Origin of the sequence: Curtobacterium sp. MCBD17_013 (assembly GCF_003234565.1) — a bacterium.
Classification (GTDB): domain Bacteria; phylum Actinomycetota; class Actinomycetes; order Actinomycetales; family Microbacteriaceae; genus Curtobacterium.
Map to the genome: position 1 here is coordinate 57,672 of NZ_QKTU01000001.1, position 57,192 is coordinate 114,863.

53 protein-coding genes (1 of these 53 cut by a window edge) are annotated in these 57,192 nt (G+C 71.4%); 31 read left to right on the forward strand and 22 right to left on the reverse strand.

Annotation, left to right across the window (positions count from 1 at the left end; genetic code table 11):
- The 3 genes from DEI81_RS00210 to DEI81_RS00220 all read left to right on the forward strand — a co-directional run.
- Window positions 1-207, forward strand: partial view of a hypothetical protein gene (locus DEI81_RS00210; RefSeq protein WP_111008509.1) — the end only. Its footprint begins 354 nt before the window's first position; only the last 207 of its 561 coding nucleotides appear in the window; the start codon falls outside the window, past its left edge; the stop codon is at window positions 205-207.
- Window positions 208-278: 71 nt separating this feature from the next.
- Window positions 279-1,142: an alpha/beta fold hydrolase gene (locus tag DEI81_RS00215; RefSeq protein ID WP_111008510.1), complete on the forward strand. Its 864-nt coding sequence runs from the start codon at window positions 279-281 to the stop codon at window positions 1,140-1,142.
- 40 nt (window positions 1,143-1,182) lie between these two features.
- A complete protein-coding gene (locus DEI81_RS00220; protein ID WP_258368378.1) occupies window positions 1,183-2,367 on the forward strand; it encodes a dipeptidase in 1,185 nt (394 codons plus the stop codon).
- 190 nt (window positions 2,368-2,557) lie between these two features.
- Here DEI81_RS00220 and DEI81_RS00225 read toward each other — a convergent pair whose 3' ends face one another.
- Both DEI81_RS00225 and DEI81_RS00230 read right to left on the reverse strand, forming a co-directional pair.
- A complete protein-coding gene (locus DEI81_RS00225) occupies window positions 2,558-3,490 on the reverse strand; it encodes a fibronectin type III domain-containing protein (protein WP_111008512.1) in 933 nt (310 codons plus the stop codon).
- 180 nt (window positions 3,491-3,670) lie between these two features.
- Entirely contained in the window at window positions 3,671-4,468 is a 798-nt protein-coding gene (locus DEI81_RS00230; RefSeq protein WP_111008513.1) for a DeoR/GlpR family DNA-binding transcription regulator, read from the reverse strand.
- Window positions 4,469-4,737: 269 nt separating this feature from the next.
- On the opposite strand from DEI81_RS00230, the gene DEI81_RS00235 reads away from it, so the two are divergent.
- The 6 genes from DEI81_RS00235 (at window position 4,738) to DEI81_RS00260 (ending at window position 11,247) form a co-directional block, all read left to right on the forward strand.
- Window positions 4,738-6,078 (forward strand): MFS transporter, encoded by a 1,341-nt coding sequence (locus tag DEI81_RS00235; RefSeq protein WP_111008514.1) that lies wholly within the window; start codon window positions 4,738-4,740, stop codon window positions 6,076-6,078.
- On the forward strand, window positions 6,065-6,958 hold the full coding sequence (locus DEI81_RS00240; protein WP_111008515.1) for a cyclase family protein: 894 nt from the start codon (window positions 6,065-6,067) through the stop codon (window positions 6,956-6,958). The genes DEI81_RS00235 and DEI81_RS00240 overlap by 14 nt, the downstream gene beginning before the upstream one ends.
- Window positions 6,959-7,002: 44 nt before the next feature.
- Window positions 7,003-8,055: a four-carbon acid sugar kinase family protein gene (locus DEI81_RS00245; RefSeq protein WP_111008516.1), complete on the forward strand. Its 1,053-nt coding sequence runs from the start codon at window positions 7,003-7,005 to the stop codon at window positions 8,053-8,055.
- Window positions 8,052-9,074 (forward strand): 4-hydroxythreonine-4-phosphate dehydrogenase PdxA, encoded by a 1,023-nt coding sequence (gene pdxA, locus DEI81_RS00250; protein WP_111008517.1) that lies wholly within the window; start codon window positions 8,052-8,054, stop codon window positions 9,072-9,074. The genes DEI81_RS00245 and pdxA overlap by 4 nt, the downstream gene beginning before the upstream one ends.
- Window positions 9,075-9,253: 179 nt before the next feature.
- Window positions 9,254-10,960, forward strand: coding sequence for a sodium:solute symporter family protein (locus DEI81_RS00255; RefSeq protein ID WP_220035601.1), 1,707 nt, complete (start codon window positions 9,254-9,256; stop codon window positions 10,958-10,960).
- A 20-nt stretch (window positions 10,961-10,980) separates the two neighbouring features.
- Window positions 10,981-11,247 carry a hypothetical protein gene (locus DEI81_RS00260; protein WP_111008518.1) on the forward strand — a complete coding sequence of 89 codons (267 nt, stop codon included), beginning with the start codon at window positions 10,981-10,983 and terminating at the stop codon, window positions 11,245-11,247.
- A gap of 106 nt (window positions 11,248-11,353) precedes the next feature.
- On the opposite strand, the gene DEI81_RS00265 is transcribed toward DEI81_RS00260, so the two are convergent.
- From DEI81_RS00265 to DEI81_RS00280, 4 genes are all read right to left on the reverse strand, one after another.
- Window positions 11,354-12,802: an MATE family efflux transporter gene (locus tag DEI81_RS00265; protein ID WP_111008519.1), complete on the reverse strand. Its 1,449-nt coding sequence runs from the start codon at window positions 12,800-12,802 to the stop codon at window positions 11,354-11,356.
- A 117-nt stretch (window positions 12,803-12,919) separates the two neighbouring features.
- Window positions 12,920-13,369, reverse strand: a complete 450-nt coding sequence (locus DEI81_RS00270) for a MarR family winged helix-turn-helix transcriptional regulator (protein WP_111008520.1) — start codon at window positions 13,367-13,369, stop codon at window positions 12,920-12,922.
- Window positions 13,370-13,518: 149 nt separating this feature from the next.
- Window positions 13,519-14,004, reverse strand: coding sequence for a hypothetical protein (locus DEI81_RS00275; RefSeq protein WP_111008521.1), 486 nt, complete (start codon window positions 14,002-14,004; stop codon window positions 13,519-13,521).
- An 89-nt stretch (window positions 14,005-14,093) separates the two neighbouring features.
- Window positions 14,094-14,432, reverse strand: coding sequence for a DUF3140 domain-containing protein (locus DEI81_RS00280; protein WP_111008522.1), 339 nt, complete (start codon window positions 14,430-14,432; stop codon window positions 14,094-14,096).
- Between the two features lie 213 nt (window positions 14,433-14,645).
- Here DEI81_RS00280 and DEI81_RS00285 point away from each other — a divergent pair, with 213 nt between their 5' ends.
- Together DEI81_RS00285 and DEI81_RS00290 are read left to right on the forward strand one after the other, a co-directional pair.
- On the forward strand, window positions 14,646-16,340 hold the full coding sequence (locus tag DEI81_RS00285) for a glycoside hydrolase family 13 protein (RefSeq protein ID WP_111008523.1): 1,695 nt from the start codon (window positions 14,646-14,648) through the stop codon (window positions 16,338-16,340).
- Window positions 16,341-16,418: 78 nt separating this feature from the next.
- Window positions 16,419-18,485, forward strand: coding sequence for a prolyl oligopeptidase family serine peptidase (locus tag DEI81_RS00290; RefSeq protein WP_111008524.1), 2,067 nt, complete (start codon window positions 16,419-16,421; stop codon window positions 18,483-18,485).
- Between the two features lie 79 nt (window positions 18,486-18,564).
- Here DEI81_RS00290 and DEI81_RS00295 read toward each other — a convergent pair whose 3' ends face one another.
- Window positions 18,565-18,936, reverse strand: coding sequence for a hypothetical protein (locus DEI81_RS00295; protein WP_111008525.1), 372 nt, complete (start codon window positions 18,934-18,936; stop codon window positions 18,565-18,567).
- A 120-nt stretch (window positions 18,937-19,056) separates the two neighbouring features.
- Between DEI81_RS00295 and DEI81_RS00300 the strand changes: the two genes are divergently transcribed.
- The 3 genes from DEI81_RS00300 (at window position 19,057) to DEI81_RS00310 (ending at window position 20,692) form a co-directional block, all read left to right on the forward strand.
- Window positions 19,057-19,773: a haloacid dehalogenase type II gene (locus DEI81_RS00300; RefSeq protein WP_111008526.1), complete on the forward strand. Its 717-nt coding sequence runs from the start codon at window positions 19,057-19,059 to the stop codon at window positions 19,771-19,773.
- A gap of 77 nt (window positions 19,774-19,850) precedes the next feature.
- On the forward strand, window positions 19,851-20,282 hold the full coding sequence (locus DEI81_RS00305) for a hypothetical protein (protein ID WP_111008527.1): 432 nt from the start codon (window positions 19,851-19,853) through the stop codon (window positions 20,280-20,282).
- A 50-nt stretch (window positions 20,283-20,332) separates the two neighbouring features.
- The gene (locus DEI81_RS00310) at window positions 20,333-20,692 is read left to right on the forward strand and encodes a hypothetical protein (protein WP_111008528.1); all 360 of its coding nucleotides are present in this window, start codon (window positions 20,333-20,335) and stop codon (window positions 20,690-20,692) included.
- Window positions 20,693-20,743: 51 nt separating this feature from the next.
- Here the strand turns inward: DEI81_RS00310 and DEI81_RS00315 are convergent, their stop codons facing one another.
- A complete protein-coding gene (locus DEI81_RS00315) occupies window positions 20,744-21,832 on the reverse strand; it encodes an alpha/beta fold hydrolase (protein WP_111008529.1) in 1,089 nt (362 codons plus the stop codon).
- A gap of 106 nt (window positions 21,833-21,938) precedes the next feature.
- Here DEI81_RS00315 and DEI81_RS00320 point away from each other — a divergent pair, with 106 nt between their 5' ends.
- Window positions 21,939-22,733 (forward strand): aldo/keto reductase, encoded by a 795-nt coding sequence (locus DEI81_RS00320; RefSeq protein ID WP_220035602.1) that lies wholly within the window; start codon window positions 21,939-21,941, stop codon window positions 22,731-22,733.
- A 94-nt stretch (window positions 22,734-22,827) separates the two neighbouring features.
- On the opposite strand, the gene DEI81_RS00325 is transcribed toward DEI81_RS00320, so the two are convergent.
- Entirely contained in the window at window positions 22,828-24,264 is a 1,437-nt protein-coding gene (locus DEI81_RS00325; RefSeq protein WP_111008530.1) for an MFS transporter, read from the reverse strand.
- Window positions 24,261-24,788: a MarR family winged helix-turn-helix transcriptional regulator gene (locus DEI81_RS00330; RefSeq protein ID WP_220035603.1), complete on the reverse strand. Its 528-nt coding sequence runs from the start codon at window positions 24,786-24,788 to the stop codon at window positions 24,261-24,263. The genes DEI81_RS00325 and DEI81_RS00330 overlap by 4 nt, the downstream gene beginning before the upstream one ends.
- 20 nt (window positions 24,789-24,808) lie before the next feature.
- On the opposite strand from DEI81_RS00330, the gene DEI81_RS00335 reads away from it, so the two are divergent.
- The gene (locus DEI81_RS00335; RefSeq protein WP_111008531.1) at window positions 24,809-25,369 is read left to right on the forward strand and encodes a cysteine hydrolase family protein; all 561 of its coding nucleotides are present in this window, start codon (window positions 24,809-24,811) and stop codon (window positions 25,367-25,369) included.
- Window positions 25,370-25,399: 30 nt separating this feature from the next.
- Here the strand turns inward: DEI81_RS00335 and DEI81_RS00340 are convergent, their stop codons facing one another.
- From DEI81_RS00340 to DEI81_RS00350, 3 genes are all read right to left on the reverse strand, one after another.
- Window positions 25,400-25,861 carry a GNAT family N-acetyltransferase gene (locus DEI81_RS00340; RefSeq protein ID WP_181435276.1) on the reverse strand — a complete coding sequence of 154 codons (462 nt, stop codon included), beginning with the start codon at window positions 25,859-25,861 and terminating at the stop codon, window positions 25,400-25,402.
- 205 nt (window positions 25,862-26,066) lie between these two features.
- Window positions 26,067-29,621, reverse strand: coding sequence for a DEAD/DEAH box helicase (locus DEI81_RS00345; RefSeq protein WP_181435277.1), 3,555 nt, complete (start codon window positions 29,619-29,621; stop codon window positions 26,067-26,069).
- Between the two features lie 32 nt (window positions 29,622-29,653).
- Window positions 29,654-30,268, reverse strand: coding sequence for a TetR/AcrR family transcriptional regulator (locus DEI81_RS00350; protein WP_258368382.1), 615 nt, complete (start codon window positions 30,266-30,268; stop codon window positions 29,654-29,656).
- A gap of 175 nt (window positions 30,269-30,443) precedes the next feature.
- On the opposite strand from DEI81_RS00350, the gene DEI81_RS00355 reads away from it, so the two are divergent.
- Window positions 30,444-31,469 (forward strand): aldo/keto reductase, encoded by a 1,026-nt coding sequence (locus tag DEI81_RS00355; protein ID WP_111008534.1) that lies wholly within the window; start codon window positions 30,444-30,446, stop codon window positions 31,467-31,469.
- A gap of 110 nt (window positions 31,470-31,579) precedes the next feature.
- On the opposite strand, the gene DEI81_RS00360 is transcribed toward DEI81_RS00355, so the two are convergent.
- From DEI81_RS00360 to DEI81_RS15900, 7 genes are all read right to left on the reverse strand, one after another.
- Window positions 31,580-32,482: a hypothetical protein gene (locus tag DEI81_RS00360; protein WP_111008535.1), complete on the reverse strand. Its 903-nt coding sequence runs from the start codon at window positions 32,480-32,482 to the stop codon at window positions 31,580-31,582.
- A complete protein-coding gene (locus DEI81_RS00365; RefSeq protein ID WP_111008536.1) occupies window positions 32,479-33,189 on the reverse strand; it encodes an RNA polymerase sigma factor in 711 nt (236 codons plus the stop codon). The genes DEI81_RS00360 and DEI81_RS00365 overlap by 4 nt, the downstream gene beginning before the upstream one ends.
- Window positions 33,190-33,309: 120 nt before the next feature.
- Window positions 33,310-34,752 (reverse strand): amino acid permease, encoded by a 1,443-nt coding sequence (locus DEI81_RS00370; protein WP_111008537.1) that lies wholly within the window; start codon window positions 34,750-34,752, stop codon window positions 33,310-33,312.
- Between the two features lie 137 nt (window positions 34,753-34,889).
- Window positions 34,890-35,909, reverse strand: a complete 1,020-nt coding sequence (locus DEI81_RS00375; protein WP_111008912.1) for a PHP domain-containing protein — start codon at window positions 35,907-35,909, stop codon at window positions 34,890-34,892.
- A gap of 173 nt (window positions 35,910-36,082) precedes the next feature.
- A complete protein-coding gene (locus DEI81_RS00380) occupies window positions 36,083-37,363 on the reverse strand; it encodes a D-tagatose-bisphosphate aldolase, class II, non-catalytic subunit (RefSeq protein ID WP_111008538.1) in 1,281 nt (426 codons plus the stop codon).
- Window positions 37,364-37,487: 124 nt separating this feature from the next.
- Window positions 37,488-38,786, reverse strand: a complete 1,299-nt coding sequence (locus tag DEI81_RS00385) for an alpha-glucosidase/alpha-galactosidase (RefSeq protein WP_111008539.1) — start codon at window positions 38,784-38,786, stop codon at window positions 37,488-37,490.
- Between the two features lie 97 nt (window positions 38,787-38,883).
- Entirely contained in the window at window positions 38,884-39,642 is a 759-nt protein-coding gene (locus DEI81_RS15900; RefSeq protein WP_181435278.1) for a DeoR/GlpR family DNA-binding transcription regulator, read from the reverse strand.
- A gap of 209 nt (window positions 39,643-39,851) precedes the next feature.
- Here DEI81_RS15900 and DEI81_RS00405 point away from each other — a divergent pair, with 209 nt between their 5' ends.
- The 12 genes from DEI81_RS00405 (at window position 39,852) to DEI81_RS00460 (ending at window position 53,454) form a co-directional block, all read left to right on the forward strand.
- The gene (locus tag DEI81_RS00405; RefSeq protein WP_111008542.1) at window positions 39,852-41,183 is read left to right on the forward strand and encodes an extracellular solute-binding protein; all 1,332 of its coding nucleotides are present in this window, start codon (window positions 39,852-39,854) and stop codon (window positions 41,181-41,183) included.
- Window positions 41,184-41,223: 40 nt separating this feature from the next.
- Entirely contained in the window at window positions 41,224-42,186 is a 963-nt protein-coding gene (locus DEI81_RS00410; protein ID WP_111008543.1) for a carbohydrate ABC transporter permease, read from the forward strand.
- Window positions 42,186-43,019, forward strand: a complete 834-nt coding sequence (locus DEI81_RS00415) for a carbohydrate ABC transporter permease (protein WP_111008544.1) — start codon at window positions 42,186-42,188, stop codon at window positions 43,017-43,019. Before DEI81_RS00410 ends, DEI81_RS00415 begins: the two co-directional genes overlap by 1 nt.
- Window positions 43,016-44,371, forward strand: coding sequence for a hypothetical protein (locus DEI81_RS00420; RefSeq protein WP_111008545.1), 1,356 nt, complete (start codon window positions 43,016-43,018; stop codon window positions 44,369-44,371). The genes DEI81_RS00415 and DEI81_RS00420 overlap by 4 nt, the downstream gene beginning before the upstream one ends.
- 75 nt (window positions 44,372-44,446) lie before the next feature.
- Window positions 44,447-45,610: an SIS domain-containing protein gene (locus DEI81_RS00425; protein WP_111008546.1), complete on the forward strand. Its 1,164-nt coding sequence runs from the start codon at window positions 44,447-44,449 to the stop codon at window positions 45,608-45,610.
- Between the two features lies 1 nt (window position 45,611).
- A complete protein-coding gene (locus tag DEI81_RS00430; RefSeq protein WP_111008547.1) occupies window positions 45,612-46,586 on the forward strand; it encodes an N-acetylglucosamine kinase in 975 nt (324 codons plus the stop codon).
- Window positions 46,587-46,589: 3 nt separating this feature from the next.
- Window positions 46,590-47,594, forward strand: coding sequence for an aldo/keto reductase (locus DEI81_RS00435; RefSeq protein WP_111008548.1), 1,005 nt, complete (start codon window positions 46,590-46,592; stop codon window positions 47,592-47,594).
- Window positions 47,595-47,950: 356 nt separating this feature from the next.
- Complete coding sequence (locus DEI81_RS00440) at window positions 47,951-49,288, forward strand: extracellular solute-binding protein (protein ID WP_258368383.1); 1,338 nt, start codon at window positions 47,951-47,953, stop codon at window positions 49,286-49,288.
- Between the two features lie 9 nt (window positions 49,289-49,297).
- Entirely contained in the window at window positions 49,298-50,236 is a 939-nt protein-coding gene (locus tag DEI81_RS00445) for a carbohydrate ABC transporter permease (protein WP_111008549.1), read from the forward strand.
- Window positions 50,236-51,135, forward strand: a complete 900-nt coding sequence (locus DEI81_RS00450) for a carbohydrate ABC transporter permease (RefSeq protein WP_111008550.1) — start codon at window positions 50,236-50,238, stop codon at window positions 51,133-51,135. The genes DEI81_RS00445 and DEI81_RS00450 overlap by 1 nt, the downstream gene beginning before the upstream one ends.
- 82 nt (window positions 51,136-51,217) lie before the next feature.
- Complete coding sequence (locus DEI81_RS00455; protein WP_111008914.1) at window positions 51,218-52,288, forward strand: amidohydrolase family protein; 1,071 nt, start codon at window positions 51,218-51,220, stop codon at window positions 52,286-52,288.
- The gene (locus DEI81_RS00460) at window positions 52,285-53,454 is read left to right on the forward strand and encodes an FAD-binding oxidoreductase (RefSeq protein ID WP_181435279.1); all 1,170 of its coding nucleotides are present in this window, start codon (window positions 52,285-52,287) and stop codon (window positions 53,452-53,454) included. Before DEI81_RS00455 ends, DEI81_RS00460 begins: the two co-directional genes overlap by 4 nt.
- A gap of 106 nt (window positions 53,455-53,560) precedes the next feature.
- Here DEI81_RS00460 and DEI81_RS00465 read toward each other — a convergent pair whose 3' ends face one another.
- Window positions 53,561-54,880: an alpha-glucosidase/alpha-galactosidase gene (locus DEI81_RS00465; RefSeq protein WP_111008552.1), complete on the reverse strand. Its 1,320-nt coding sequence runs from the start codon at window positions 54,878-54,880 to the stop codon at window positions 53,561-53,563.
- A 107-nt stretch (window positions 54,881-54,987) separates the two neighbouring features.
- Here DEI81_RS00465 and DEI81_RS00470 point away from each other — a divergent pair, with 107 nt between their 5' ends.
- Window positions 54,988-55,803, forward strand: coding sequence for a DeoR/GlpR family DNA-binding transcription regulator (locus tag DEI81_RS00470; protein ID WP_111008553.1), 816 nt, complete (start codon window positions 54,988-54,990; stop codon window positions 55,801-55,803).
- Window positions 55,804-55,919: 116 nt separating this feature from the next.
- Window positions 55,920-56,822: an ROK family protein gene (locus DEI81_RS00475; protein WP_181435280.1), complete on the forward strand. Its 903-nt coding sequence runs from the start codon at window positions 55,920-55,922 to the stop codon at window positions 56,820-56,822.
- A 164-nt stretch (window positions 56,823-56,986) separates the two neighbouring features.
- Here the strand turns inward: DEI81_RS00475 and DEI81_RS16105 are convergent, their stop codons facing one another.
- Complete coding sequence (locus DEI81_RS16105; protein ID WP_181435281.1) at window positions 56,987-57,133, reverse strand: hypothetical protein; 147 nt, start codon at window positions 57,131-57,133, stop codon at window positions 56,987-56,989.
- Window positions 57,134-57,192: the final 59 nt, after the last annotated feature.

Below are 57,192 nucleotides of genomic sequence, written 5' to 3' on the forward strand. Positions count from 1 at the left end.
CAGGACTTCGTCGACCTTCAAAACGCGCGACATGGCGCAGATTACGACGACTACTTCGCCGTTTCTCAAGCCGGAGCGAGGTCATACATCACCACCGCGAAGCGCGCTGTGAGGCTGGCCGAGGACTTGTTCTCGAACGACGACGCGAGTTACATGCGCTTTCTCGGCCTTGCAGTTGGAGGGGTGAAGGTCGCGAAGCGGCGCTAGCCGGAGCGGCGCCATTGCTAGAGTTCCGCCCAGACCGTCGCGTCGGCGAGGGGCTTCCCGAAAGGACCGCGATGGACCTCACGATCAACGGCGCCCGACTCAACGTCGAGGTGCTCGAGCCGACGAACGGCGACCCGGACGCACCGGTCCTCATCGCGCACCACGGCGGCGGGGGGATCGGTTCGCTCGCCGAGCCGAAGGCCACGTTCGGCCCGCTCCACGACCGCTTCCGGGTCATCGTCTTCGACTCGCGCGGGTGCGGCCGCAGCGAGGGCGTCGGCCCCTACACGCACGAGCAGTGGGCGGCAGACGTCGACGGACTGCGACAGTGGGCGGGTGTCGAGCAGATCGTCGTGGCCGGTGGTTCGTACGGCGGGTTCATCGCCCTCGAGTACGCCGTCCGCTACCCGGAGCACGTCTCGGCGATCATCCTGCGGGACACCTCCGCCGACGGCACCAACCTCGAGCTCGCGTTCGAGAACGCGCGGAACCAGGACCGCGTCGAGATCAACTGGGACCACTTCAACCGCTACTGGGGTGGCCAGACGCGCAGCGACGAGGAACTCAAGTCGCTGTGGGCGGAGCTCATCCCGCTGTACGACTACGAGTACGACGAGGAGAAGTCGACGGCGGCGGTCGAGGCCGGCATCTACCGGCACGAGGCGCACAACGCCTGCTTCGTCGACAACTTCCCGACCTACGACCTCAAGCCGGACTTGCCGGGCATCGCCGTCCCGACCCTCGTGACGGTCGGCCGCGGGGACTGGGTCACGCCGGTCAGCGCCTCCGAGACGATCGCCCGACTGATCCCCGACGCGAAGCTCGTCGTCTTCGAGAAGTCCGGCCACTCGCCCCAGGTCGAGGAGCGCGAGAAGTTCCAGCAGACGCTCCGCGACTTCCTCGCCCGCGCGGTTCCCGTCGCGGCCACCGTCTGATCCGCAGCACGAGGAAATCGGGAACGGCGGCCCGCGCATCGTGTCCGGCTACGAGTCCTACGACTACCTCGACGGTGACCTCCACCTACCGCGAGATCCGCTGACGCCGGAGTTCAACCGCGTCCCGCCGTACGACGGCGGGCACGCGCCGGCGGTCGTCGAGCGCGCCGAGCGGCTCCTGGCGGCGACCATCACGATCAGCCTGCACGACCACCCGGTCCGGTTCCCGGCCGACATGGCGAACACACCCGCCTACAACCGCACGGGCCGTCAGTTCACCGCGTTCGAGGGCCTGCGCGCGTCCGGGCTGACCGTCGTGTTCGACAACATGATGGACGGCACCGCCACCGTCACGGGCAACACGCCCTGGCAGTGGGAGGACGTCGTCACCGACCTCGGGATGCGGCAGGCGGACATCGCCCACCAGTCGGACGTCGTCGTCATCCGCACGCTCGCCGACATCCACGCCGCGCACGCGGCCGGGAGGACCGGGCTCGTCTTCGGTCTGGAGGCCGCCACCCCGATCGGGAACGACCTCGACCGCCTCGACATCCTGTACGGACTCGGGATCCGGCAGATCGGGCTCGCGTACTCCCAGTCGAACGGTCTCGGGGCCGGCCTCTCGGAGCGAACCGACTTCGGCTTGACCGACTTCGGTCGGGCCGCCGTGCGTCGGATGAACCAGCTCGGGCTCGCGATCGACGTGTCGCACTCGTCCGACCGGACCGGCATCAACGCCGCCGACGCGTCCGACGTCCCGATCTTCATCACGCACGCCGGGGCGCGGGCGCTCTGGGACATCCCGCGGCTCAAGTCGGATGACGTGCTCCGGGCCGTCGCCGCCGGCGGGGGAGTGATCGGCATGTCCGCCGCCCCGCACACGACGATCTCGCGCGACCACCCGACGCACAGCCTCCTGTCCGTCATGGACCACTTCGAGTACTGCGCCGAACTCGTCGGCATCGACCACGTGGCCTTCGGTCCCGACACGCTCTACGGCGACCACGTCGGCCTGCACACGACGTTCTCGTCCATGCTCGGGGCGGCCGCGGCCACGACGGAGGACCACCCCCGGGTCGAGTACGTCGACGGGCTCGAGAACCCGACGGAGAGCTTCCACAACATCGCGGCCTGGCTCGTCGAGCACGGGTACTCCGACGACGAGATCGGGAAGGTCCTCGGCGGGAACGTGCTCCGGGTGCTCGGGGAGGTCTGGGCGGGCTGACCGCGCAGTTCGGGTCCGCATCCGCTGCCGCGGGCTCGATGTCCTGCATGGCTGGAGCGCTGGAAGTCCACACCGGTCAACCCCATCCGTCGCCGAAGCCCGCGCTCATCGACGTCGACCACCGGTGGGACGTCGACGACCGCTGAGCCGGTCGTCGCCCCCGCCCGTCAAGCGGGACGGCCCGGGTACCTCACGGGTACAGCTTGTTCGAGTCTCCGATCTGGATCGACCCCTGCGCCGCGGGCCCCACGCCGGAACTGGTGATCGCGGACACGGACACCAGGTAGGTGAACGTGGAGTCGAGCTCGCCCGAGGTGTAGGAGCGCGCGCTCGGCGCGAGCACGACGACGGTCGGCGCGGCACCGGTGGCCAGCTGCTGCACGGTGACCTGGTACCCGAGCACCTTCTTGCCGGCCGAGACCTGCGGTGCCGCCCACGCGGCGGACACCGTGCCGACCCGCGCGTTCTCGTCGTTCCGCGTGACCACGAGGGCACGCGGCGGCGTGACCTGATCCGACCCGACGCGCACGGTGGTCGAGGCGGATCGCCCCTGGCCGAGGTCGCCCGTCACGGTGACGGTGTAGGTCCTGCCGCGGACGAGGTGGTTGAGCACGAGTGCGGTGTCGTTCGCCGAGGTCGTGCTGATGCTCTGCGGGCCGATGCCGAGTGAGTCCGTCCCGTTGCGGCTGACGACCCACGCGCCCTGGGCGCCCTCGGGCTTCGTCCAGTGGATGAGGGCACTGCCGAACGTGGCGCGGGCCGAGGCGAGGGGGAGCGGTGTCGCCGTGAGGGCGGTCGGAGCCGGGGCCTTCGCGGTGGCGGTGCGCGCGGGCGCGGCGGCGCTCGGCTTCGCCGTCGCGGCAGTACTCGACTTCGCCGCCGCGGCAGCGCTCGGGGTGGCGGACGCGGTCGCGGTCGCGGACCACGGTGCGGCGGACGGCGACGCAGACGAGGGCGTGGTCGCGGACGGTGTCCGCCCGGCGGCCGGCGCGCTGCTGCGGGCTGCGGCGGACGCCGCCGTGGTCGCGTGGTCGGATGCGGTCGCCGCGGCGGCGGGAACGGTGATGCCGACTGCGGCGATGCAGACGGCAGCGGCGATGACGGTGATGGTCGTTGTGCGCACGGGTTCGGGTCCCCTCGGGTGTCGCGCTTCGGGTGGAGCTCGATCACCGTATCCGGTTTCGGCGGGCCCCCGGAAGGGGGTGTCCGCTCTGCGTGTCGCCCCGCATGTCCGGCCGCTTGTCGGGTCCGGGCTGGCCCCCGCGTCGGGGCCGCGTTCCGACCCGCATGCACGCGCCGCGCGTCAGCCCCGCCCGCCGGCGACGAGGACGGTGACGTCGCCGCGCGCCCGGAACGGCGCCAGCTGCTCCTCGGTCGCCCCCGCGTCGGTGATCAGGGTCCACGGCTGTTCGATCGGTGCCCACGCGTCGAACGGGGCGCGACCGAGCTTCGAGCTGTCGGCGAGCACGTAGACGTGGTCGGCGTGGTCCATCATGAGTTCCTTGAGCCGGGTCTGCACCGGGCTGGCCTCGCAGATCCCGAGCCGGGCGTCGAGGCTGTCGGCGCCGAGGAACGCGCGGTCCGCCGTCAACCGGGTGAGGGCGAGCTCGGCGAGGGGTCCGACGAACCCCTGGCTGATGTTCCGGAGGTCGCCGCCGAGGCCGATGACGTGGACGTGCTCGTCGTCGGAGAGTTCGGCCAGGGTCGTCATGCCGTTGGTGATGACGGTGAGGCCGGAGCGTCCGCGCAGGCGTCGGGCGAGGCTGCCCGTCGTGGTGCCGGCGTCGAGGATGAGCGTCTCGCCCTCCTGCACGAACGTCGACGCGAGGCGGGCGATCTGTTCCTTCTGCGCGACCGCCATGGTGGTCCGCTGACCGAGCGAGGGCTCCTGGCCGGCCGCGCTCGTGGCGATGGCGCCGCCGTAGGTGCGGGCGAGTTCGCCATCCGCGGTGAGCTGTGCGAGGTCGCGGCGGATCGTCGACGGGGTGACGTCGAAGGTCTCGGCGAGCTGTTCGACGTCCACCAGTCCGGCGCGCGAGGTGAGCTGCTTGATCTGCTCGCGGCGCTGGGCGGCACCGGTCTTGCCCCTGCCTCTGGGCATCTCCGCGGCCCTCCCGTCCTCCGGTCCGCCGAGTCCGCCTCGGAGAACGGCACACGGAGCATACCGGGCGGCCGGATCCGGGCCGGCTTGGAGGCGCGGCGCGGCTCCGCCACGGCAGGTCAGGCGGTCCGTTGGTCCGTCGAGCGGCGGTCGGGCCTCCTGGAGTTGCGCTGAGCGAAACGCGCAGTACGCTTGCTTCTTGCGCACAACGCGCAATCAAGGAGCCGGCCCGGATGCCGAGCCCCCTCGCCCCCCTCGAGAGGTAGTCCATGAGCGGCACAACGAAGTCGTCGTCCAACCACGTGTTCCTCGTCTGGCTCACGGTGTTCCTCGGGTGGGCGGTGACCACCCTCGACCTGCAGATCGTCAGCTTCGTGCAGGGGCCGATGGCGAAGTCGTTGCACACGAGCACGGGCACCGTCGGCGACGCGTTCTTCCTGTACGCGGTGGGTCTGGGCCTCGGCGCCCTCGTCCTCGGGTACTTCAGCGACCGCCTGTTCGGCCGGAAGCGCGCGTTCATGTACGGCATCATCGGCACCGTCCTCATGACCGGTCTGACCGGTCTCGTGCAGGACGCGCCCCAGCTCATGGTGGTCCGCTTCCTCGCCGGCTTCTTCTCCGGCGGTGAGTGGGCGATGGGCCTCGCGATGCTGTCCGAGTTCGCGCCGGTCAAGCGGCGGTCGCTCATGCTCGCCGGCACCCAGGCCGGCGTCGGCGTGGGCTACGGCCTCGCCAACGTGTTCGCGCAGACCTTCGGCGCCCCGACGGCCGCCGGGTGGCGCGTCGCCTACCTGGCGTCCTTCGCGTTCGCGGCCATCGCGTACCTCGTGCGCCTCGGCCTGCGCGAGTCGCCGCAGTGGGCGAGGATCAAGGAGGCCCAGGAGTCCGCGCCCGGCGAGTTCAAGCAGGGCCTGCATGCGCTGTTCGCCAAGAAGCAACTCGGCTACACGCTGATCGCGCTCATCATCGCCTTCCTCATCGGTGCTCCCCAGGGCGGCTGGGACTTCAACTACCCGGCCTGGTACGCCCACGGCGGCATCACCGGACACCCGATCCCCGCGGTGTCGGGCACCACGATCACGTACGCCTACGAGATCGCCCTGGTCGTGTCCACGGTGTTCGGCGGCTGGTTCATGGACAAGGTGTCCGCCAAGTGGACGCTGCCGCTCGTCTGGATCGCGGTGCCGTTCACCCTGCTCATCTGGCTCGCGCCGTTCTCGCAGGGCGTGGTGCCCGTCTCGCTGTACCTGTTCATCGCGGGCTTCTTCCGTCAGCTCGGCTGGAGCGTCACGGCGGCGTACTTCGTCCTCCTGTTCCCGACGCGGATCCGTGGCGTCGGGATGGGACTGGCGGTCGTCGCGGAGTGGTCGCTCGGCTACGGGACCTCGGCCTTCTGGGGCACGAACCTCGTCACGAGCGGCAACTGGAACACGTTCTGGCTCCTGCAGGTGATCCTGCTCGCCCTCATCCCGATCCCGATGGTGATCGCCGGCGTCGAGACCCGCGGGCGCAAGCTCGACTTCCAGGAGGACGTGCTCGAGCCCGGAGCCACGGCGGCCGTCGCGGCGCCCGGTCTCCTCGGGAAGGGGGGACCCCGTGCGCGCGCCTGAGCCCCGCGAGATCGGCCGTGTCGGGGACATCGGTCCCGCCGACGTCCTCGACGCCCTCGGGGCCGCCGGACAGGGCCGCGTCTACGACCTCGACGCGGGCCGGTTCGTGGGCATGCCGCAGTGGGATGGACACCCGACCTTCACCCTCACCCCGTACCGCACGCCGCAGGGCATCAAGCGGGCGCAGGACATCCCCCTCTTCGGCGAGCAGCAGAACGCCGCAGGCGTGGGCATGCTGACCGAGCTCATGATCACCGGCATGCACACGGGCACGCACCTCGACGCCCTCTGCCACATCACGGACGCCGACGACACGTGGTTCGGCGGCTTCCACGCGACGGAGCACAGCAGCGACTTCGGTCCCACCCGGGCCGACGCCGCGAGCATCCCGCCGATCGTGCTGCGCGGTGTCCTGCTCGACGCCGCGGGGTACTTCGACGTCCCGCTGCTCGAACAGGGCCGCGGGCTGTCCCGGGCGGACCTCGAAGCCGTCGCCGCGGCCCAGGGGACGACGATCCCGCCGCGGTCCTGCGTGCTCGTCCGCACCGGCCTCATGTCGGTGTGGCCGGATCCCGCCCGCTACAGGGCCGCCGACGGCGCGGGCCCCGACCTCGAGGCCGCGCGCTGGCTCATCGACGACCTCGGCTGCGTCGTGCTCGGCTCGGACACCTCGACGGTCGAGCAGGTCCCGTCCGCCGACCCGCAGAACCCGCACCCCGTGCACGAGTTCGCCCTGCGGCAGCGCGGCGTCCACCTGCTCGAGAACGCGTTCCTCGAGGACCTCGCGCGTGATGGCGTGGCCGAGTTCACGCTCATCTGCCTGCCGCTCAAGATCGCGGGCGCGACCGGCTCGATGGTCCGTCCCATCGCGATCGCGTAGACGGGATCCGAGCAGTGCAGCACACAGACCGAGGAGGAGACGCGATGGAACGGTGGCTCATCCTCGCCGACGACGTCACCGGCGCGCTCGACAGCGCCGTGGGCTTCGCCGGGACCGGCCTCGTCGAGTACGGGGTGACGCTGCCGGTCCACGTCGACGTCGCATCCCTCTCGACCGGGTCCCGCGCCAAGCCGACGCACGACTGGGAGACCGACGACCGGTTCGACCGTGACGCCGTCGACCGCCTGTTCGTCAAGATCGACTCCACGCTCCGTGGCTGGCCGGGCGAGCACGTCCGCACCGCCCTCGCGTGGTGGGGCCCGTCCGCGACGGCCGTCATCTGCCCGGCTGCCCCGGCACTCGGCCGCACCGTCACCGGCGGCCGCGTGCTCGTCCACGGGACCCCCGCGGCACAGACGGCCGCCGGAGCCGATCCGGTCGCCCCGACCCGCGAGGACCGCCTGCCGGTGCTGTTCGACGCGCCCCTGGTGGACCTCGCGGATCTCCCGGGCGCGATCGGGCACCACCCCGCCGTCGTCGTGGACGCCGCGACCCAGGCGGACCTCGACGCCCTCGCCGCCGTCATCGAGGCCGCCGGACCCCGTGCCGTCCCCGTCGGTGCGTCGGGCCTCGCGGCGGCACTCGGCGCACGGCGCTCGCCACGGCAGGCGCCGGGCCCGCGGGCTGCACGCGTGGTCGTGGTCGTCACCTCGGTGCACCCCGTGTCCCGCGCGCAGATCGACGCCCTGGAGGTCCGGGTGCCGATCGTCTCGCCACCCGCCCTCGACATCGGGACGGTCACGCACGAGCAGGCCGTCGCGATCGCGCGGGCCACCGCCGACCGTGCCGCCGAGCACGTCCACCGGGATGCCGACACCGCCGTGGTCGTCATCGGCGGCGACGGCACCGACGCCCTGCTCAGCGCGCTCGGCGCCGAGGGTGTCGAGGTCCTCGGGTCCGTGCTGCCGGGCGTGCCCTGGGGTCGGATCCGCGGTGGTCGCGCCGACGGCACCACGATCGTGACCAAGTCCGGCGGCTTCGGCGACGCCGACACCCTGAACGCCATCATCCGCACCCTCACGAAGGACGAACCATGACCAACCCCACGCTCGCGCTCACCCTCGGCGACGTCGCCGGCATCGGTCCGGAGATCACCGCCAAGGCGCTGCTCGCACACCCCGAACTCCGGGAGATCGCGCGTCCGGTCGTGATCGGCGACGCCGACGCGATGCGCCGCGGGATGCGCGCCACCGGGTTCGACACGGACGCCCTCGTCGTCATCGAGGACCCGCGCGAGGCTCGGAACGACCCGGACACCGTCGAACTCGTGCAGACCGGACCGTCCCTGGCCGATGTCCCGATCGGCGAGCTCAGCGCGGCCGCCGGCGACGGCGCCTACCGCTTCGTCGTCGAGGCCTGCTCCCTCGTCAGGGCCGGCCGCGCCGACGCGATCGTCACCGCGCCGCTCAACAAGGCGGCGATGCACGCGGGCGGCCACGACTTCGCCGGCCACACCGAGTTGCTCGCCCACGAGTTCGGCGTCAAGGACTACAGCCTCGTGCTCTCGGCCGGGGACCTCTACGTGTTCCACCTCACCACGCACGTGTCGCTCCGCCGTGCGATCGAGGACGTCACCGTCGAGCGGACGACCCAGGTGCTGAACCTCGCACACGGGCTCGCCCGGGCCCTCGGGCGTCCGGAGGAGCGGATCGCCGTCGCCGGCCTCAACCCGCACGCGGGCGAGAACCGGCTGTTCGGCGACGAGGACGCCGACGTCCTCACCCCGGCGATCGAGGCCGCCCGCGAGCGGGGCATCCCCGTCGACGGACCGATCCCCGCCGACGCGCTGTTCCCCGCGGCGATGCGCAGGGGCCGCTGGAACCTGCTCGTCGCGTGCTACCACGACCAGGGCCACGCCCCCTTCAAGTCGGTCTACGGCGACGACGGGGTCAACATCACGGTCGGCCTGCCCGCGGTGCGCGTCTCCGTGGACCACGGCACGGCGTTCGACATCGCCGGGACCGGCCAGGCGAACGAGGCGAGCATGGTGCTCTCCTGCGTCCGGGCGGCCGAGCTCGCCCCGGGCTGGGGCGCGGTGGTCGACGCGCTCAGCTGATCCGGGGGAACGGCCGGGAGGCACGGTGCGGGTCGGACCCGCACCGCGCCTCCCGGCCGTCGTCGTGTGCGCAGCGTCCACACGTCACGCTGGACGAACCGACAAATTCGCTGAGATTCTCCCGGGCGCGACCTCATAGGGTCGAGGACGTTTGGCGCGCCCGATCGTGAGGAGATCCTTTGTCGTCATCGCTGCACCCGGCCCTGCTGGCCGCATCCGCCGGAGGAGGCGGACTCCGGATCAACGCCCACGCGATCGACTACGTCCTCGTCGCCGTGTACTTCGCGCTCGTGCTGGCCATCGGTTTCGTCGCACGGCGCCAGGTGTCGAGCAGCCTGGACTTCCTGCTCTCGGGTCGGTCGCTGCCGGCCTGGGTCACCGGACTCGCGTTCATGTCGGCGAACCTCGGGGCGACCGAGCTCCTCGGCCAGACGGCCAACGGCGCGCAGTACGGGGAACAGACGTTCCACTACTACTGGATCGGCGCGATCCCGGCGATGGTGTTCCTCGGGCTCTTCATGATGCCCTTCTACTACGGGTCGAAGGCCCGCAGTGTGCCGGAGTTCCTGCGGCGCCGATTCAACCCGACGACACAGCGGTTCCAGGCCGTCCTGTTCGCGGTGGCGTCGGTGCTGCTCGCCGGCGTGAACCTCTACGCGATGGCCCTCGTCGTGAACGCGCTCCTCGGCTGGCCGATCTGGGTCGCGATCGTCGTCGCCGGCGCGGTCGTCCTCGTCTACACGTTCATCGGCGGCCTGTCGGCCGCGATCTACAACGAGGTCCTGCAGTTCTTCGTCATCGTCGCGGCGATGGTCCCGATCACCTTCGTCGGTCTCGCTCGCGTGGGCGGATGGCACGGCCTGGTGCAGAAGATCTCGGCGCAGCCGCACTCGCAGGGCAGCCTGAACCCGTTCCCGGCACACGAGCTGACCGGCATCATGAACTCGTTCGGCAGCGTCGTCGGCGTCGTGCTCGGTCTCGGCTTCGTGACCTCGTTCGGGTACTGGACGACGAACTTCACCGAGGTCCAGCGTGCGTTCTCGGCGAAGGACGCCTCGGCCGCGGTCCGGACCCCGCTCATCGCCGCGATCCCGAAGACGCTGGTCGCCTACGTGATCATCATCCCGGGCATGATCGCCTCGGTCCTCATCCCGTCGATCGCGCACCTCAAGGAGGGCCTGCCCTCGCACGCCGCCTACAACGACGTCGTGCCGCTACTGCTCCAGGAACTGCTGCCGAACGGGTTCCTCGGCGTCGCGCTCGCCGGTCTGCTCGCGTCGTTCATGGCCGGCATGGCCGCGAACGTCAGCTCGCTCAACACGGTGTTCACGTACGACATCTGGCAGGACTGGATCAAGCCCGGCAAGTCGGACCGCTACTACCTCAACGTCGGACGCGTGGTGACGATCGCGGGTACCGCGGTGGCGATCGGGACCGCGTTCATCGCGGGCGGGTTCAGCAACATCATGGACTACATCCAGACGCTGTTCTCGTTCTTCAACGTGCCGCTGTTCGCGATCTTCATCCTCGGCCTCCTCTGGAAGCGGATGACGGGTCCGGCGGGCTGGTCGGGCCTCCTGGCCGGCGTCGTGGGCGCGGTCGTCGTGTTCGTGATGAACCAGTCGGGCGTGATCGCGCTCTCGGGTCAGGGCTCGAGCTTCCTCGGCGGTGGCGTCGGGTTCGCGCTCGCGCTGCTCGTGGCGGTCATCGTGTCCTACCGGACCGCACCGAAGCCGGAGTCCGAACTCGTGGGCCTCGTCCGCGGTCTGTCGCCGCACAAGCTGTCCGACCTGCCGCCGGCGCCCTGGTGGCAGCGGCCGAAGGTCCTGGCGGTCATCGTGCTCGTGATCACCGCGCTCAGCTACATCCTCTTCATCGTCTACTGACCCTCCACGAAAGGTCCACCATGGCGCGTCAGAACCGGGTCGTCGAGCAGCTCTTCGACCTCCGCATGATCATCGCGGTGCTCTTCACGATCTACGGAATCGTCTGCCTCGTCTGGGGCCTCGCGTTCACCACCCAGCGCGAACTCGACAAGGCCGCGGGCACGAACGTCAACCTCTGGGCCGGCATCGGCATGCTCGTCGTGGCCGCCCTGTTCGTCGTCTGGGTGGTCCGCAGCCCGCTCACCGCACAGGCCGAGCGGGCGCAGGCGGAGCAGACCGAGGACTGAGCCCGCGCACGCACGAGGCTCCACACACGACCGCGGCGTCGAGGACGGACACCGTCCTCGACGCCGCGTCGTCGTGTGAGGAGACCCAGCCAGCGGGCCGGGCTGCTCACGCCTCGTCGAGCACGGCCTCCGCGCGCTCCGGGCTGCCCTCGGCGAGCCCGCGGTCGATCGAACCGCGGAGCCCGGACCACATGACGATCCCGGCGACGAGGACGAGACCCTCGCTGACGGTGAGCGCCCAGATGATGCCCCCGAGGCCGAACCAGAGGTTCACCAGGATCACGATCGGGATGAACAGCACCCCCTGGGTGACCGACATGATCGTCGCAGGCAGGGCGCGGCCGGTCGCCTGGAACAGCGACGTGATCAGGCCGGTGAACCCGTTGCAGATCATCGACACGAGCTGCGCGGTGATGATCGTGGCGCCGAGGGCGAGCAGCGCGTGGTCCGCGACGAACAGTGAGAACACCTGGTCCCGGAAGGCGAAGACGACCCCGGAGAACACGAAGGCGATGCCGCCGACGGTGATCGCCGAGCCGCGGAGCGTCGCAGCGAGCCGTGCCCGGTCGCCCTTGCCGAACGTGTAGGCGAGCAGCGGCAGGACCCCGAGCGTGACACCCATGATGAGGAACTCCGGCACCTGCGCGATCCGCACGGCGACTCCCATGGCGGCGAGGGGGCCGTCGCCGTAGCCCGCTGCCAGGTTGTTGAGCACGAGCGACGTCACGATGAGGAACGCCGACTGCAGCAGCTCGCCGATGCCGACTCCGAACACGGGCCGCATGACGGCGGGGGAGAGCGTGAACCATCGCGGCGCGAGGCTGACGTGCTCGCTGTGCCGGGTCAGCCACGTGACGAAGTACACGACGGTCACGAGGTTCGACAGCCCGACCGACAGTGCCGCGCCGGCGACACCCCAGCGCAGCACGAGGATGAACAGCACGTCGAACACCAGGTTGCCGACCGTGGACGCGATGAGGCCGATCATCACCTGCCGTGCGGCGCCCTCGGCGCGCACGAGTTGCTCGAGGCAGAACGCCGCGGCGAGCACCGGGACGAAGGCGAGCATGACCGCGACGAACGCGCTCGTCGCGGGGACGGCCACACCGTGCGCGCCGAGGGCGAGCACCAGGGGGTGCAGGACCACGAGGCCGACGCCGCCGAGCACCGCGCCGACGATCACCGCACCCCACACGGAGAACGCGGCGACGTGCTTGATCTCGCCCGCCTCCGCGGGGTCCTGTTCCGACGCGCCGAGCAGCCGCGAGATGAGGGCACTGCCACCGGTCCCGAACACACCGCCGACGGCCATGACGAGCCCGAGGATCGGCGAGCCGAAGGTGACGGCGGCGAGCAGCGTCGCGTCGTGCAGCGAACCGATGAACCCGGCGTTGACGACGTTGTAGACGGCTCCGACGATGAGCGCGGCGGCCATCGGGATGCAGAGGTGGACGAGCGCCCGCACGATGGGCGCGGCGGACAGGTACCAACGGTTCGTGCCGATGGCGGGGGCGGCGACGGACATGTCGACGGTGGTGGGGGCTGAGGTGCTCATGGTGACTCCTCGAGGGCAGGGTGGAGCCCGGTTCCGGGCATGACGGATGGCGCGCCGACGGACGCCGGCACGGCGGTGGTGGGGGTGCGACCCGCGGACGGGCGCGCGGGCGACTGGCTACTGCTCCCGCGTCGGACGCGGGAGCGCGGAGGTCACCTTGGTGAGCAGGGCGTGGAGGGTGTGACGCTCCTCCTCGCTCAGGGGCGCGAGGATGGTCTCCTCGGCGTCCCGCATCGCGTCGTCGAACCCGGCGATGAGCGCGGCGCCGGCCTCGGTGGCGTACACGCGTTTGCTCCGTTCGTTCCCGGGTTCCGTGCGGCGCTCGATGAGTCCGCGTCGTTCGAGCCCCTGCAGGAGACTCGAGACGCTGGCCGGGGTCGTCCGTGTCATCGCGGCGATGTCACGCTGGATCGCACCGGGGTTCTGCACGAGGAACCCGAGTGCGAAGCCCTGCTGGTGGCTCAGCTCGCGCTGCCGGATCCAGTCCAGTCCGGCCTGCTGCTGCGCCCAGCCGACCCACCGGAGCAGGTCCAGGTTGGTCGTGAGTTCGGGCTCCTGTTCGGTCATGGTCAGAACTCTGACAGTTCGACATCTAACTGTCAAGGATCAAACCGACCGATCCTGTTCGGGGCGCGCCGGCCGGGAGGCGCACGACGGCCGGGAGGCGCACATGGCGCCTTCCGGCCGGGAGTGGTCCTGCGGTGGTGGTCCGGGGGTCAGTACCCGAGCGGCTGCGCACCCGTCTTCCGCGCCTTGACCGCGGCGAAGTAGGCGCTCGACGGCCGGAGGTACATGAGGATCGTCGCGACGATGGCGGCGACCTCACCGACCGCGTTGATGCCGTGGCCCCCGAGGATGGTGAAGAGCGACAGGATCGTCAGGATGAAGAGCACGATGCGCGCCCAGTTCGCCCCGCGACGCATGAACACGTCGAACAGGGCGAACGCGATGATGGAGAGCACGCCGATGACGATCGCGATCACGAGTCCGGCGACGAGCGCGGCGTGCACCGTCGATTCGGAGAGGTTGCTCGACGTCGACGCGACCCGTCGCTTCGCTTCGTCCTCCGCCGTGCCGAAGGTCGAGATCGAGACGATCAGGCTGACGATCTGGGCGAGCACGGCGAGCATGAACAGCCAGAACGCGGCGTTCACCAGCGTGGGTGGGGTGGCACGGGTCTGGCGCTCGGAGGCGTAGGTCATCGGGACTCCTTCGTCGGAAGCATGAGCGTGGTTCGACTGTGAGTCTGCCCGTTCAGCGGCCGTCGCGTCCGCTGGCATGTGTGCCCCGCTCAGGTCGAGGGCTTGAGCGGGTCGTGCCCGATGGACATGAGCCGGTGCCGCCACTCGGCGTCGCCGGCCGTCGGCTCGCGGTCGTCGCCGCGCTCGGCCTGCACCTCGGCGACCACGGTCTCCATGACGGTGACGTCGTCGTCGGTCAGGTCCGTCCTGCGCTTGCCGAGGATCTCGAGCACGGCGCGCGAGCGCTCGTCACCGGCCTGGTCGGCGAAGGCCTCGCTGTCCGGCTGCGACGCATCGGTCTCGAGCCACTCGCGGAGTTCCCGCGAGGTCATGTTGACGGCCGCGTGGAAGTCGTCCCAGAGGGCGTCGTCGATGTCGGTGTGGGCCATGGAACCTCCTGCGTGGGTGGGAGAGCGGACCGGTCGGACCGCGGACGAGGACCGGTCCGACGCTAGACGTCGGGTGCCGCGCCCCTTCAGCTGCGGGTCAGGGACGCGGGAAGCGGGCCTGTCGCCGTCGGGAGCGCCATGCTGGGGGTGATCGTCCGCCGTTCGTCGACGTCCCTCGTGCAGGGACCACGACCATCCCAGGAGGCCAACCCCATGTCCGAACCCACCACCCCGGGCCCCACCGCACGCGACGACGGCGAGTTCATCGCCATCGACGGCACCGACCCAGACTGGTGGCGCCAGGCCGTCGTCTACCAGGTGTACCCGCGGAGCTTCGCCGACAGCAACGGGGACGGCCTCGGCGACATCGCCGGTGTCACGAGTCGCGTGCCGTACCTGCAGCGGCTCGGCGTCGACGCCATCTGGCTCAGCCCGTTCTACCCGTCCGCCCTCGCCGACGGTGGGTACGACGTCGCGGACTACCGGAACGTCGACCCGCGGCTCGGCACGCTCGACGACTTCGACGCCATGGTCGCCGCCGCGCACGACGCCGGCATCAAGGTGATCGTCGACATCGTGCCGAACCACAGCTCGAACGACCACGCGTGGTTCCGGGAGGCGCTCGCCGCCGAGCCCGGTTCCGCCGCCCGCGAGCGCTACGTGTTCCGCGACGGGCTCGGCGACGACGGGCAGATCCCGCCCTCCACGTGGCAGTCGAACTTCGGTGGCAGCGCCTGGACCCGCACCACGGACCCCGATGGCACACCGGGCCAGTGGTACCTGCACCTGTTCGCGCCCGAGCAGCCCGACTTCAACTGGGCGAACCCGGAGATCCGCGAGGACTTCCACACCACGCTCCGGTTCTGGGCCGACTGCGGGGTGGACGGGTTCCGCGTCGACGTCGCACACGCCCTCGCGAAGGACCTCAGCGAACCACTGCGCGACGCGAACCCGAAGGACTTCGACCTCCCGCTCGACGGCAGCGACCCGCTGTACGACCGCGACGAGGTGCACGAGATCTTCAGCGGCTGGCGGCGGGTGTTCGACGAGTACGACCCGCCGCGCACCGCGGTCGCCGAGGCCTGGGTGCCGAGCGCACGCGTCGCCCTCTACGCGCGGCCGACCGAGCTCGGGCAGGCGTTCAACTTCGACCTGCTCCGCGCCGACTTCGACGCCGGCACGTTCTCGCGGATCATCGACGACAACCTGCGGCTCGCGGCCGAGAGCGGTGCGTCGAGCACGTGGGTGCTCTCGAACCACGACGTCATCCGCCACGCCTCCCGCTACGCGCTGCCCGCCGGTGCGGACGAGGAGGACTGGCTCATGTCCGGCGGCACGCGTCCTGCGGCGGACGAGACCCGGGGACTCCGCCGCGCCCGCGCCGCCACGCTCCTCCTGCTCGCGCTGCCGGGCTCGGCGTACCTGTACCAGGGCGAGGAGCTCGGACTCCGTGAGGTCGCGGACCTGCGTGAGGAGGACCTCCAGGACCCGGTGTGGGTCCGGAGTGCGCACACGCGCAAGGGCCGTGACGGCTGCCGTGTCCCGCTGCCGTGGGACACGTCGACGCCGGCGTTCGGCTTCGGCCCGGCCGCGCCGCACCTGCCGCAGCCGGCCTGGTTCGCCGACCTCGCCGTGTCCGTGCAGGACGGTGCGCCCGACTCGACGCTCGAGCTCTACCGGGCCGCACTCCGCGCCCGCCACGCGCTGCAGCAGGGCGAGGACCTCCGCTGGCTCGACGCTCCGGGGCCGGACGCGATCGCCTTCGCCCGGCACGACGGTTGGGTGTGCGCGATGAACTTCGGGACCGACCCCGTGCCCGCGCCCGCCGGCTCGGTCGTCGTCGCGAGCGGTCCGCTCACCGCGGCTGGCGTGCTCCCGGGGCAGACCACGGTCTGGGTGCGTCCCTGACCGCTGACCGGCAGCGGTGCCTGACCGCTGACCGGCAGCGAGAACGCTGGTCGGCGCCCCGCCGTACGCTCGGAGGCGATGACCTCCTCGCTCTTCGCCGACCTCGACTCGTTCATCCGCCACCCCCGCGTCACGGGCCTCGCGCTCAGTCACGACGGCGCCCGCCTCGTCGCGACCGTGCAGGAGCCCGACGCGGACGCCGCCCGGTACCGGAGCGCGCTGTGGGAGGTCGACCCCGTCGGCGATCGCCCGCCGGTCCGCCTGACGTCCTCGGAGCAGGGGGAGTCGTCGCCCGCGTTCACCCCGTCCGGCGACCTGCTCTTCACGTCGAGCCGCCCCGACCCGCGCAGCAGCGAGAACACGGAGGACCCCGCGCTCTGGTCGCTGCCAGAACACGGTGAGCCGATCCGCGTCGCGACGAGTCCCGGTGGCGTCGGGAGTCCGCTCGTCAGCCGCTCGGGTGTGGTGATCGTGGCCGGCAGCCGCCTGGTCGGCTCGTCCGACGCCGACGAGGACCGAGCCCGCCGCGAGCGCCGGAAGGACCAGGCGGTCACCGCGATCCTGCACGACGGCATGCCCATCCGCTGGTGGGACCACGAACTCGACGACACCGAGGCGCGCCTGCTCGTGCTCGACGATGCGGGGGCCACCGCCCCCGACGCCGCTCGAGCCAGCGACCGGGAGGCCCGTCCCACCCCGCTCCGGGACCTCGCCCCCGACGCGGGGCAGCGCTTCCGGAACCCCGAGTTCGACATCGCTCCGGAGGGCTCCTTCGTCCTCGCTCGCGCCACGGAGCGGATCACGGGCGGACGCTCCCATGCCGTGCTCCTCCGGATCGACGTCACGACGGGCGAGCGGTCCGTCGTCGTCGACGAGGACGGCGCCGACGCGAGCCAGGCGCGGATCGCGCCCGACGCCTCCCGGTTCGCCGTCGCGATGCGCGTGCGCGGGACGTACGACTCCCCGCACCAGGAGTGGATCGAGGTCCGCAGCATCGACGGCGGCGCAGCGGTGCGGCTCGACCTCGGCGACATCACAGCGAACGACGTCGTATGGACGGCCGACGGAACGGGCCTCCTGGTGACGGGTGACCTGCACGGCGCGGGGGCGGTCGTCCTCGTCGACCCGACCTCCGGTGCCATCGTCCGATGGCTCGTCACCGACGCGTCGTACTCGAACCTCCTCGTGCACCCGAACGGGCGGACGCTGTTCGCGCTCCGCTCGGCGATGGACCGTCCGGCGAGCCCGGTGCGGCTCGACGTGACCGCGGAGGACCAGACGCCCGCGTTCCTCCCGGCCCCCGGCGTGGTCGACACCCTGCCCGGCACCGTGCAGCGAGTATCGGCCGAGGTCGACGGCGTCGAGGTGCCCGGATGGTTGTTCCTGCCGGACGACGCGCACCGCGGCAATGGCCCGGCACCCGTCATGACGTGGGTGCACGGCGGACCGTTCTCGTCCTGGAACGCCTGGTCGTGGCGCTGGTGCCCCTGGCTCGCCGTCGAGCGCGGGTACGCCGTCGTGCTGCCCGACCCGGCGCTCTCGACCGGGTACGGCGACGAGTGGATCGCGCGGGCCTGGCCGCACAGCGCCGCGATCGTGTGGCGTGAGGTCGAGGGCGTGCTCGACGCCGTCCTCGCCGACAGCGACCACCGCCTCGACCCGACGCGGACGGCGTTGCTCGGCGCGAGTTTCGGCGGGTACATGACGAACTGGATCGCCGGCCACACCGACCGCTTCGACTGCATCGTCACGCACGCCGGGCTCTGGTCGCTCGACCAGCAGCACGACACGACCGATGCCGCCGAGAACAAGAACGGGATCTTCGGCACCGAGCAGGAGCACCCGGACTGGTACGCGCAGAACTCGCCCGACCGGACCGCCGAGGCGATCACGACGCCGATGCTGCTCATCCACGGGAACCGTGACTACCGCGTGCCGATCTCCGAGGCGCTGCGGGCGTGGTGGGACCTGGTATCGGGGTTCCCGGGCGCGCCCGAGGACATGCCGCACCGGTTCCTGCAGCTCACGAGCGAGAACCACTGGGTGCTGTCGCCGTCGAACTTCCGCGTGTGGAGCGAGACCGTGTTCACGTTCTGCGACCAGCACGTCCGCGGCGGGGAGGCCCTGACCAACCGGATCGACTGAGGAATCGCGATGGACTGACGCGGCCGCATCGAGGGCCGTCGCCCGTTCGTCCCGGCGCGGCCCGCCGGCCTCGGTGCCCTCACATCTCGGACAGCGCCACGCTCATCATCGCGACGACGGCGAGGACCGCGACCCCGAGTGCCACCGCGCTGAGGGCCAACGCGGGCCGCACGGCGAGTGCGCGCCGCCGGTCCGGGTCACCGGACCGACCGGGGACGAGCCGCTGCACGAACGGGAGCCGGCCACGGGCCGCCAGGTAGACCACCGCCGGGACGGCGAACGCCGGCACGGCGAGGTAGACGACGAACTCCGAGCACGCGCCCACGACGATCGCGACGGTCAGCAGGACGAGCACCCGCCCGGCTCGACCGAGGTCCTTCCGGACGAGCGCATCCGTGATCGGCAGGGCGATGCAGAGACACATGACGGGTACCAGGACGAGGAAGGGCATGGGAACGGCCTCCAGGGATCCGCGGGCGGGTGGTACCGATCGTGGCGGACGGTGCACCGGAGCGGCATCCGTCGTGAGGATGACCGTCCCGCGGTCGGAAGTGATCCGTAGGTTGGGCGCATGACCGACCACGGAACCGGCGTCGACGCACTCCTCGTCGACACCATCGGCACCGTCGTCGACGACGTCGGGACCATCCGGGACCGTCTGGCGGTGGCGCTCGCCGCGCATGCCGGACACGACGTCGACGCGATCGCCCGTCGATGGGACGACCTGATGGACGCCGCCATGGCGGCGGTCAACGCCGGGGAGGCCCCCTGGCGCCCGCACCGCGCGATCCGACGGGAGGCCCTCGACGACCTCGTCGCGGACGGCTCGCTCCCTGCGCTGTCGGCCGACGAACACGACGCGCTCGTGGACGTCACCGAGACGCTCCGGCCGTGGCCCGATTCGGCGGACGCCCTCGCGACGCTGGGACGGCAGGTGGTGGTCGCGTCCCTGTCGAACGCGGACCTCGACGAGCTCGCCGCGCTGTCGCAGCGTGCCGGACTGCGCTGGCACGCCGTGGTCTCCGCGCAGTTCGCGCGTGCCTTCAAGCCCGCGGCCTCGGTGTACCGGACGGCGTTGGAGCTGCTCGGCGTCCCCGCCGCCCGCACGATGATGGTGGCGGCGCATCCGTGGGACCTCCGGGCGGCGGCCTCGCTCGGCATGCAGACCGCGTTCGTCGCTCGCCCGTCCGCCGACGCTCCGGCGCCCGACGACCGCTTCACGATCACGGTGCGCGATCTCGCCGACCTCGGCGATCGACTTCCGACTCTGACGCACCGGCCGGACTGAGACCGGGCCGCGACCGCCTGAAGTGGTCATCCCCTCGGCGGATGTGCGAGCACTTCTCGCGTTGCCATGCTGCCGTCATGGGGAACGACGGGTTGTGGGCGGGCTTCGACGACGAGTGGGCGCCGGACCCGCTGGCCGATCGGCGTCCGCGGGGGAGTGCGGGCGCGTCGGTCGTGGGGATGACGTTGCTCGTCGGCTACGCGGCCGCGCTCCTGGGCGCTTACCTCGTCCTGCTGGCCCTCGTGCGTCACGAACCGCACGCGGCGCTCACGACACCCTCGTGGTGGGTGCAGGTGGCCGCCCTGCTGCTCGGGCTGTTGTCCGTCGGCTCGGTCATCGCCGCGACGAGCGTGCTCATGCTCGGCGTCCGAGGCACCCGGTCCGCCGACCCGGGACACCGCACGCTCGGGGTCGTCGTCGTCATCCTCGGCGCGATGGCCGTCCCCGTGTCGTTCTGGGTGCTCGTGACCGGTGGCGTCACCGCGCTGTTCGGCTTCGGCGGGTTCTGACACCGCTGGCGGATCCGGGCCTAGGCTGCGGGCACGACGACGAGGGGATCGTGACGATGACCGACCGACAGACCTACCACGGAGATCCGACCGCGACGGCGCGGAGTGCACAGCGCGGCAGCAGCGGCACGTACATGGCGCCCGAGTTCGCCGAGGTCGACCACCGCGAGCCGCTCACGCCGCTGCGTCCCCGGCAGCTCGCCGTCCGGGTCGTCGTCTCGGTGGTGCTCGGCGTCATCGGATTGTTCGACCTCGTTCGCGCGGTGTCGGGCATCGTCGCGGCGGCAGACCCGGGCGCTTCCGCCCCGGTGGCCTCCTCGATCCTGCTGTTGCTCCTCGCGCTGGCGTTCCTGACCTACCCCGCCATCAACGTCGTGCGGTGGGCGCGCTGGCGGCACGCCCGCCGCTGAGCGGGGCCGGGTTCGTCGCTGCCGCCAGGAGCTGACCGAACGACGCCGCCGTCACCACCCGACCTCGACCGCTCGTCGGACGCCCCACAGGTAGTCGTCGGGTCGCTCCCACGCCGCGAAGTGCCCGCCGTGCTCGAACTCCCGCCAGTCCACGATCCGGAAGCGTCGCTCGGCGAACCGTCGCGGCGCGTTGACGAGGTCGGCGGGGAACACCGTCATCACGGTCGGTACGTCGATGCGACCCCAGTCCTTGCCGCCGCCCACCGCGTAGGGCGCGAACGACGTGCCGATGCATCCGCTGACCCAGTAGGCGGTGATCCAGGTGAGCAGCTCGTCGCGCGAGAACGGCGGCGTGTCCACCGCCTGGTCGGTCCAGCGGTCGAGCTTCTCGCCGATCCAGGCGGCGAGCCCGGCAGGCGAGTCCGCGAGCCCGACCGACAGCGTGTTCGGTCGGGTCGACTGTTCGTGCATGTACCCGCCCTCGTCCCGTTGCCACTGTCGACCGCGCTCGACGTAGGCGCGCTCCTCGTCGTCGAGGTCGTCGGGGAGGCCGCCGAGGAAGTGGTACTGCGACACGTCCGTCAGGTGCAGCGCAGCCACCGCTCCGGGGTGCCGGGCCGCGATCGCCTCGCCCACGTCGCAGCCGACGTCCCCGGCCGAGACGACGAACCGGTCGAACCCGAGGTCGAGCATCGCGGCGTGCACCGCGTCCGCCATCTCGATCGCCGACCAGCCACTCCGCTCCGTCGCCGCGGCGAACGGGAAGCCCGGCAGCGCCGGAACGACGCACGTCACGTCGTCGACGCGGTCGAGCACCCGCTCGAACCGGAGGACCGAGTCCGGCCACCCGTGCAGGAACAGGACGACCGGGGCGTCGGCACCCGCAGGTTGGACGATCGCGTTCACCGGTGTCGCCGACCCCGAGCGCACCCATGGCCGGGCGAGGACGCGCGCCTCGTGGTCCTCCCACCGGTAGGCGTCGGCCCAGTGGTCGAGGAGGGCGTCGAGGTCGCGCCCCGCCATGCCGAGGTCCTGACCGGCGCGGTCGACGGCAGGCAGCACCCGGCGTGCGCGCACGCGCTCGCGCAGGTCCCGCAGGACGTCCGGATCGACGGGGTGGAGGACGGTCCTCGTGCTCATGTCCCCATGCTGCACCGGGGGAAGCGACGAGGACAGGGGTCCTGCCTCCCGGCCGGTCGGCGAGTGAACGCTCACCCACGCCCGCCTGGCGGAGTAGACAGGCGTCATGCCCAACGACGCGTACAACGAACCAGCCGTCGCCCTGCCCACCGCCTCGATGCCGCTGCTCGGCTTCGGCACCTGGCAGATCGAGGACGCCGACGCCCCCGCTGCCGTGAGCTCGGCCCTCGAGGCCGGCTACCGCCACATCGACACCGCCACCGGCTACGCCAACGAGCGCGGGGTCGGTCGGGCCGTCGCCGAGTCCGGACTCGACCGCGACGAGGTGTTCATCACCACCAAGCTGCCGCCGGAGCACGGCGGCCGTGAACGGCAGACCATCTCCGAGAGCCTGGACAAGCTCGGCGTCGACCAGCTCGACCTGTGGCTCGTGCACTGGCCGCCGAACGGCGAGGCGACCCCGGCGGTGTGGGAGCAGGTCATCGCCGCCCAGCAGGACGGTCTGACCAAGGCCATCGGCGTCAGCAACTACTCGCTGGCGCAGATCGACGAACTCATCGACGCGACCGGCGTGACCCCGTCGGTGAACCAGGTGCGCTGGAGCCCTGCGGAGTACGACGTCGCCTTCGCGCAGGGGTTGGCCGAGCGCGGCGTCGTCCTTGAGGGGTACAGCCCGTTCAAGGCCTCGAACCTCCAGGACCCGACGTTCCTCCGCATCGCCGAGGCGCACGACGCCGACGCCGCGCAGGTCATCGTCGCATGGCACATCGCGCACGAGTTCGTCGTCATCCCGAAGTCGTCGCAGCCGGAGCGCATCCGCTCGAACGCGCGCGGCGTGACGTTCCAGCTGACCGAGGACGAGGTCGCCGCGATCGACGCCCTGGGAACCTCCGCGGCCTGAGCCGCCGGGAGGCCCGCCCCAGCGCGGACCCGGCCCTGCCGGCCCCGCCCTCGGCGGCGCCGGGCGGGAGCGATCAGGCGGTGTGCCTCGGGGATCACGCCGGGCGCGAGAGCGCTGCGAGCGAGCGATCGGCGAGCGTCAGCGCCACGAGGACCGCGGCCGCCACGACCATGATCCACGCGAGTTCGTGCAGCCCGGGGGTGGTCGCCCGCGCCCCGAACGCCGCCCCGCCCGACGCCGACGCCACGATCGCGCCGAGGTACGAGAACGTCCGGAGCAAGCCCGCGGACGCGCCGACCCGCTCGGGGTCCGCCTGGTGGTACAGGGCGTTCTGGTTCGCCAGGTTGAGCAGCCCGAGCGGGATCCCGACGAGCGTGGTGAGGGCGAACAGGAGCCACACGGCCGTGCCGGACCCCACGGCGAGGAGCAGGACGCAGCCGACGAGCAGCAGGACGCCGCCGACGACGAGCTTCGCCCGCACCTCGGGCCGTCTGCCGGTCAGGGTCGACACGACGATGGCCGCACCGAACAGGGGGAGCAGCACGAGCCCCGCGGCCGACGCCGACAAGCCACGGCCGTCCTCGAGCCACTGCGTGAACCCGTAGAGGAACGCGTAGCTGACGACCTGGGCGACGAGGGCGCGCGCGAACGTCCCGAGCAGCGGGAGGTTGCCGGCGAACACCCGCACGTCGATGAACGGGTCGACGGCACGGAGTTCGCGCACCGTGAAGGCGACCGCGGCGGCGACGGCGACCACGAGCAGCCAGACGAGTGCCGGCCGCAGGTCCATGAGGAACAGCAGGAGCGCGAGGAGCGTCGCCGCGAAGAGCAGGACACCGGCGACGTCGAACCGCGCACGCGTCTGGGTGGCGTCGAGCGCGGTGTGCCGGGGGAGTGCGACCCAGCCGAGCACCAGACAGGCGACACCGAGCGGGATGTTGACCGCGAACGTCGCCCGCCACCCGCCGACGGCGATGAGGAGTCCGCCGAGCGTCGGCCCGATCACCGCGATGGTCTGCGTCGTCACGGCGAGCGCGGTGAGCACCGCCTGGGGGCTGTCCTGCCCGGTGCGGCGGCCCTCGGCACGGATGAGCGTCATGGCGGCGGGGTACCCCGCGCACGTGCCGAACCCGAGCACGACCCGGGCGGCGACGAGCCACCCGAGCCCGGGGGCCGCGGTGCCGATCACGCCCGCGACGAGGGTGAGCACGGCGCCGACGAGGAACAGCCGCCGCGGCCCGAACGTGTCGACGAGTCGCCCCACCAGGGGCTGCCCGATCGACGTCGCCAGGTACAGCGCGGACACCAGCCAGGCGGTCTCCGACGCGGGTGCGCCGAACGCGGCGGCGATCGGCACGAGGGCGACCGCGATGATCGACGAGTTGATCGGGTTGAGGATCGACCCGAGCATCATCGGCGCGAGCAGGCGCCGGTCGAACCGGTCGGGAGGCGCGGCGCGGCCCCGTCGTCCGGCTCCCGGCGTGGACGGTGCAGTGGGGCGGGGGAGCCGCTCGGTGTCCGACTCGCTCATCGGTCGGTGCGCTCCGTCGGCGCCTCGGCGACCCGGTCGAGCAGCGCCAGGGCCTCGAGCAGGCGACGACGCTCGTCCTCCGTGTACCGCTCGGCCATCACCTCGGTGAGCCACTCCTGCCGCGCGGCGCGGTTGCCCTCGTTCTGCACCGACCCGGCGTCGGTCAGGCCGACGATCTGGCGGCGCCCGTCGGTGGGGTCGGGTGCCCGCTGCACGAGCCCTGCGGCCTCCAGCGCGGTGAGGGTGTTCGCCATCGACTGCGGCCGGACGCCCTCGAGCACGGCGAGAGCCGAGGCGGTGGTCGCCTCGCCCTTGCCGACGCGGGTCAGGACGGACGCCTGCGAGGGAGTGAGGTCGCCCTCGGCCGCGACCTCGCGCAGGCGGCGGAGGAAACGGCCGACGGCCACGCGCACGGCCAGCGAGGTCGCCGCGGGGGATGCGTCGAGTGGGATCGGTTCGTCGGAGATGATCGGCAGCCTAGACTGCGCATCAGTACCTGTACAGTCAGGACTGTCGAATTCCACACGACCACCGGAGGCTCGCCATGTCCACACCCGTCCTGCTCGTCATGGACTTCCAGACCAGCATCGTCGACCGGCTCGGCTCGCCCGAGGTCCTGGCGGCCGCCACGCGCGCGGTCGATGCCGCCCGCACGAACGGCGTGCCCGTGGTGTTCGTCCGCGTCGCCTTCCGCGCGGGGTTCCCCGAGATCGCTGCGTCGAACAAGAGCTTCGGCGCGATCCGGCAGCGGGGCGACGCCGCCGGCTTCGACGAGCGCTCGACCGCGATCCACGCCGCGTTCGCGGTCCGTCCCGACGAGGTCGTCGTGACGAAGCGCCGGGTCAGTGCCTTCGCCGGCAGCGACCTCGACGTCGTGCTTCGCGCTGCCGGGGCGACCGAGCTCGTCCTCGCGGGCATCGCCACGAGCGGGGTCGTGCTGTCGACCCTCCGGCAGGCCGCGGACCTCGACTACGGGATCACCGTCCTCGCCGACGCATGTGCGGACGCCGATCCCGAGGTCCACCGGGTCCTGACCGAGAAGGTCTACCCCCGACAGGCCGACGTCACGACCGTGGACGCTTGGGTGGCGAACCTCCGCGGATGACGCTGCCGGGCCTCCCGGCCGTCCCGCGGATCAGACCAGGATCTTCGAGACGCAGACCACGTCCGCCACGAGGGTGTGCGCACCGAACGGGGCGATCGGCACGTACCCGCGGCGCAGCAGCGTGTCCGTGATGTCCGCGTCGCCCGGGGTGCCGGCGTGCACGAGGGCGGGGGAGCCGAGTTCGCCCGCGACCTGTTCGAGGCGGCTGAGCAGCGCGCTGCCGACACCGGCGCCCCGGGCGTCCTCGCGGATGAAGAACGACTGGATCTCGAGCACGCCATCGGCGACCTCGCTGAGGACCCCGTAGCCGAGCGGCTCACCCATGCCGTTGCGGACCGTCAGGTTCGCCGCGACCGACGCCGGGGGCAGCGTCCGTGCCATGCGCGGGGGGAGCCCGGCGCTGAGGAGTGCGACGGCCCGCAGGCGAACGGCGTCCTCGCCGCTGTACGGCTCGTGGTCGATCGTGATCTCGGATGGTGCTGTGGTGCTCATGAGCGTCATTGGTTCCTCGGTTCGGGTTGCACAGGGCGACCGCTCGGTCACCCCACTGCACGTCCGGAGTCGCCACGTCCAGGGCCGGGCGGGAACTCGGATTCGCTAGTCTGTCTAGCAAATCAGGTCACACCGGGGGCACGCTGTGAGTCCTGTCCCCGGTGACCACCCAGTTCGGGGTGTGGTGGATCCAGACGGAACTGTCCTACTCCAGGAGCCCCCGCACGTCTTCAGCCGTCAGCGCTCCCGAGAACGTGTCGTCCTCGTCGATGACCGCGTCGAACAGTTCCCCCTTGCGGGTCGCGAGGGCCAGGACCTTGTCCTCGATGGTGTCCTGCGCGATGAGGCGGTGCACGCTCACGGGGACCCGCTGCCCGATGCGGTGCGCGCGGTCGATCGCCTGGGCCTCCGCCGCGGGGTTCCACCAGGGATCGAGCACGAACACCGTGTCGGCCTCGGTCAGGTTGAGGCCGAAACCGCCCGCCTTGAGGCTGATGAGGAACGCCGGCGCACTGCCCTGCTTGAACCGGTCGATCACCGCTGCGCGACCGGTCGTCGACCCGTCGAGGTACTCGTACGCCACGCCGCGCGCGTCGAGCCCGGACGCGACGAGCCGGAGGAACGAGGTGAACTGACTGAACACGAGGGCACGGCGCCCCTCGGCCTCGAGCTCCGCGAGGTCGTCGAGCAGCAGGTCGAGCTTCGCCGACGGCACGGCCGAGTCCGGGTCGATGAGCGCCGGCGAGAGGGCGAGCATCCGCAGGAGCGTCAGCGAGCGGAACACGATCATCCGGTGCCGGTCCATGTCGTCGAGCAGGTCGAGCACCTTGAGCCGCTCGCGCTGCAGGGTCCGGTCGTAGAGGGCGCGGTGCTCCGGGTCGAGGTCGACGTGCAGCACCTGCTCGACCTTCTCGGGCAGGTCCGCCGCCACGGACTCCTTGGTGCGCCGGAGCATGAGCGGCCGGATCCGCCGCCGCAGCCGACCCATCACATCGGCCCGCTGCTCCGGTGTCAGGTCCGGGGACGCCACCGGCTTGACCACGTCGTCCGTGAACCGCGTCACGCTCGACAGCAGACCGGGCGCGACGACCGAGAAGATCGACCACAGGTCCATGAGCCCGTTCTCGAGCGGCGTCCCGGTGATCGCGAGCTTGAACGGCGCGGGGAGGTCCGCCGCGAGCCGGTTCGCCTGCGACGTCCGGTTCTTGACGAACTGCGCCTCGTCGAGGACCAGTCCGGCCCACTCCTGCTGTCGGTACGCCGCCGCGTCGAGCCGGAACAGCGCGTACGAGGTCACGACGACGTCCGCCTCGGCCGCGGCGTCCCGGAGCATCCGCCGTCGCTTCGCGGTCGTCGCCGTCACGCCGCGCACCACGAGCGACGGGGTGAACCGCGCCGCCTCGGTGACCCAGTTGCCGACGACGCTCGTCGGCGCGACCACGAGGAACGGGCGACGGTCGGGAGCCGCGGCTGACGAGCCTCCCGACCGGTCCGGTGCGGCGTCCCCCGAGCCGGCCCGCGCGCGTTCGCGCTCCCGCACGCCCGCCACGAACGCGAGCGTCTGCAGCGTCTTGCCGAGCCCCATGTCGTCCGCCAGGACCCCGCCGAGCCCGTGCTCGTGCAGGAACGTCAGCCACGCCAGGCCCTCGCGTTGGTAGGGGCGGAGCTCGGCGTGCACGGAGTCCGGCACGGACACGGCCGCGATCACCGGGTCGTCATCGGTGGCGTCCTGGAACCGCAGGAGGCCCTCGACGGTCTCGCGCCACCGGGCGTCCTGCACGGTCTCGTCGGCGAGCTGGTCGAACTCCGACCACAGCGCGGCCTGGTACGGGCTGATGCGGTAGCGGCCGGGCTCCCACTCGTCGAGCTCGGTCGCCTCGTCGATGAGGCGCTTCAGCTCGTCGAACACCGGGTTCTGCAGTGACATGTACGTGTTGTCGATGAGCTTGAGCTTCCGCTCCCGCTTGGCGAGCGCCTCGAGCAGGGGCGTGAACGGGACCGTGCGACCCTCGACGGTCACGAGGAACCCGAGGTCGAACCAGTCGCGGTGTGGGCTCGGCATCGTGGTCAGGGTCAGCTTCGGCTGGTCGGTGAGTTCCCGGTAGTCCGGGCGCTCGCCCACGATGCGGACGCGCAGGTCGTCGCGGGCCTGGAGTGTCGGCAGGGTCGTCGTCGTGAACTCGATGGCGTCGGAGCCGTCGAGCACCTGGTCGCCGTCGTCGGAGTCCCCGTCGTCGGCGTCGCTTCCGTCGACGTCGTCGCCGCGGTCACGGTCACGGACCGGGTCGACGCCGGTCCGGCTCGGCCACCGCACGCCAGGAGGCCCGTCCACTTCCGACAGGTCCGGAACCGGTCCGTGCGCTGCCGGGAGGTCCCGTCGGCCGTCCACGTGCCAACGCCAGCTGAGCAGCACCCGGTCCTCGGGCTCGAACGTCACGGTCAGGACGAACTCCGGCGGCGTGCGGTCCGGGAGCTCGAGCGAGCCGTCGGCGCTCACGAGGTCCACGCTGCCGCGCAGGCGGGGCGAGACGTCGTGCAGGAACTCGTCGACGTCCGCGGGCGGGACGGTGATGCGGTCCCCGGTCGTCAGGAGACGGCGCTGGTCCTCGCGCAGGGGCGTCGGTGTCGGCGCGAGGGTGATGTGCAGCGCGGGGGAGCGACGGAAGGCGTAGACGCCGTGGGTGCCGATCGCGCCCGCGGCCCCCGGCGGGATCGGACGGCCGTCGACCAGGGCGAGTGCGCCGAGCTGCACGCCGTCCGACGTGCGGGACGCATCGAGGACGACCCGGGCCTCCCGGCCGACGACGACGGCACGGGCGTCGGTGTCGGCGGTGGGGTCGGGCGCCGTGCCAGTGCCGGTGCCGGTGCCGGTGCCGGCACTGGCGCTCCGGCCGCGCCCGCGTGCGGCGGCCTTCGCGCCCGCTGCGACGAGCGCGATGCCGAGCCGCTCGGCCTCGTGCAGGAGCGGCCACAACAGCGGACTCGCGAACTCGTCGAGGAACAGCCAGTCGCTCTCGCCCGGCGCGTACGCCGCGTGCGCGGAGCGGTGCAGCGCGGCGAACTGCAGGAACCAGGCGTGCTGGTCGGGGTCCGCGCCGAGGCGGTTGCGCGAGTACGGGAGCGACCCCCAGGTGAGTTGCCCGCGGACCCAGTTGCCCGCTGCGCTGCGCGTGACCGGGCGGACGCCGAGGCGGACACGGCTCCCGACCGACCGAGCGGCGTCGTGAGCCGCCGCTGCGCGAGCGAGTCGCTGCGGCACGAGGTCCCGGAGCTCGAACTGGAGGCCCATCGCGGTCGTCCGTGCGCTCGCCGGCCCGGGGTCGCCGGCGAACGACCCGAGCGCCGTCCGCCAGTGCTCGGGCGGCGCGGCCACGGCGTCGTCGACCGCCGTCACGGCGAGGCCCGTCGGCTCCACGAGTCCGGTGAGTCCGGCCGCGCCGGTCAGCCCGGGGTCGCGCCGGACCGCGGCGGCCGTGACCTCGAGGAGCGCCGCCGCGACGTGCTTGCAGTCGCCACCGATGGGGCACGTGCAGGTGTTCCGGCCGGGTCGGCTGAACGGACCGCGGGTGGGCGTGAGGTGCACGCTTACCTGGTACGGCTCGGGGCCGGAGCCCTGCACGAGGGCGGCGAGCGTCTCGTCCGCGTCGTCCCAGCGGGTCCCGAGCACGCCGCCGGCACGCACGAGGTCCTTCGCGCGCCCGAACGGACGCGGGCCGACGAGTCGGATGACGTCGACCGCGTCGACGAGCGGGGCGGGCATGTCCCCCATCGTCGCAGGAGCGTCCGACGTCGTCAGTCGCCCGGCTCCGCCCGCAGTCCCGCGAGCAGCAGCCGCACCATGCGTTCGGCACGGCCGGACCGCTCGGTCCCGGGAGGCCCACCCGCGTGACAGAGGTCCGCGACCGCCCCGAGGAACTCGGCGGCGTCGACCTCGTGCACGACGTCCCCGGACGCGGTCGCCGCGGTGAGCAGCCGATCGAGCGTCGGTGCGAGTCGCGTCGAGAAGTACTCGGCGAGCGGTTCGTACGCCGGGTCGCCCGAGTGGAGTGCCGCAGCGAGCCCGCGCTTCGTGGCGACGAACTGGGTGTAGCGCATGATCCATCGGTCGAGTGCCTCGCCCGGCGGTGAGGTGGCCTCGATCTCCTCCGCAACCGCCACGCACGCGTCCATCTCGCGCCGGAACACCGCCGAGATGAGGTCCGAGCGGAGCGGGAAGTGCCGGTACAGGGTGCCGACCCCGACGCCCGCGCGTTCGGCGATCGACCGCACCGGCGCGTCCACACCGGCGTCCGCGAACACCGCCTTCGCGGCTTCGAGGAGGGCATCGACGTTCTGCCGCGCGTCCGAGCGCATCCGTCGGCCGGCCGGGGCGATCGAGGCGTCGGTGTCGCTCGTGGGCGCGGGCATGATGGGGCTCCTCTTGCGGCGGAACAAAGTTCCGCATAAGGTGACGGAATCAAGCGGAACAGGGTTCCGGATAGCCGAATCGCATCGAGCGGTCGTTCCGGAAGGTCGTTCCGATTCATCGATCATACGACCCGCCTCGGCTGACAGGGCGGCGCGGGTCCGGAAATGGAGCACCATGCAGTACCGCACTCTCGGCCGCACCGGCATCAAGGTCACCCCGTACGCGCTCGGCGCGATGATGCTCGGGAGTCTCGGCAATCCGGACCGGAAGGAGGGCGTCCGGATCATCCACCGGGCCCTCGACGCCGGCATCAACCTCGTCGACACCGCCGACCGCTACGGCGACTCCGAGGAGGTCGTCGGCGAAGCGCTGAAGGGCCGCCGCGACGACGTCGTCCTCGCCACGAAGTTCTGGGGTCCCGTGGACGACGACGTCAACCACCGGGGCGCGTCGCGGCGCTGGATCACCCAGGCGGTCGAGCGATCGCTCCGCCGCCTGCAGACCGACCACATCGACCTGTACCAGCTCCACCGCCCGGACCCCGACACCGACATCGACGAGACGCTGTCGGCGCTCACCGACCTCGTGCGGCAGGGCAAGGTCCGCGCGATCGGGTCGTCCTCGATGCGCGGCTCCGAGATCGTCGAGGCGCAGTGGACGTCCGAGCGCCGCGGGTTCGAGCGGTTCCGCACCGAACAGCCGAACTACTCGATCCTCGACCGTGAGATCGAGCGCGAGATCCTCCCCGTCGCCGAGCGCTACGGCATGGGGACCCTGGTCTACAGCCCGCTCGCCGGTGGCACCCTGACCGGGCGCTACCGGGCGGGTCAGGACAACGACGTGTTCCGCTCGTCGGTCTCCGGGATGCGGCACTTCCGTGACGAACGTCGCCTCGCCACCGTCGAGCAGCTCATCACGCTGGCCCAGGAGGTCGGTGTCCCACTCACCCACCTCGCGATGTCCTTCGTGATCCCGCACCCCGGGGTGACCTCCGCCATCGCCGGACCCCGGACCATGGAGCAGCTCGAGGACACGCTCGCCGGGATCGACGTCGCGCTGTCGGACGAGGTGCTCGACCGGATCGACGCGATCGTCCCGCCCGGCGAGAGCGTCGGGGCGATGGACATGGTCTACCGCGGCCCGGAGGTCGGCGACCCGGCGCTGCGCCGCCGCCCGGCCGCGGAGCGCTCCGCCGCCTGACCGTCCCGTTCTTCCGCGAGATCGCAGTCGTTGCCGGTATCTGCGGCTCCAGAGCGGCAACAACTGCGATCTCGACGAAGGGGGGGTGACCGGGCCGGTGGGAGCGCTGGTCAGCGCAGCGCGGAGAGGGCGTCCGTCGACGCCGAGTGCGTGGCGCCGTCGCTCGTCGTCCAGGTCACGGTCAGGTCTCCGAGGTCCCCGGTGTCCCGGTCCGCCGGCGGCCACCACGCGGTCCACAGGCCGTCCCCGACGGTCGTCGTGATCGTCCGGCCTGAGGCGGTGTGGAGGACGACGCCCGTGACGTCCGGCCCGACCTGGCCGTACGCGCGGCTGATCGCCTGGCCGCCCGATCCGTTCATCTCGGTGCTCTGGACGTTGACCGTCCCGGCGGCGAGCACCGGCAGCGGGGTCGAGCGGTCGTCGATGAGCTCCCACGACACGACATGTCCGGAGCCGACGAGGCACCAGCGCCGCGCGCCGTCGCCCGCGCTCGACACCACCATGGTCAGGACCGAGCCGCGGCGGTCGACGTCCGACACCGAGATCCGTCCGGCCGTCGAGGTCGCGTCGGTGCCCACCGACCTCGTGCACTGCTGCGCGATCGCCTCGATCGACGAGGACGTCGCCGACGGGTGCGAGGGGACCGCCGTCCACGAGGCGATCTCGGCCGTCGACAGGCTCGTCGCGTGTCCCGGCAGCTGGTGGTACAGGTCGCGGGCGATCGGCAGGCCGACCACGGCGCCGCCGAGGAGCAGCGCGCCGCCCGCCACGGTGGCACCGGTCGCCCAGGCGGCCCGTGTGACCGGTCCGCGCCCGGTGCGTGTCGCCGGCATCGGCCGGGAGGCCCGGGACGAGCCCGTCACGCGGACCACCTCCGGCTCGGGGTCGAGTCGGACGATCGCGGCGAGGAGGCGCTCCGCGCGGTCGACCTCGCTCGGGGTCAGGTCGGTGCGGGGCTCGGTGTCGAGGCCGCCGAGCTCGTGCTCGAGTCGTGTTGCGTGCGGTCGTGTCATCGTCGTGCCTTCCGGTCGAGGCGGAGTGCGGTCATCGCGGTGGGGGAGTCCGGGTGGTCGGGGCCCGGATCCGCGTCGGGGGTGGGCCAGCTGGCGAACGGGTGCGGGGCCTCCCGGCCGGTGTCGGGGGTGGGCCAGATGGCGGCGGGCGGCTGGGCCTCCCGGCCGGTGTCGGGGTGCGTGGCGGCGGCCGGTGCCGTCGACGATCCGCGTCGCTCGCCCTCGTCGGAGTCGCGGAGCACCGCTGCCAGGCGGCGTCGGGCGCGACTGGCGCGCATCGAGTAGGCCGCACGGCTGATGCCGAGGACGGCGGCGGCTTGCGCTCCGGTCATGCCCTCCCAGACCTGCAGGGCCAGGGCCTCCTGGTCGAGCTCGTCGAGCGAGCGCCACGCGAGGGCGAGGTCGTGCCGACGTTCGAGCGCCGCGATCGGGTCGTCGCTCGGAACCGCGACCGATGCCTCACCCTGCACCCGGACGGCGAGTCCGGTCCGACGTCCGGCGCTCCGGGCGGCGTTGAGCATGACGTTCCGCGCCGTCCGGTAGAGCCAGGGGAGCGGTGCGACGAGCATCTCGTCCTGCCGGCGCCACGCGGCGACGAAGGTCTCGGACACGACGTCGTCCACGGCCGCCGGGTGCGCTCGTCGACGGACGAACCGCAGCACCGCGGGGTAGTGGAGCCGGTACAGCTCGGTGAATGTGGGGTCCACGGGACTCCTTCGGATCGGTGGTCACCCTGGATGTGTCCGGCACGCCCCAGTGTGCAACCGCTACCGCCCCGTCTGGCCGCCGAGTGTGTACGACGCGCGACGGGGAGGGACGGCGCCCGCCTATCCGGCCGAGGACGGCGGCGCCTCCTGGGTCGCCAGGACCGAGTGCCGCCGTGAGTACCCGAAGTAGACCCCGAGACCGATCGCGAACCACACGCCGAACCGCACCCACGTCTCCCACTGGAGGAACGTCACCAGCCACAGGGACGCCATCACCCCGATCACGGGCACGACGGGCATGAGCGGCAGTCGGAACTGGCGGGGGATCTCTGGACGCCGGTAGCGGAGGACCACCACGGCCGAGCAGACCACGACGAAGGCGAGCAGGATGCCGATGTTCGTCAGCTCCGCGACGGTGCCGATCGGCAGCAGCCCCGCCAGGACCGCCGCCGCCGCGCCCGCGATCCACGTCACGCGCGTCGGGACGTGTCGCTTCGGGTCCGTCTTGGCGAACCACGCGGGCAGCAGGCCGTCGCGGCTCATCGAGAACCACACGCGCGAGACCCCGAGCAGGAACGTCAGGAGCACCGTGACGATGCCGATGATCGCGCCCACGGCGATGACGTCCGCCACGCCCCCGAGCCCGACCGACGCGAACGCGGTCGCGAAGCCCGACGCCGGGTCGATCTCCGTGTACCGCTGCATGCCCGTGAGCACCAGGGTGGCCAGCACGTACAACACCATGGCGATCCCGAGCGACAGCAGGATCGCCTTCGGCATGTGCTTCCGCGCGTCCTTCGACTCCTCCGCCGCGGTGCTCATGGCGTCGTACCCGAACACCGCGAAGAACACGGTCGCCGCCCCGGTCATCACCCCGCCGAAGCCGTGCGGGAAGTACGGATGGTAGTTCGCCGCCCGGATGTGGAAGACGCCGAGCACGACGATGAGCACGACGAGTGCGACCTTGATCCCCACCGCCACGAACTCGAACCGCGCTGCACTCCGGATGCCCCGGGTCAGGACGAACGCCGTGAGCAGACAGAGTGCGATCGCGAACACGTCGACGACGTGGCCGTGCCCCGTTCCCGGGGCGCCGAGCATCCACGCCGGGAGGTCGAGACCCACCTGCCCGAGCAGGAACCCGACGTACCCCGAGATGCCGATCGCGACCACCGCCACGATCGCCGTGTACTCGAGGAGCAGGTCCCAGCCGATGAACCAGGCGACGAGCTCGCCGAGCACCGCGTAGCCGTACGTGTAGGCGCTGCCGGCCTTCGGGATCATCCCCGCGAACTCGGCGTACGACAGCGCTGCCGCCGCGCTCGCGACCCCGGCGACGAGGAACGAGATGAGCACCGCGGGTCCTGCCGTCTGGTGCGCGACCTGGCCCGCGAGGGTGAAGATCCCCGCGCCGATGATGCCGCCGACGCCGATCGCGGTGAGCTGCCAGAGGCCCAGGTGGCGAGCGAGACCGCCGGGCGGGGACCCCGCGCCCGGATCGTCCTCGACCTGGTCGATCGGCTTGCGGCGGAACAGGTCGCGCCGCGCTGACGTCGTCGTCACGCGTTCATCCTGTCACTCTGCTCAGCCGTTGGCGCCCCCGGCCCCGATCCCGCGGCATTCGTGGGTGGTCGGCGGCCGGTCGCCGGTGGCTTGTGGCCTGTGGCCGGTGGCCCTCGGACAGCGGGGGCGGACGGCCGTCAGGCCTGCGGATGCGCCCAGGCCAGGAGGCGCTCCACCGGCCACGTCGTCACGATGCGGTCGGCCGGCACCCCGTTCTGCGCCGCCCGCTCCGCCCCGAGCCGCAGGAAGTCGAGCTGTCCGGGCGCGTGTGCGTCGGTGTCGATGCTGAACAGACAGCCCACCTCGAGCGCGAGCTGGATGAGGTCGTCCGGCGGGTCCTGTCGCTCGGGTCGACTGTTGATCTCGACCGCGACGTCGTGCTCCACGCACGCCTCGAACACCGCACGCGCGTCGAACGTCGACTGCGGGCGCTCGCCGCGGGACCCCTGCACGAGGCGGCCGGTGCAGTGCCCGAGGACGTTCGTGTGCGGATCACGGATGCCGCCGAGCATGCGCTCCGTCATCGTGCGGCGGTCAGCGCGGAGCTTCGAGTGCACGCTCGCGACGACGACGTCGAGCCGGTCGAGCATCGCCGGGGTCTGGTCGAGCGTGCCGTCCTCGAGGATGTCGACCTCGATCCCGCTGAGCACCCGGACGTCGGGGTGGTCCGCCCGGACGTCGTCGAGCACGCCGAGCTGTTCGATCAGGCGCTCGGCGGTCAGACCGTGCGCGACGGTCAGGTTGGGCGAGTGGTCGGTGAGCGCGATGTACTCGCGCCCCAGGGTCCGCGCCGCCTCGACCATGAGCGGGATGGGCGTGCCGCCGTCCGACCACTCACTGTGGCAGTGCAGGTCGCCGCGCAGGTCGGCCAGGAGGCCCGCCCCGGCCTCGCTCGTCGTCTCGCGTTCCCGGTCGCGCAGGGCCTGCAGGTAGTCGGGCACGCGGCCCTCGAGCGCCTGGCCGATCACCTCGAGGCTGCGGGAACCGACCCCCTTGGTGCGGGCGAGTGCGCCGGAGCGGAGCCGGGCCTCCACATCGTCGTCGGACCGACCGGCGATCGCGGCGGCCGCCGTGCGGAACGCCTGCACCTTGAACGACGGAGCGAGGTCCCGTTCGAGCCAGAAGGCGATCTCCTGCAGGGCGTCGACGGGGTGCACGCCGTCCATCCTGCTCGTCCGGGCGTCCGGGCGTCCGGGCGTCCGGCGTCCCGGTGGCCGGGTGGCCGGCACCCGACCGTTCCGACGAAGTCCCAGTCGTCGTCGTTCCGAGGCCGGTCAGAACGGCAACGACTGCGATCTCGCGGAAGGGGGAGCGGGGGAGCGGCCGGCGGTCAGCCGACGCTGTGTCCGCAGGCCGCCGCGTAGTCGCGGAGGACCTCGCGCACGGCGTCGACCGCGAGGGCCTCGGGCTCCGGCGCCAGCACGCCCTGCCGCACCCGCGTGAACTGCTTCGGCAGGAACTGCCCGATCAGCGGCTCGGGGATCCCGGACGCGGTCAGGTTGGTGAACAACCGGTCGACGCGCTCCTCGACCTCGGGCGAGGCCCAGTAGTAGCGGATGCGGTCGCTGTAGCTGTACCGGCGGGCGATGCGCTGCTCCTCGGCGTCGCCCTCGTAGTAGTGCTCCCAGTACCCGGGATCGGCGACCATCCGCTCGTCCATGAACGCGACGAGGTCGGAGCGCTCGCCGGCGGGCACGAGTTCGTCCTCGATCGCGGCGAGGGCGAACAGGGCCTCGCGCAGGGCGAACGTCAGCCCCGGCCCGACCTTGAGCACGGCCCAGTGGTCCTCGACGAGCTCGGTCAGGTGGCCGCGGGTCTGGTAGTCGGTGCTGTGCGCCTCGAACACCATGTCGGGCTCGTCGTCGAGGACCCGCTGCAGCTGCTGCGTCGCCGTCCGGTCGTAGTCGATCACCTTGAGGTGGTCGAACTCGACGCCGGGCTGCACGACGAGTGCGACGACCCGCGGCCACACCGCGTCGAGGCCGCGGTCGCGCAGGGCGCCCTGGTGGGCGTCGAGGGTCTCGCGTGCGGCCGCGGGACTCGTCGGCTGGAGCGCGCCGAGGGTCTCGTGCGCGCCTCCCGGCACGGGCACCTCGGTGCCGATCACGTACACGGGCGGTTCGCCGTCGGCCGGCCGGGCGGCCTCGGCGATCGCGATGAGCCGGGCCGCGCGTTCGGCGACGACGGCGTCGGGCAGGGGCGTGGGGTCGCCGTCGAGCCGCATGCTGCAGTCGATGTGGAGTTTGGCGTACCCGGCGGCGGCGTACGCGGCGACGAGGTCGTCGGCCTTCGGCATCGCCTGATCCGGCGTCTCACGCTGCCACCGGTTCGGCCCGAGGTGGTCCCCGCCGAGCACCAGGCGGTCGCGGGGGAAGGACTCCTCGTCGGCGAAGCCGAGCACCTGGTCGCGGAACTGCTCCGGCGTGAGCCCCGTGTACCCGCCGAACTGGTCGACCTGGTTCGAGGTCGCCTCGATGAGCAGGACGGAGCCGTCCTCGAGGGCCTGCCGCATCGACGCCCGCAGCACGAGGGGGTGCGCGGAGCAGACGGAGGTGATCCCGACGGTGTCGCCGCCGCGGTGCCGACGGACGATGGCTTCGACCTGGTTCATGTCGTGGGGTTCCTTCCAGCGCGGTGAGCGCGGTCCGTGGTCGACGACGGGACGTCGACCGGGAACGGGTGCATCGGGACCAGCATGGCGGTTCCCGACGCACCCGATGGTGGTGCGGCGGCGATCAGTGGAGACGCAGCGCCTGTGGGATCCGGTCGCCGTGCGCCTCGAGCAGCTCGTCGCACATCGCGTGGATGTCGTCCAGGCTCAGTGACGCGGCGGCGTTCGGGTCGAGCATCGCGGCGTGGTAGACGTGGTCGCGGTCGCCCTCGAGGACGGCCTTGACCGTGAGTTCGACGACGTTGAGGAACGTCCGGTTGAGCGCGACGAGCTGCGCGGGCAGTGCGCCCACGGACTGCGGGTGCAGGCCGTCGGCGTCGACCGTCGCGGGGACCTCGATCGCGCACTCGTCGGGGAGGTTCGCGATCTTGCCGTTGTTCACGACGTTGACGTACAGGTCCGTCGGTTGACCGGTCACCTGCGCGCGGATGTACTCCGACGCCATCTCCGAGGTGGGCTCGAGCGTGAGTTCCCCGCCGCCCTCGAGGATGTGCTTCGTCTCGTCGAGCTCGTCGAGGTTCTCCTCGGAGCGGCGCAGGTACTCGCCGACCGGGATGCGGAACCGATCGATCGCGGCGTCGTCGTGCATGAGCCACGGCACGTACTCGGCCGAGTGCTCGCTCGACTCGGTGGGGAAGTACCCGAACCGGCGGAAGATCTCGACGCGCACGCGGCGCTGCAGCTCCGGGTCGGCCTCGACGACCTCGCGGAGGCGCGGGTACAGGTCCTCGCCGTCGCGGGTGAACCGGAGGACGAACGCCTGGTGGTTGAAGCCGGCGGTGACGTACTCGATCTCGTCCTGCGGAACGCCGACGAGCTCGGCGAGCTGGCGGTGGGTGTCGCGCACGGAGTGGCACAGGCCGACGACGCGCTGGAAGGGCGTGCTCGCCGCGACGGCCCACGGCAGCATCGCCATCGGGTTGCTGTAGTTGAGGAGCGTGGAGTCGGGCGCGACCTCGGCGAGGTCGTTCCCGATGCCCTGGAGCACGGGGATGGTACGGAGGCCGCGGAAGATGCCGCCGACGCCGATCGTGTCGCCGATCGTCTGACGCAGCCCGTACTTCGCGGGGATGTCGAAGTCGAGGCGGGTCGCCGCGTACCCGCCGACCTGGATCTCGTTGATGACGAAGTCGGCACCCTCGAGCGCGGCGCGTCGGTCGATGTCGGAGCTGATGCGCGCGCCGGCTCCGGCCAGGTCGGACACCCGGCCGGCGAGGGCCTCGGCGTACCCGAGACGCTCGGCGTCGATGTCGTGGAGCGACAGCTCGAGCTGTCCCTGGAGCTCCGGGTAGGTGCACAGATCGGTGACGACGTTGCGGGTGAACTCGACGCTCCCGGCGCCGATGAAGGCTACTTTGACCACGCGCTCACCCTGGCACGTGCTGCGCGTTGTGTGCAATGAATGCGCAAGAACTGCGACGCGAACTGCGCGAAGCGGCGGCGAGCGCCATGCGTCGGGATCAGGCCCGGATGACGCGGCAGCCCTGGCGCTCGATCGCCTCGACGGCGCTGTCCGGAGCGCGCAGGTCGGTCACGAGGACGTCGACGGCTTCCATCGGGCACACTCCGGCCAGCGCGGTCCGGCCGATCTTCGTGGCGTCCGCGAGGACGACCGTCGCCCGTGACCGCTGACTCATCCTGGCGTTCACACGGGCACCCACCGGGTCGTAGTTCGTGCAGCCGGCGGCCGCGTCGACACCGTCCACACCGACGAAGGAGACGTCGATGTGGTAATCGGCGAGGAACGACTCCGCGCTCGGTCCGACGGTCTCCTGACTGCTGGCGCGCACCTCGCCACCCGCTGCGAACACCCGGATTCCGCTGTTGCCCACGAGGCTCGAGGCGACGTTGAGTGCGTTCGTCACGACGGTGAGCCCCGGGCGGCTGCCGAGGTGCTGCGCGAACTCCCAGACGGTGGTCCCACCCGTGAGCCCGATCACCCGCGCGCTGTCGAGGAACCGCAGCGCCGCGAGCGCGATGCGCTGCTTCTCTGCGGCGTCCTGCGAGGTCTTGTACCCGAGCGGGAGGTCGTTGAAGGCGACGTGACGCGTCGCACCCCCACGCGTGCGGCTGACGAGCTGCTGCTGCTCGAGGACCTCGAGGTCCCGCCGGATGGTGGCTTCCGAGACGTCGAACCGGGCTGCGAGGGACGGGACGTCCATCTCGGCGTGCTCGACGATGGTCGACACGATCTGATTGAGCCTCTGCTTACGCTGCACATGCTCACAGTAGCCACTGCGCATGCGCAAGCCAAGAGTACGTGCAGTACGAGCAAGAAAATGCGCGGAAGGGGCCGTTGGTGTGTGAATTCGGTCCTCGTGTTGGCACCCGCGTGCAGATCGTGCAATCGTTCCACCACACCTGCGCACGGTGCGCAGCGAGGAGGGACAGGCGCGACGATGCGTCCCTGTCTCAGAAGGGTCATGAGATGCCATTCACGCGAAAGAGCCTCAAGGGCACCGCGCTCCTGACGGGTGCGCTGGGGCTGTCACTGCTCGCCAGCGGTTGCTCCGGGAGCTCCTCGTCCGGCGGCTCCGACCAGACCAAGGGCGTCACGATCACCGTGGCGTGGCTGAACCCGCCGCCTCCGCAGGCCGCACTCGACCAGTTCACGAAGAGCACGGGGATCCACGTCAAGTGGACCACCACCGACTGGGACAGCCTCCAGACCAAGATCTCGGCGGCGGCAACCTCGCACACCTACTTCGCCGATGCCACCGACGTCGACTGGTCGCGGGTCGGCCAGCTCGGCCAGCTCGGGTGGTTCTACCCCATGTCCCAGTACCTCGACGTCAAGAGCATGCGGCCGGACATGCCCCAGATGAGCTCGTTCACCTCGAAGGGCACGGTCTACGGCATCCCGTTCGACTCGTCCTACATGGTCACCACGGTGAACAAGGCCGAGTTCGCCAAGGCCGGGATCACGACCATGCCCACGACGATGAGCGAGTACACCAAGGACCTCCGGCAGATCAAGGCGAAGGGCGTCACGGACACCCCGCTGAACATCCCGTTCGCCGCCGCCGAGGGTCTGTCGACGCACTGGTACCAGCTGACGAACGCGTTCGGCGGGTCCGTCCTCGACAAGCAGGGGCGGCCCCAGTTCGCGTCGCCGAGCTCGCCCGGGTACAAGGCGGCCGAGTGGATGGTCGATGCGCTGAAGGACGGCCTCGTCCCTGCCGGCAACATCAACGTCAACGATTCGCAGGGCATGCAGAACCTGATGGCCAAGGGCATCACCGCCGCGACCACATCGGACTACTCGGGCAACGTCGGCAGCCTCTACGACGTCCCCGCGTCCTCCTCGGTGGTGGGCCAGGTCGAGTACATCCCGACCCCCGGCGTCCACGGCCCGGTGGCGAACCTCGGCAACCCGGACGGCATCGGCATCCCGAAGCAGGCGAAGTACCCGAAGGCGGCCGCCGAGTTCATCAAGTGGATGACGTCCTCGAAGAACCAGGCGGCGTTCGCGGGTGCCGACGGGCCCTCCAAGGTGCTCCCGAACTACCCGACGCCCTCGCGCCTCAGCGCCATGAAGGCCCTGACGACGTCCGGCCACCTGGCACAGGGCCAGGAGCTGACCACGCTCCTCGAGGGCTCGAAGGCCGTCTTCCCGGCCGGCGCACCGTCCTGGTACCCGCAGTTCTCCCGGGCCGTGAACACGAACCTGCACGCTGCGGCCGTGGGCAACGAGTCCGTCAGCGCCGCCATCAAGGCGATCGTGAAGACCACGAACTCGCTCGCGAAGGGGAACTCGTGACCCTGGTCCTGCCCTGCACCGCGACGGAGGTGACGACCCCGTGAGTGCCGGTACGAGCACCACGTCCCGTGCGACTCGGATCGCGCGGAGGAACGGCCGCGCGAACGCTCCTCGGCCGACACCGGGTCGCGGGCGGCGACGGTTCGACCTCCTGCCCTACGCGCTGGTCACGCCCCTGGCGCTGTTCATCGTCGTCCTGGCCCTCGTCCCAGCGGCGATCACGCTGGTCGAGGCGTTCTTCAAGGCCCAGCCGCTCGACCCGCCGAACTCCTTCGTCGGGCTCGGCAACTTCGTGAAGCTGTTCCAGGACGACACGATCGTCTCGAGCATGGTGAACACGGCCTACTACGTCGTCATCGGCGTCGTGGTCTCGACCGTGCTGGGGATCGTCATGGCGGTCACCCTGCAGAAGCCGTTCGTCGGACGGTCCGTGCTCATCGCGGTCCTCATCCTGCCGTGGGCGCTGCCGGGCGTGGTCGAGGGCATCGTCTGGTCGGGCATCTGGGACAGCAACACCGGTCTGCTCAACAGCGTGCTGTCGTCGCTCCACCTGATCGACCACTACCAGGTGTTCCTCGGCCAGAACCGATTCGTCACCATCCTGGTGATCGAGATCGTCCAGGTGTGGCAGATGACCCCGCTGTCCACACTGCTCGTGCTGGCGGCCTTGCAGAACATCCCCGGCGAGCTGTACGAAGCGGCGTCGATCGACGGTGCGACGGGATGGAAGTCGTTCCTCCAGGTGACGCTGCCGCTCGCTCGTCCGGGCATCGCGATCGCGATGGTGCAGGCCATCATCGCGACGCTCAACGTGTTCGACCAGCCGTACGTGTTGAACGGCGCTGCCTCGACCGGAGCCTCGGTGACCGAGCAGACCTACTTCGTCAGCTTCCAGAACCTGGACTTCGGCGAGGGGTACGCGCTGTCGCTCCTCATCACCATCGCAACGGTCGTGGTCTCCCTCGCCGTCGTGCGACTCGTCTACAAGCCGGTGGAGTTCTGATGCACCGTCGTTCCGTCGCGCGCCCCCTGGGCGTCGCGTTCATCGTCCTCTGGACGCTCGTCCCGCTGTACTGGGTGCTCAACACGAGCCTCCAGACGGATCAGCAGATCAGCGCGAAGCCGGCCAACTACATCCCGCCGACGCCGACGTTCGCCAACTACGCGACCCTGCTGGGAGGCAGTGGGGACGTGGCCTCGTCGGTCCGGCAGTCGACGCTCAACATCTTCGTCGAGTGCGGCGGGGCGACGATCGTCACCGTCGTGCTCGCGACGATCGCGGCGTACGCGTTCGCCCGGATGACGTTCCGTGGTCGGAACGTGCTGTTCTACGCGGTCCTCGCGACGATGGCGTTCCCCGCCTACGCGACGCTCATCCCGCTCTACGAGATGCTCAGCACCGCCGGGCTCGTGAACACGTACACCGGCATCGTGCTCGTGTACGTGTCGGGGTTCCTGCCGCTCGCCACGTGGATCCTCTACAACTACATGTCGAGCCTGCCCCTGGCGCTCGAGGAGGCCGGGTCGATGGACGGCGCCAGTCGGCTCGGCGTGCTCTGGCACATCGTGCTGCCGCTCGCCCGCCCGGGCATCGTCTCGACGGCGATCATCACGTTCCTGTCCGCCTGGGCGCAGTTCCTGTTCCCGCTCGTGCTGTCGAGCGACATCTCGACCCAACCGCTCACGGTCGTGATCGCCGCGCTGCAGGGGCGGCACACGGTGCCGTACTCCCTGATGAGCGCGGCGGGCGTCCTCGCGGTCGTCGTCCCGGCCGCCATCGCGGTCGTGCTCAACCGGTACATCGTCAGCGGCCTCCTCACGGGGAGCGTCAAGTGAATCGAGGCGGGGCGTTCGTCCTCATCGGTGCGGGCAGCACGGTGTTCACTCCGGGCCTCCTGACCGATCTCGCCCGCGCGGCGGGGTTCGACGACATCACGGTCCGCCTGGTCGACGTCGCTCCCGAGGCGGCGGAGACCATGGCGGCCGTGGGACGCCGGATCGCCGCGCAGTACGGATCGCACATGCGCGTCGAGGCGGTGCACGACCGACGTGAGGCCCTGCGCGGCGCGCAGTTCGTCACGACGACCATCGCCGTCGGGTCGGCCGCCGGATGGCGGCGTGACCTCGAGGTACCGGAACGGTTCGGGATCCGGCAGACGGTCGGCGACAGCGTCGGACCGGGCGGCGTCCTCCGCGCGCTCCGACACGTCCCGGAGATCGTCGCGATCGGCCGCGACATCGCCGACGTCGCTCCGGACGCCATCCTGTTCAACTACAGCAATCCCCTCACCGCGAACGTCCGGGCCGTCACCCGCGAGACGGGCATCCGTGCCGTCGGGCTCTGTCACGGCACGATGCACACCAAGAGCGCGCTCGCCCGGGCGCTCGAGGTCCCCGAGCAGGAGATCACGGCGACGTTCGGCGGGCTGAACCACCTGTCCTGGCTGATGGACATCCGGACGGCGGACCAGGACCTGTACCCGCGCCTCCGCGAGCTCGTCGAAGCGCGGGCCGGTGGCGCCGATGCTCCCTCCGACTGGAGCGAGGGCCCGCACGCGCCGGTGTCGGCGGACCTGATGCGGACGTTCGGGCTGTACCCGGCGCCCGGCGACCGGCACGTGGCGGAGTTCTTCGCCGACCACCTCGGTCCGGCCGGCGCGGGGGAGCTCCCGTGGGGCCTCCAGGCCGGCCTCGACGCGACACGCGAGTACATCGGCGAGAAGTCGCGACTCTGGGACGAGCTGCGCGAGCTCGCGGACGGTGACCGGCCGGTGCCGCCGCCGTCCGACCAGGAGGCGGAACGACTCGTCGCCATGGCGACGGCGATCCGCACGGGCCGGACCCACGTCGAGCTCGCGGTCAACCTCCCGAACCACGGTCTCATCGGGAACCTCCCCGAGACCGCGGTCGTCGAGGTGCCGGCCGCCGTCGGTGCCGACGGCGTGCGCGGGGTGTCCGTCGGGGACCTCCCCGCCGGCATCGCCGCGGTGCTCACCGCCCGGGCGCTCCAGCAGGAGCTCGTCGTCGACGCAGCACTACGCGGTGATCGCACGCTCGCGATCCAGGCGCTCGTGCTCGACCCGCTCGTGCCCGACCGGGCGACGGCCACCGCGATCCTCGACGCCGCGGTCGCCGAGGACCCGACCACCCTCCGTGCCGGCACCGAGCACGGTCTCGCCACCGTCTGAGCGCGACCACCTCGACCACGTCACCGGGTCGGCCCCGAGGGGTCGCCCCTCAGCCTCACCATCAGGAGAACCACCATGACCGAGACCAACCCCGACATCGATGTCGACCTCGCGGCCGCAGGGGCGACCGCGACCTTCCGGGAGATCAGACAGCAGCCCGACGTGTGGCTCGAGGCGGCATCGATCGTGCAGGGGCGCCGCGCCGACCTCGACGCGTTCCTCGCACCGCTCCTCGCGCACGACGACCTGCGCATCGTCTTCACCGGTGCCGGGACCTCGGCGTTCGCCGGCGGCGTCGTGGCCCCGACGGTGGCCCGCGCCACCGGTCGACGCGTCGAGAGCATCGCGACGACCGACATCGTGTCGAACCCCCGGCACTACCTCGCCGAGGACGTCCCCACGTTGCTGGTGTCGTTCGCCCGGTCCGGGAACAGTCCCGAGAGCGTGGCGGCGACGCGGCTGACCGACCAGGTCCTCGGCGATGCCTCCCACCTCGTCATCACCTGCAACGCCGGCGGTGCGCTCGCACAGGAGCACCAGGAACGGCCCGACTCGTTCGTGCTGCTCATGCCGCAGCGTTCGGACGACGCCGGCTTCGCGATGACGTCGAGCTTCACGTCGATGATGCTCAGCGCGCTGCTGGCCTTCCTCGGCGACGCCCCCGAGACGGTCGCGGCGCTGTCCAGCGCGGCGGACCAGGTGATCGGGGAGGACTGGGACTCGATCAAGGGGCTCGCGCAGGACGGCCTCCGGCGACTCGTGTACCTCGGCAGTGGTCCGCTCGCCGCACTGGCGCAGGAGTCCGCGCTCAAGACCCTCGAGCTGACCGCCGGCGGCGTCGTGAGCTACCACGACTCGTCGCTCGGGTTCCGGCACGGGCCCAAGGCCGTCCTCGACGCCGAGACGCTCGTGGTGGTCTACATCTCGAACGACCCGTACACGCGGTCCTACGACCTCGACATCGTGGCGGAGCTGCGTACCGCGATCGGCGCCTCCCGGGTGCTGTCGGTCGCGACCGACGGCGTCGGCGAGGGAGCGATCGTGCTCGAGGGCCTGCGCGGCACGGACGACGGGTACCTCGCGATCGCGTACATCCTGGTCGCGCAGATCCTCGCGCTCTCGTTCGCGCTCCGGGTCGGGACGACGCCGGACAACCCGTTCCCCGGCGGCGACGTGAACCGGGTCGTGCAGGGTGTGCACATCCACGAGCTCGAGGACTCCGCCGGGGACGGTCGCTGACGTGGCGGTATTCCTGGGCGTCGACGGCGGGGGCACGAAGACCGCCTTCGTCCTGCTCGACGACGACGGACGGGAACTCGGGGCGGTCGAGGGCGCGAGCGCCTACCACCTCGAGCACGGGCTGCCGCACGTGCGGCAGGTGCTCGTCGAGGGCGTCGCCGCGGTGACGGCGGCGGCGGGGACCACCGCCGATGCCATCACCTACGCGTTCATCGCGATCCCCACCTACGGCGAGGCCAGTCACGAGGTGGCCGTCCTCGACGAGCTTCCTGCGCAGGCGCTCGGACACGACCGGTACCGGTGCGGCAACGACATGATCGCGGGTTGGGCCGGCTCCCTCGCCGACGCCGACGGGATCAACGTCGTCGCCGGGACGGGCAGCCTCACCTACGGCGAACGGGCCGGGGCGTCGTCGCGTGTCGGCGGCTGGGGGGAGCTGTTCGGCGACGAGGGGTCCGGGTACTGGATCGGCCTGGAGGCGCTCTTCGCGTTCGCCCGCATGAGTGACGGACGGCTGCCGCGCACCTCGCTGCACGACCGTGTCCGTGAGGCGGTCGGGGTCGAGACGGACCTGGACATGATCGACGTGGTGCTCACCCGGTGGGGGCGGAGCCGCGGCCGGATCGCGTCGTTGTCCCGCCTCGTCGTCGAGGCGGCGCAGGACGACGACGCCGCCGCGACGCGGATCGTCGAGCGCGCGGTCGACCACTTGGTGGAACTCGTCGAGGCGACGAAGCGCAACCTCGGGTTCGGCGCGGACGAGCTGGTACCCGTGTCGTACTCGGGCGGCGTCTTCAGGGCCGAGCTCGTCCGGAGCGGGTTCGAGCGCGCCCTCCGCGCTCGGTCGGACCGGTACGACGTGCGGAGCCCGCGGTTCCCCTCGGACATCGGCGCCGCCCTCCACGCGGCCAAGCTGGCCGGACAGCCCCTCGGCGAGGCCGCACTGGCACGCCTGTCCGCCGGTCGGACGGTCTGATCCATGTCCTCCACCGCAGCGGTGACGCGGTACGACACCATGCCGTACAACCGGGTCGGGCGGAGCGGACTGCTGCTCCCGGCCATCGCCCTAGGTCTGTGGCAGAACTTCGGGGACGATCGCCCGTACGCGACACAGCGGGCGATCGTCCGTCGGGCGTTCGACCTGGGCGTCACCCACTTCGACCTCGCGAACAACTACGGGCCGCCGTACGGCAGCGCCGAGGTCACGTTCGGCCGGGTGCTCCGGGAGGACCTCCGCCACCACCGCGACGAGCTGATCGTCTCGACGAAGGCCGGGTACGACATGTGGGCCGGGCCGTACGGCGAGTTCGGGTCCCGCAAGTCGATGATCGCCTCACTCGACCAGAGCCTGGGGCGGCTCGGGCTCGAGTACGTCGACGTGTTCTACTCGCATCGGTACGACCCGGACACGCCGATCGAGGAGACGATGGGCGCCCTGGCGTCCGCCGTCACGAGCGGCAAGGCACTCTACGTCGGCGTCTCCAACCACGACGCCGACCAGACCCGGCGTGCGGCCGCGGCGCTCGCCGACCTCGGCGTGCCGCTCCTGGTCAACCAGCCGCCGTACTCGATGTTCGACCGGGAGGCCGAGCACGCGTTGATCCCGACGCTCGCGGAACTCGGCACGGGAGCGGTGGTGTACTCACCGCTCGCGCAGGGGCTGCTCACGGATCGCTACCTCGGTGCCACGATCCCGGGTGACTCGCGTGTCGTGGCCGGGCGCGACCTCCCGGCGTCCGCCCTCGACGGCCCCTACCGGGACCGCGCTCGCGCGCTCGCCGTCATCGCGGCGGACCGCGGGCAGACGCTGGCGCAGCTCGCCCTGACCTGGGTCCTGCGCCACCCGGAGGTCGCGTCGGCACTGGTCGGGGCCTCCAGCGTGCCGCAGCTCGAGCAGAACCTCCGCGCGGCGACGGCTCCGCCGCTCACCCCTGCGGAACTCGCCGCGATCGAGCCGTACGCGGTCGACGGCACGGCCGCGTGAGCTGAGGGCCCGATCCGTCCACCGGGGCGAAGCACGACGGGGTCGTCGGTGTCACCGACGACCCCTTCTGACTGCGCATTCGTACAGTTCTGCGACCGTGCGGCAGTGTCAGCGCATGTTTCCTGCTTGTTTCGCGGGCCTGTGGACCAGAACCGATCAGTGCTGGTGCTCGTTTGATTGCCAGTCGTTCGAACGGTGCAATAGCGTTCCCTCCACCGCGGCACCACCGACCGGCTCGCCGCTCCGACGAGGTCGCTCAGGCCCCGCGCCACGCGTGGCCGTGACGGGTGCCGAGGACGACTCGCGCGGCCCCGTCCGACGGCGCCGTCGCGTCCCGCTTGAACGAAGGAGTTCACGTGTTCCCCAGGACCATCAACCGCCGGGGTGCCGCCGTGCTCCGTCGTGGCGCCGTTCTCGGCGTCGCCACGGTCGCGATCGCGGCCGCCCTCACCGGCTGCGCCTCGTCCACCTCGTCGGGCGCCCTCGACACGAAGGCGAAGGTGCACCTGACCGTCTGGTCCGGCCAGGACGACCAGGCCGAGCAGATCCTCCAGCACCTCGTGTCGGAGTTCGAGCAGCAGCACCCGAACGTCTCGATCGACCTGTCCTCGGGCGCCTCGTCCACCGACCAGCTCCTCCAGAAGCTCTCCGCGTCCTTCGCGGCGAGCACCTACCCCGACGTCTCCTACACGTACGGATCGTGGGCCAGCCAGCTCGAGCAGTCCGGCCGCACGCTCGACATCACGAAGGACGTCGCCAAGCCGTCGGTCGGGTGGGACGAGTTCTCCGCCGCGGCGCGGGCCACCGCCCGGCCGACCGGGAAGAAGACGATCGGGTTCCCCGCGGTCGTCGACGACCTGTCGCTGCTCTACAACAAGACCGTCTTCGACAAGGCGCACGTCGCCTACCCGACGGCGGACTGGACCTGGGCCGACTTCCGGAAGGCGGCGAAGCAGCTCACCGATCCGGGGACGAACACCTACGGCTACGGCTACTCCGTGTCGGGGAGCGAGGAGACGACCTGGCAGTTGTGGCCGCACCTCTGGCAGAACGGTGGGTCCATCCTGTCGAGCAACGGCAAGAAGGCGACGTTCGACTCGACGGCGGGCGTCGACGCCCTCACCTACCTGCGTGACCTCGCGATCACCGACAAGAGCGTCTACCTCGACCAGACCGACACGAAGTTCGCGCAGCTGTTCGAGAGCAACCACATCGGCATGATCACCTCCGGCCCCTGGGAACTGTCGGCGCTCAAGACCGCGGGGACCTCGTACGGCGTGGTGCGGCTCCCCGGGACGAACGGCGACCACCAGACGGTGTCCGGACCCGACCTGTGGACCCTGTTCGACCACCACGACGCCGACCGTGCCTACTGGGCCGAGCGGTTCACCCAGTGGCTGACGTCGGACGAGCAGGACGAGCAGTTCAACGTGTCGTACGGCAACCTGCCGCTCCGCTCGAGCGAGGCCGACAGTGCCGAGTTCCAGCAGCAGGTCACGGCGCTCCCCGGGCTCGAGGTGATGGAGCAGAACTCGGCCAACGCCAAGCAGGCCCGGCCGACGGTCCCCGGGTACAACGGGCTGTCCCAAGCGGTCGGTGCCGCGGTGTCACAGGTCCTGCAGGGCCAGGGGACGCCCTCGTCAGCATTGAAGACGGCCACCGTCGCAGCCGACAAAGCGCTCGCGGGCAAGTAGGAGGCGACCGTGACCACGTTCGCGCTCCGACCACGGGAGACCACCACGGCGGCGGCCGCCGCCGGACGCCGGCGGAGGTCGTTCCGGGACGGACTGGAAGGCTGGGGGTTCGTCACCCCTGCCCTCGTCATCGTGCTCGGGCTCACCGTCTTCCCCGGGGTGTGGGCCCTCGTCCTCTCGTTCCAGAAGTGGGACGGGTTCAGCGCCGCGGTCTCCGTCGGGGCGCAGAACTACCAGGCGCTGCTCTCGGACGGGGAACTGCACGCCGCCGTCCTGCACACGCTGCTCTACACGGTCCTGTTCGTGCCGGCATCGGTGCTCCTCGGGCTGTTCCTGGCCGTGGCGCTGAATCGGCGGATCCGGTTCATCGGCCTCTACCGAACGGCGATCTTCGTGCCGTTCGTCGCGTCGGCGGCCGCCACCGGCATCCTGACCACCTACCTCTTCAGCCCGCAGTTCGGGCTCGTCAACAACGTGCTGCGGGTGGTGCACCTGCCGCAGCAGGGATGGCTCGAGGACCGCCACGAGGCCATGATCGTCGTCACGATCATGTCCCTGTGGGGCCAGGCGGCGTTCACGACGGTGATCTACCTCGCCGCGCTCCAGGACGTCCCCGGTGACGTCATCGAGGCGGCTCGGATCGACGGGGCGAACTCGTGGCAGGTCTTCTGGCGGGTGGTGTGGCCGTCGCTCGCGCCCGTCACGGTGTTCGTCGGCATCTACCAGGCCCTGGAGGCGCTCCAGCTGTTCGACCTCGTGTACGCCACCACCCGCGGCGGGCCGCTCGACGCCACCGAAACGATCGTCTCCTACCTCTGGAAGGTCTCGTTCCAGGGCCTCCAGTTCGGCTACGGCTCGGCGATCGCGTACGCGATGTTCTTCGTCACCCTCATCCTCACGGTGTCCGTGACCGTGTACACGCGCACCTCCGGAAGGCGGTCCCGCTGATGGCCATCGACCTCCCCACCCTGTCCGCCGAGCACGGGCGCACCCGGACCCGGCCGCTCCCCGCGCCGCTCGCCCGCCGGCGCCGGAGGCTCCCCTTCAGCGGCTGGCACTTCCTGCTGGTCCCGGTGGCGTTCCTGTTCCTCCTGCCGTTCCTCGAGATGTTCATCACGTCGGTGGAACCGGCCGCCGAGATCAACGCGTTCCCGCCGGCCTTCATCCCCTCGCACGTGACGCTCGACGGGTTCCGGCAGCTGTTCGCGCAGTCGGACATCCTGCACTGGCTGCTCAACACCGTCATCGTGTCCGCGGCGGCGGTCGGCTCCCACCTCGTGCTGTGCTCGCTCGCCGGCTACGGCTTCGCGCGGCTGCCGTTCCCGGGCCGCTCGTTCGCGTTCCTCGCGGTCCTCGCCACGATCATGATCCCGACACAGCTGCTCATGGTGCCGACGTACGTCATGTTCGCCCGGGTCGGGCTCATCGACCACCTCGGCGCGGCCATCGTCCCGTGGCTCGCCTCGGCGTTCGGGATCTTCCTGATGCGGCAGTTCTTCCTGTCGCTCCCCGCGGAACTCGAGGAGGCCGGCCTCATCGACGGGTGCACGCGCCTCCAGGTGTTCTTCCGGATCATCCTGCCGCTGGCCCGGCCGGCGCTGGCGACGCTCGCGATCTTCACCCTGCTCGGCTCCTGGAACGACCTCGTCTGGCCGCTCATCGCGATCAACAACGAGCACGCGTTCACGCTGCAGCTCGGCCTGACGAACTTCCAGGGCTCGCGACGTACGGAGTGGTCCCTGCTCATGGCGGGCAACGTGATCGCCACGCTGCCGCTGATCCTGTTCTTCCTGGCCGCGCAGAAGCAGTTCGTCGCGACGATGACCTTCGCGGGCCTGAAGGGATGACGCAGCACTGGATGTCTCGACGCAGCCCGCGAGCGAGCGAGCGAGGACGACGGCGCACCGCGCGCCGTCCGGAGGAGGAATGATGGCAACACCCGACTGGGACCGCGTCGCCGAGCTACGACTGACCGACTGGCGGCCGCGCGCGCAGGTCCGCCTGCCGCACACCACGGTCACGCGGAGCGCCGTCCCCTGCATCGACGTCCACAACCACCTCGGACGCTGGCTGAGCGACGACGGCGACTGGATGATCACCGACCCGGCCGACCTCGTGCGCACCATGGACGCCGCGAACGTCGCCACCGTCGTGAACCTCGACGGCATGTGGGGTGACGAGGTGGACGCGAACGTCGAGCGGTACGACCGTGCGTTCCCCGGGCGGTTCGTGACGTTCTGCCAGCTGGACTGGCCGCTCCTCGGCGAACCGGACGGCGAGGAGCGGCTGCTCGCCTCCCTCGACGACAGCAAGCGGCGTGGTGCACGCGGTCTGAAGGTGTGGAAGAACCTCGGGCTGCGGGTGCACGACGCCGACGGCGCCGTGATCCTGCCGGACGACCCCCGCGTGGTGCGCGTCCTCGGTCACGCCGGTGACATCGGCCTGCCGGTCCTGATCCACGTGGCCGACCCGATGGCGTTCTTCGAACCGCTCGACGAGCACAACGAACGGCTCGACGAACTGGGGCACGAGCGCGACTGGTGGTTCGGCGACCGCTCGGTCTTCCCGACGTTCGACCGGATCCTCGACGCCCTGGATGCCCTCGTGGTCGCCACCCCGCAGACGACCTACATCGGCGCGCACGTCGGGTGCGTCGCCGAGGACCTGGACCGGGTCGAGCGGCTCCTCGAGCGCGCGCCGAACTTCACCGTGGACACCGGCGGTCGGATGGCCGAGCTGGGTCGGCAGCCCCGCCGGTTCCGCGCCCTCGTCGAGCGGTTCCCCGATCGCGTGTTGTTCGGATCGGACGTCTACCCGGTCGACGCGGAGGCCTACGCGCTCTTCTACCGCTTCCTCGAGACCGAGGACGAGAGCTTCGACTACGCACCCGGCGCCGCCGTGCCGCCGCAGGGGCGCTGGCAGGTGTCGGGCGTGGGACTCAGCGGCTCCTCGCTCGAGCAGGTGTACGCGGGCAACGCCCGTCGCGTGCTGGGCCTGTGACCGCGGGACGCCGGGTGGCCGACGTCGTCGTGCTCGGCGCCGGGATCTCCGGAACGAGCGTCGCACTGCGGCTCGCCGAGCGCGGTGTCGCGGTCACCCTCGTCGACGCGGGGCTCCCCGGCCGAGCGACCACCGCGGGAGCCGGCATCATCTCGCCGTTCGGCCTGGCGCCGGGCGACACGGACCCGCGGTGGACGCGCCTGGTCGACGCGGCCGTCGCCCGGTACCCGGGCCTCCTGCGCGACCTCGGCGATGACGCCACCACGCGCGCCGACTACGCGATCGTCGACGAGGTCGTCGTGGCCGCCGACGAGGAGGAACGCGGCGCACTCGCGGCCCTGGCCGCACGGGCGGCGGAACGGGACCCCGGCGGAGCGGCAGGCGAGGCGCCCGTGTTCCTGGAGGGCCGGGAACTCCGCGAGCGATGGCCCGCGGTCGATCCCGACCTGCAGGGACTCCTGCTCGCCGGCACCGCCAGGGTGGACGGCCACGCGCTCACGGCTGTGCTCCTGGATGCCGCGGTCCGGTCGGGGGTCGAGGTCGTGCCCGGACGCGCGGAGCTCCGTCGTGCCGGATCCCGGGCCATCGTCGAGGTCGACGGGGCGCCCGTGGTCGCCGACACCGTCGTGATCGCGACCGGGGCCTGGTCCTCGTCGATGCTGACGACCGTGGGCGTGCCGACCTCCGTCACGGCGGACCGCGGTCAGATCGTGCACCTCGCGGCGGGGTGGCTGCCCACCGAGCGGCTCCCGGTCCTCAAGACCTTCGCCGGACCGTACGTCATCGGGTTCAGCGGAGGACGCATCGTCGCCGGTGCGACCCACGAGACCAGCCCCGACCACGACGCCGAGGTCCGAGCGGGCGACCAACGGACGGTGTTGCAGGACGCGCTCCGCGTCGCGCCAGGGCTCACCGCCGCGCGGATCGTCGAGACCCGCGTCGGGCTGCGTCCGGCCTCGGCCGACGGGTTCCCGCTGGTCGGGCGGTCGCGGCTGGACGACGTGTTCGTGGCCACCGGGTTCGGCTCGTGGGGGCTCACACTCGGCCCCCTCCTCGGCGAGGTGCTCGCCGATCAGGTCCTCGGCGGCCCCGTCCACCCGGTGGCCGACCTCGTCGATCCACTCCGGGTGCCCGTCGACGTGCCCGAGGACGCTCCGGGGGAGTGAACCTCCGAGCCGCCCCGCGGACCACCGGTCCCCGGGGCGGCTCGGCGAACGGCGCAGCGATCCGCCGCGCCGTGCCCCCACCGAGTGGGCAGGGGCACGGCGCGGGTCACGACCAGGTCGACGGGACGTGCACCCGGAGCGGCTCGGGCAAGAGGTCGCCGTGCGCGTCCACGAGGTCGTTGCACATGGCCCAGATCTGCTCGGGCGTCAGGGTCGAACTCGCGTTCGGGTCGAGGAGCACGGCCTGGCGCACGAGCAGGGGATCGCCGGTCTGCGCCGCGGCCACGGCGAGCTCGGCGACCGACACGTAGTTGCGGTTCTGCGCGGCGCACTGCAGCGGCAGGTTCCCGATGCGGTGCGGCGCGAGGCCGCCCGCGTCGATCGTGCACGGCACCTCGACGGCGGCGCCGGTCGGCAGGTCGTCGATGAGCCCGCGGTTCGGCACGTTCGCGTGGATGACCCGTTCGGTGCCGGTCACCATCGAGTGGATGATCAGCGGTGCGTACTCGGCGGCGCCGTTGTCGTGGAGTTCGAGATCGGTCCCCGAGGCCAGGCGTGTCCGTGCGTCCTCGAACTCGTCGACGTTCGCTGCGCTGATGTCGAGGTACTGGAGCGGTTCGATCCGGTACCGGGCGATCTGCTCTGGGGAGCGGAGGAACCACGACAGGTACTCGGAGGAGTGCTCGCTGGTCTCCGTCGGGTAGAACCCGAACCGTTCGAACATCTCGACCCGGACGCGTCGCTGCAGTTCCGGCTCGGAGCGGATCCGCTCGCGCAGTCGCGGGTACAGGTCCTCGCCGTCGCGGGACCACTCGAGCAACCACGCCTGGTGGTTGACGCCCGCAGCACGGTAGTGCGTGCCCTCGAGCGGGACGCCGACGAGCTCACACAGCTCGTGGGCGGTCCAGTAGACGCTGTGGCAGAGACCGACCGACCGGATGTCCGGCGCGACGACCGACAGCCACCACACGTTCATCGCCATCGGGTTGGTGTAGTTCATGAGGAGGGCGTCGGGGCACACCGCTCGCATGTCGGCGGTCAGGGCGGTCAGGAACGGGAACGTCCGGAGGCCGCGGAAGACACCGCCGACACCGGTGGTGTCCCCGATCGTCTGCTGCAGGCCGTAGCGCGCCGGGATCTCCAGGTCCTTCCGGGTGCCGTCGATGCCGCCGATCTGCACCATGTTGACGACGAAGTCGCTGCCCTCGAGGGCCAGTCTGCGGTCGAGGCTCGCGACGATCGTGGCGCGCGCGCCGAGCCGCTCGTTCACCTGCTTCGCGGTGCCCTCGGCCACCGCGAGTCGGTCGGGGTCGACGTCGTGGAGCGCGACGGTGACGTCGGCGAGTTCGGGGAAGCGGAGGAGGTCGGTCAGCAGCTGGCGCGTGAACACGACGCTGCCGGCGCCGATGAAGGTAACCCGTGTCATGGTGCTGATCCTCGTCAGCAGTGCGCGGATCACCAACGGTTTCGCGCGGAACACCCGCAAGTGGACAACAGGAATGAGCGAGTGCGCGCTCCCAGTAGCATCGAGGCATGACCTACCAGGGCGGCCGGGCGGACCCGCACCCGCGCGCGACCTCGGTCAAACGATCGCAGCGCATGCTCGCCATCCTCGAGCGCCTGGCCGAGAGCGGAAGTCTCAGTCTCGAGTCGCTCTCGGCGGAGCTCGCGGTGTCCCCGGCGACGATCCGGCGCGACCTCGCCGACCTCGAGGACCAGCAACTCCTGCGTCGTACCCACGGCGGTGCGAAGACCTTCGACACCGCGATCGAACTCCCGGTGCAGCTGAAGGACACCCGCTTCCGTGAGGCGAAGGCGCTGATCGCCCGGAGAGCAGCGCAACTCATCCCGTCGGGCAGGTACGTCGTCGCCCTCTCCGGTGGCACCACGACGACCGAGGTGGCGCGGGTGCTGGCCACGCGCCGCGAACTCACCATCGTGACCAACTCCCTCACGACCGCGACACAGCTGGCGTCGCGACCCACCCTGCAGGTCATCATGACGGGCGGTCTCGTCCGACCACACTCGTTCGAACTGGTCGGCGTGCTCGCGGAGAACACCTTCAACGCGATCAACGTGGGCACCGCGATCCTCGGCGTCGACGGCATCACCGCCGCGGCCGGAGCCACCACCCACGACGAGGTCGAGGCCCGCACGAACCACGCGATGGTGACGCACGCGCAACGCACGGTCGTCGTGGCCGACGGCTCGAAGGTGGGGCGTGTGACGCTGGCGAGCGTGGCGACCTGCGACCAGGTCCACGACCTCGTGACGGACTCGACCGCCGACCCGGCCGCGCTCGAGGAGCTCCGGGACGCCGGGGTCCGGGTGCACGTCGCCGACGCGTGAGGGCCGGCCGGGGGACCGGTCGCCCGGCACTCGTCCCCGCGGGGGTCGTGCCATCCTGGGAACCGATCGAACACGAGCACGGCGAGCAACGACGCCGACCGAAGGAGCAGACACACGTGATCGCAGGCATCGAGACGGGCGGGACGAAGGTCATCTGCGGGGTGGTCTCCGAGGACGACCCCCAGCGGCTGCTCAGCACGACCCGGATCCCCACGACCACGCCCGACGAGACCACCACCGCGATCAACGCCTTCCTCGACGAGGCCGAGGCGTCGTCGTCCGAGCCGGTCACCGCGCTCGGGGTGGCGTCGTTCGGCCCCGTCAACGTCGACCCCGCCGAGGACCGCTGGGGCTGGGTCACCGGGACGCCCAAGCCGGGATGGGCGGACCAGGACCTGCTCGGACGGATCCCCCTCGCCTCCCGGGTCCCGACCGTGATCATGGCCGACGTGGGCAGCGCGGCCCTCGGCGAAGCGACCTGGGGCGCGGGGCGCGACGTCGACCGCGTCGGGTACGCGACGTTCGGGACCGGCGTGGGCGTCGGCCTCGCGCTCGGCGGCCGACTGCTGCACGGCAACGGCTACCCCGAGATGGGGCACGTCATCGTCCGCAAGCACCCGCAGGACGACTTCGTCGGCAGCTGCCCGTTCCACGGCGACTGCCTCGAGGGGCTCGCGTCCGGGCCGGCCGTGATCGGTCGATGGGGACACGACGCCTCCTCGTTCACCGACCCGGAGGAGCAGGCCCTGGCGTACGAGATGCTCGGCTCCTACATCGCGCAGCTCGCCCTCACGGCGGCGATCACCGCCGGCGTGCAGCGCTTCGTCGTCGGCGGCGGGGTGCTCAAGTCCCCGGGGCTGTTCGATGCCGTGCGGGCGCAGCTGCCGATCCTGTCCGGTGGGCCCGGCGCGGGGCACGCCGCGTCGCTCGACGCACCGGACTTCCTGGCGCAGCCGGCGCTCGGGGACCACTCGGGCGTGCTCGGGGCCGTCGCGGCAGCGCTGACGCTCGAGCGCTGACCCGATCCCGGGCGACTGCGCGCCTGGACGACGACTGCGCGCCTGGACGACGACTGCGCGCCTGGACGACGACTGCGCCGTCGCGACGACAGTGCAGTCGCGACGACAGCGCAGTCGTCGTCCACGCGCGCCCTTCCGGAAGCCTCGCGCCCGCCCGAAGCGCGTTACGGCCGGTAGTCGCCCCGTCGTCGGTACAGTGCCGCGGCGGACTCGTCGGCGAACGGCTTCACGCCGTGCATCCCGCCGACCGTCTTCACTGCGGTGCTGAGCAGCCACGCTGCCGTTCGTGCTGCGATGGTGATGATCCGCATGCTGACTGCCCCCTCGTGGTGGTCGCGAGGCTAGCGCCTCCCGTGTGCTCCCGTCACGG

Bases quoted from the DNA above. Each gene is read 5' to 3' on its own strand.
- DEI81_RS00470 (WP_111008553.1), top strand. From the start codon at position 54,988: ATGACCTACCAGGGCGGCCGGGCGGACCCGCACCCGCGCGCGACCTCG.
- DEI81_RS00320 (WP_220035602.1), top strand. From the start codon at position 21,939: ATGCCCAACGACGCGTACAACGAACCAGCCGTCGCCCTGCCCACCGCC.
- DEI81_RS00345 (WP_181435277.1), bottom strand. From the start codon at position 29,621: ATGCCCGCCCCGCTCGTCGACGCGGTCGACGTCATCCGACTCGTCGGC.
- DEI81_RS00300 (WP_111008526.1), top strand. From the start codon at position 19,057: ATGACCGACCACGGAACCGGCGTCGACGCACTCCTCGTCGACACCATC.
- DEI81_RS00380 (WP_111008538.1), bottom strand. From the start codon at position 37,363: ATGAACCAGGTCGAAGCCATCGTCCGTCGGCACCGCGGCGGCGACACC.
- DEI81_RS16105 (WP_181435281.1), bottom strand. From the start codon at position 57,133: ATGCGGATCATCACCATCGCAGCACGAACGGCAGCGTGGCTGCTCAGC.
- DEI81_RS00415 (WP_111008544.1), top strand. From the start codon at position 42,186: ATGCACCGTCGTTCCGTCGCGCGCCCCCTGGGCGTCGCGTTCATCGTC.
- DEI81_RS00360 (WP_111008535.1), bottom strand. From the start codon at position 32,482: ATGACACGACCGCACGCAACACGACTCGAGCACGAGCTCGGCGGCCTC.
- DEI81_RS00455 (WP_111008914.1), top strand. From the start codon at position 51,218: ATGGCAACACCCGACTGGGACCGCGTCGCCGAGCTACGACTGACCGAC.
- DEI81_RS00435 (WP_111008548.1), top strand. From the start codon at position 46,590: ATGTCCTCCACCGCAGCGGTGACGCGGTACGACACCATGCCGTACAAC.
- DEI81_RS00350 (WP_258368382.1), bottom strand. From the start codon at position 30,268: ATGCCCGCGCCCACGAGCGACACCGACGCCTCGATCGCCCCGGCCGGC.
- DEI81_RS00355 (WP_111008534.1), top strand. From the start codon at position 30,444: ATGCAGTACCGCACTCTCGGCCGCACCGGCATCAAGGTCACCCCGTAC.
- DEI81_RS00335 (WP_111008531.1), top strand. From the start codon at position 24,809: ATGTCCACACCCGTCCTGCTCGTCATGGACTTCCAGACCAGCATCGTC.
- DEI81_RS00235 (WP_111008514.1), top strand. From the start codon at position 4,738: ATGAGCGGCACAACGAAGTCGTCGTCCAACCACGTGTTCCTCGTCTGG.
- DEI81_RS00425 (WP_111008546.1), top strand. From the start codon at position 44,447: ATGACCGAGACCAACCCCGACATCGATGTCGACCTCGCGGCCGCAGGG.
- DEI81_RS00285 (WP_111008523.1), top strand. From the start codon at position 14,646: ATGTCCGAACCCACCACCCCGGGCCCCACCGCACGCGACGACGGCGAG.
- DEI81_RS00450 (WP_111008550.1), top strand. From the start codon at position 50,236: ATGGCCATCGACCTCCCCACCCTGTCCGCCGAGCACGGGCGCACCCGG.
- DEI81_RS00275 (WP_111008521.1), bottom strand. From the start codon at position 14,004: ATGACCTACGCCTCCGAGCGCCAGACCCGTGCCACCCCACCCACGCTG.
- DEI81_RS00265 (WP_111008519.1), bottom strand. From the start codon at position 12,802: ATGAGCACCTCAGCCCCCACCACCGTCGACATGTCCGTCGCCGCCCCC.
- DEI81_RS00230 (WP_111008513.1), bottom strand. From the start codon at position 4,468: ATGCCCAGAGGCAGGGGCAAGACCGGTGCCGCCCAGCGCCGCGAGCAG.
- DEI81_RS00315 (WP_111008529.1), bottom strand. From the start codon at position 21,832: ATGAGCACGAGGACCGTCCTCCACCCCGTCGATCCGGACGTCCTGCGG.
- DEI81_RS00270 (WP_111008520.1), bottom strand. From the start codon at position 13,369: ATGACCGAACAGGAGCCCGAACTCACGACCAACCTGGACCTGCTCCGG.
- DEI81_RS00295 (WP_111008525.1), bottom strand. From the start codon at position 18,936: ATGCCCTTCCTCGTCCTGGTACCCGTCATGTGTCTCTGCATCGCCCTG.
- DEI81_RS00290 (WP_111008524.1), top strand. From the start codon at position 16,419: ATGACCTCCTCGCTCTTCGCCGACCTCGACTCGTTCATCCGCCACCCC.
- DEI81_RS00280 (WP_111008522.1), bottom strand. From the start codon at position 14,432: ATGGCCCACACCGACATCGACGACGCCCTCTGGGACGACTTCCACGCG.
- DEI81_RS00245 (WP_111008516.1), top strand. From the start codon at position 7,003: ATGGAACGGTGGCTCATCCTCGCCGACGACGTCACCGGCGCGCTCGAC.
- DEI81_RS00325 (WP_111008530.1), bottom strand. From the start codon at position 24,264: ATGAGCGAGTCGGACACCGAGCGGCTCCCCCGCCCCACTGCACCGTCC.
- DEI81_RS00215 (WP_111008510.1), top strand. From the start codon at position 279: ATGGACCTCACGATCAACGGCGCCCGACTCAACGTCGAGGTGCTCGAG.
- DEI81_RS00305 (WP_111008527.1), top strand. From the start codon at position 19,851: ATGGGGAACGACGGGTTGTGGGCGGGCTTCGACGACGAGTGGGCGCCG.
- pdxA (WP_111008517.1), top strand. From the start codon at position 8,052: ATGACCAACCCCACGCTCGCGCTCACCCTCGGCGACGTCGCCGGCATC.
- DEI81_RS00340 (WP_181435276.1), bottom strand. From the start codon at position 25,861: ATGAGCACCACAGCACCATCCGAGATCACGATCGACCACGAGCCGTAC.
- DEI81_RS00465 (WP_111008552.1), bottom strand. From the start codon at position 54,880: ATGACACGGGTTACCTTCATCGGCGCCGGCAGCGTCGTGTTCACGCGC.
- DEI81_RS00260 (WP_111008518.1), top strand. From the start codon at position 10,981: ATGGCGCGTCAGAACCGGGTCGTCGAGCAGCTCTTCGACCTCCGCATG.
- DEI81_RS00405 (WP_111008542.1), top strand. From the start codon at position 39,852: ATGCCATTCACGCGAAAGAGCCTCAAGGGCACCGCGCTCCTGACGGGT.